We start from the raw sequence: 57,671 nt of genomic DNA, 5'->3' as shown, positions 1-57,671 counted from the left end.
TTGGCCCCAGCTTGTGTTCAACTTTTTGTGCCACTTCTTCCATCGCTTCTGGATCGGTGACATCAGCTGGAATTGCTAAAGCACTACTCTCAATATTGGGATCGCTGCGGTAGGTGTAAGCTACCTGAGCGCCCATCTGTTCTAACAGATTGACGATCGCTGCTCCTATTCCCCGATTGCCGCCAGTCACTAAGACGACTTTATCTTCTAATCCAAGTTCAAGATAGTTCATATGCTAGAGTGAAACTAGAATGTGTATTACAAAAGCAAGAGCAGGGAAATATTCAGAAGGTAAGAAAGATTTTAAATATTTCTTACTTCTGCCTGCTCTTTTATTTCAATCGCTCGATGGCAATTGCAGTACCGCCACCAGTACCATGACAGATTGCTGCTAATCCTAGTTGCCCATCATTGTGTTCCAAAGCATTGAGCAGTGTAACAAGAATTCGCGCTCCAGAAGCGCCAATCGGATGCCCTAAAGCGATCGCTCCTCCGTGAACATTCAACTTCTCTAGAGGTATTCCCAATATTCGATGGAAAAGCAGTGAGTTTACTGCGAAAGCCTCATTATTCTCGAACAAGTCAAAATCAGAAATCTTAAGATTAAGTTTTTCTAATAATTTCTTAACTGCTAAGACGGGTATTTCCACAAATCGCCAAGTTTCGCCACCTTGCCAACTGCTGCCAATCACTTTTGCGATCGGCTTTAACCCATATTTATCTACAGCTGACTGGCTAGCTAAAATTAGTGCCGCTGCTCCATCACTAATCTGACTGCTATTTCCCGCAGTCAGAACCCCATCCTTATTAAAAGCAGGGCGTAGTTTGGCTAGAGCCTCTAGCGATGTATCTGCACGAATTCCCTCATCAGTATCTATGATTGTCGTTCCTTTTTTGGTACTAACTTCGATAGGGACAATCTCTTGTTTTAATATTCCTTTCTCTGTTGCTGCCGCTGCACGCTGATGGGAATTAAGTGCAATCTCATCCAAATCTTTACGGGTGAATCCATGATTTTGTGCGACTCGTTCTGTTTGCTCTCCCATACCTTCGCCTGTTGTTCCATCACTTAAGCCATCCCGCAGCAGGATATCTGTTAACTGTTCTGGTGCGCCTAAAAGAAATTTGTAACCCCACCTAGCTCTATGAGAAAGTGAAAAGCCTGCCTGAGACATAGATTCCATTCCTCCAGCAAGTACGATGTCTGCTTCGCCTGAGCGAATAGCTAAGTTTGCGTTCATTAGGCTCATCATTCCTGACGAACACACCATATCCACTGCATATCCATTTGCTGTCTCCGGAATACCAGCCTTAAAAGCTGCTTGCCGGGGTAATAATTGTCCATGACCAGATCGGAGTACGTTACCAAAGATATACAGGTCTACTAATTCCCCAGACACTCCTCCCCTTTCTAGGGCGGCACGCATCGCTGTTGCACCTAAGTCAACCGGAGAGAAATTTGCAAGGTTTCCTCCGAAGCGAGCGAGTGGGGTACGTACTGCTGAAATTATATAGGCTTGTTCCATACTTTTGTCAAAATTTGATGGAAACTATGTGTATTCATTTACTTATTCTTTATACATTAAAAATCTATTCTGAATATCAGAAAACTATTAGAAAATAGTGGGTTTTCCGATTAATTACATTATTTAATCAAATGATTAGTCACGAAAATCTTTAGCATAATTATTTTATGTAATTATTTAAGTCAAAGGAGCTAAAAAGATGGAGTGGTACAATACATCCGAACAATTCGTTAGACAAATCAATGATTTTCAAAGAGCTACTTTTGAAAATTGGTCGTCTATGTTTCCTGGAACACAAAACTTTAGTATGTCAAGCTATCGTGATAATTTAAATAAAGCTTTGAGTTTTCAAGAATCTTTACTGAGCAATTCGTTGGAAGTACAGGCTCAATTAAGCCGTATGTATATAGACACCCAGAAGCAATTTTTGCAGGGATATTTCAACATTTTACGTAACTGGTACAGCTATTAAACGAAAAAACTGAGTAAATTTCCTTCAATTGCTAGAGTGTGCTTGCCAAATAAAAACAACATTTTTTAATTGTTGCCAATGAAGTAGACTCTAAATACTAATTAGCCCCTAAACAAAATGATTGGGGGCTTTTTAATTAAGAGCAAATAACACAGAAAAACTTCCTCAATACCCACATACTCCATCTAAAACTGAATCGTTTTAACTCATATAGTATTGCTAACAGAGAACAGGGCAATAAATATGCTTATCACGAGTATGGTAGGCAATAACCCGTGAGAGCTTATATGCTAAGTAAAATAGAATGAAATCGATGTGGAACAAGTTCCGTAAACATAGTAGATAGATATTTCTAGCTAAGTATGTATTGACGTATACAGTTGTCACAGATGTTTAACCATTTATTCCAGCTTAGTTTCTAAGTTATCTATCTCAAGAATTATATTGGGCCACTATATTAATTTTATCCTCTATCCTAAGGAGGAATATATACTCAATCTAAATCACTCAGCCTCGGTTAGGAAGATTAAATCTTTGAATATTTTACGAAATAGCTTTAAAAACAGAGAATTTAAGTGAGTAGTGACCTCTTGTTTCCGAGCTTTAAATAATTAAGAGTAAACTGAAATATATTTGAAAATAACTTAGAATTTTGGTAATCGCAAACTAAATATAATATACAGTATGAGATGTGGTTATCTCAGAGTCTATAATCCAAACCTAACTGAATTTGAATAACAAAGCTGATCCCAATTACTCTCAGGTGCAAAAATTAAAACTAAGTAAAAAAAAGGTTTGCTTTTGATTAAATTGTACAACTAGACAGCGAGACACCGAGCAAAAATCAAATTCACTTCTTGATGAGTGTAACTGGCTGAATAATTCCAGAATTTAAGGAAATAAAGCAAATAATCCAGAAATAAAGCTTGGTAGGTTCATCTTTGTTTGTTGCTAACTAGAAAGTATAAACAATGGTTAATGAAGTAGTAACTACTTTTCTACAACGTCTGAAAGCTGTATTTAGTGTGCTTGTGTTCTTTCTCTTAACAGCTGTACTCGGTTGGATATTGGTGTTTGTGCAACCTGTCAATGCACAAGAGTTGCGATCGCTCAACATAAATAGAAACAATATCACCGTTTCTGGTTTGTCATCAGGTGCATATATGGCAGTACAGATGCATACGGCTTTCTCAAACCGCATCCAAGGGGCTGGTGTAGTTGCTGGTGGGCCATTCTACTGTGCTCAAGACAGCTTAACAAAGGCTCTAACCACCTGTATGAAACCGATCCCAATAGCTGCCAACCCACTCAAGCCGCCAAACGGAAAAGAACTGGCTACTATGGCACGGGAGTTCTCCAATGAAGGTAAAACTGATCCCATATCTAACTTGAGGGATGACAGCGTCTATCTTTTTAGCGGTGCGAAGGATTCCATTGTCTACACCTCAGTGATGGATGCTACTCAGAAATTTTATAGAGCACTAGGTGTTGGGAATAATCATATTAAATACATCAAGAATATTCCGGCTGGACATGGCTTTATTACTCCCGATTGGGGAAAACAGTGCAGCCTCAGCCAGTCGCCGTTTATCAACGATTGTGACTACGATCAAGCTGGAGAAATCCTTAAACACTTACTTGGTAAGTTAAACCCACCGACAAAGAATTTTAGCGGGCAGTTGATCGAGTTTAAGCAAGATAAGTTTATACAAAATCCACGCGCCCACGGCATGGCCCAAAAAGGTTATATTTACATTCCTCAAGCTTGCGCTGATGGTGAAGCTTGCAGATTGCACATTGCCCTGCATGGCTGTGAGCAGTCTTATGAAGATATTGGTGATGAATATTATGCTCACACTGGTTATAACCAGTGGGCTGATAGCAACAACATAGTTGTGCTTTATCCACAGGCTCATCGCATTAGACTCAAGAATCCGAAAGGTTGCTGGGACTGGTGGGGTTACACTAACAGCGAATATGCTTTCAAGAATAGTGTTCAAGCTTCTGCAATCATGAAAATGGTTGATCAGTTAAGTAGTGGCTAAATCACAGAAGTTATGAAGTGGTAGTGTAAAGTCAATCATCTGTTTAGGTAAGGGAACTCTTAACAGGGAATAGGGAAAAGTAAGGAAAGACAGCAATTTCAGTCATGTTGAAAAATTTTTACTAGTCTGCTGATATTAGGAGAGCGATCGCTTAATGTCATTCATCCTTTAGACAGAGAAAATAGCTCTAGGGAATTAATACAGTAGGAGCACTATTTGTTGTCTGTAGGCAAAGGTGCTATTGTCCTAATTAAAATTAGCAATCTCATAAATCTTCCTTAGCCTAGTCATTGCAAACCTTTGAGGATTTCTGGAGATGTGTCATGCCATCCTCTAACCTACTAGCTGTTCTCAATCCTTCAAACTACTGGCGAAGTGGCTATGTCACAATGTCTTGGCAGCCGATTTATCAGCAATTCCAGATTTCACCAGAAGAATTGGTGTTAAACCATGTGAAGGGTTCCTCAGCTAAACCCTTGTTGGCACAGATTGACCGAGTTGATCCAGAAGATTCATCTCGTGATATCCTAGTCTTTTCTCTATCTGAAGCGGTTCCACCTGGATCAGATGATTATTCAATTACCTCAGCTTTTGTTGAAGTAGCTCGTGGCAAGCCTGTATCTCAAGAATTTGGCGAACCTTCCCTAGAGATAGTTTATGGTTCCGATGGGCAGGAGCGTGGAGTGAGATTAATGAATAGGCGTCTGATTGTCTGGTTTAATTTAGTTCCGGCACCAGAAAATGATGGGCGCAATTGGTTTGCTGGTTCAGCAACCAGTGTACAGCTTGAGCATCAAGAGATTCTCGATCAGTTCCAGGCAGCAATGGGTGAGTGGATAAACCAAGATCCAGAAAAGCGCTGTATGCAGATAGATGAACTTCAGTTGACAGGGCTTTGGGATTCAACATCGCCTCACTATCAAGTGAGTGTGTATGATCGCTCCTATCGGCTTGTATCCCATTCCTGCGGCTCGGTGCGGGCAAGCATGACAATTGCCTCAGAACCATTTGATTATAGCGATCTAGATCCGCATACGGGCAAGGAATATCATTTATCATGTCAACTGTATCGCGTGTTTAGTCTCTATGCTGGTGCAGATTACGTCATAGAAGAACTATTTGTTAAAGCAAAGCCCAAAAATAATAATACTGCCACAGAAGCAATCAACCTCAACTTTGCGGCTCGCTACTATGCCTATATGGATATGAGCCAGCAGCCATCGATATATCAGAATCCTAACGTACCTGATTGGTTTGCTGTAGGTTCTTCTTTTGAACCTTATGCTGGTTACGGGTTTGCAACAGATATTCATGTAGACTCAGTTGGATATTCTCAAGATGTAAATGACAAGCGATTCTCCTGGCAGTTGTTACCAGGTAAATCTGCTAATTGCCTACATTTGTTTATGCGTTGCCCGGATAAGGATTTTGATTTGCAGGCAGGTAAATACTGGTATGAATTTATCTATAAACCACTCAAAGCTGAAATTTACCAAGAATCTCAGAAAAAGCTGACTAATACCTGGAATGAAATCCAAAAGCAGTTGAGTGAATCACAGAAAAAACTTGTTTACACCTGGATAAATAGTCTTTCCAGTGGTGGAAAAATTCAAGAAAACTTTTTTGAGACTTTTCAGAAAAATCTAAATTTTCAAAGAGAACTAATAAACGCAGCGTTAAAAGCTCAAGAGACAACAAGCAAATTAGGGATAGAAACTCAAAAGCAATTTTGGGATAACTATTTTAAACTGATCCAGAAGTCAGTACAATAGATAACAACTTAAAAGTTTCTTAAGTAGAATAACCAAATTAAACGTCAAATCTGCCTGATTAATATTCTCGACTTTTCTGAAAATAAAATTCGGATGTCTGGGTTTGTAAATAATCCTTACAGCTATTTTCAGAGGAATAAACCACACAATATTGTAAGGGCATGTTTTGTTTCAATCTCTAGCTCAAATTGAAAAGATATCTGCTAAACTCGCACGCCAGTTGACGCCACTTGACGCCAGTCGCCTCAACGGGGGGAACCCCCGCACGGCGCTTCTCTCCGCAACGCGCTGGCTCACCACCGCACTGGCTCCCCGACAAAAAATTGTGGTTCAAATAAATGAAATTTGCTGTAAAAAACCATAGGATTTTTTTCTAAGGATATTTTTTATGGAAGTTTTGCAGACTATATGGATTGTCGTCACCTACTAGATAAAAATTTATTAATCAAGATATTTGTTTTTATGTATATAAATCATTAGTTTTTCTCATGAAAATATTCAATTATTCAAACTGAAAAACATGCGTAAAAAATATACTAAACTATTAATTTACGGTAAATATGTATTTAAGTTTTGTTTAAAATAAATAAAAGTTGAATTCAACACAAACTCAGAAAATTTATTGTGGATGTATTAAATTTACACTGTGATGATATTTATATTCTACTTTATCAATCTGATATGTATAGTATTTACTTTATTTAGTCAGTTTTATTTAAAAAGTAATGGTATGAATAATAACATATTTCATGCCTACTCTAGCAAATAATAATGATTTGATAATATTATCTACTTAACATTTTATAGAAAAATTTTTAGAAAAATGTTGAAGAGTTAGGTAATATTTTGATGACAGAAGTGTGAATATATATCGATCCCCAGATTACAATAAGGACGACAATAAACCTCGATTCACTAGGAAGTGGTTATAATCTCCGCCCCACTTCCTCTTCACCTAACATATATGGTGGGGAATCTAGCGGTAAAAGTTCTCATGACAACTACTACTAATACTAATTTTTTTACAGATTCCCGGAGACAATTTAGTGAGTCGCAAAAAAAGCTCGCTGAAGTCTGGGATGAGTCACAAAAACAGTTGAGCGAATCACAGAAAAAGCTGCTTGAAACCTGGATTGACAACCTTCCGACTGGAATGATTCAGGTAAATTTATCTGATAGTTTCCAGAAAACTCTCAATTTTCAACGAGAGTGTGTGAATGTTGCCCTCCATACTCAACAGGTAGCAATGCAGTTGGCAATAGAAACCCAGAAGCAATTTTGGGATAGCTATTTCCAAATGACACAGAAAACTGCACAGGAGACACCAAGCACAACAACAGCTAGTTGGTAAGTTTTAACAACAGGCTTCAGGAGCGATCGCTATCTGAAGTCTGCAATCAGAAATGAACAAATGGCAAGCAGCAATCTACTTACTGGAGTGCCGCGCACGTTGCTAATTCCACTGCGAGCAAGAGCCGAAGAACACGCCCGTGCGGATGCCTTATTTCGAGATCCTCAAGCGCTGGAATGGTTCCAATCTCTACTGTGGGATGCTGAATTAGAAACTTGGTATGACTGGAGATACCAAATCTGCATTAGTGTGCGGACAAAGCTATTAGATAATATTGCCGCACAGCACATTGCCACCCATCCAAATTCATTAGTCATAGAATTGGGAGCAGGTTTATCTTCTCGTTATTATCGTGTGGGAGCGGGAAAAACCCAGTGGATTGAACTAGACTTACCAGAAGTTATTGACATTCGCTTGAGTGTTGATAGCCAAACAAGTGAGCATCGATTTTTAGCAGCTTCAGTGCTAGATCAGGCTTGGATAAATGAAATTCCAGCGATTGAGCCTGAGAAGATCTTGTTTGTTGCTGAGGGATTGTTTTATTATTTTGAAAAGTCAGAGGTTAAGCAGTTAGTTGAGCGCCTGCGAGAAAAGTTTGCGGATGCTAAGTTGGCTTTGGATGTTGGAGGAATAGTTTTTAGACAACTTAACGCGTATAAAGCCGCTAATGTTGGAGCACCAATGAAGTGGTTTGTTGAAGACGAACGAGATGTCGCAGCACTAGGATTATCTGTAGAGAAGGTTTTCCCCTTATTAAACTGTTATCCAGAACGCTGGGGTTTGGTACCTTGGAGTAGCTGGTGGCTAATATTTTGGCGATCGCTTCTGCGTAATTTCTGCCTGATTTTAGAGACAAAATTAAATCCGGTGAATAAATAACTATGGACGAACGGAAAAAGATTGCGATCGCTTGCCAAGGAGGCGGTAGCCATACTGCTTTCACCGCTGGAGTTCTTAAAAGGCTCTTGGAGAGAGGTATACATGAGCGTTACAACATTGTCGGATTAAGCGGCACCTCTGGTGGTGCAATTTGTGCCACCGCTGTTTGGTATGGCTTGTTAAAAAAAGCCCAAGGAGCGACTGAAGAACCTTACCATTGGCTAGTCAACTTTTGGGAAGATAATTCTGCCATACTTCCCTGGGAACAGTATCTTAACTTTCTGACTGTTTGGACAGCTCGCTTACAAAACAAGGGCGTTATGCCTGCGATCGCCACTGATCCTTATTCAACACAATGGTTTGTTAGCTGCTTGGAAGCGCTTTCTCCTCGCAAAGAATATTTAGACTTAAGAATGATCTTGGAAAACCACATTAACTTTAAAGAGTTTGAGCAACTGGTTTTCCCTTTAAGTCCTCGGTTATTGCTAGGGGCTGTTGAGGTTCTCTCTGGAGAATTCAAAGCCTTCGACTCCTACAAAGGAGAAATTACAGTAGAAGCTATCATGGCTTCTGCGGGTATTCCTACTATTTTCCAAGCCATCAAAATTGGCGATGGAGTTTATTGGGACGGCTTATTTTCGCAGAATCCGCCCATTAGTGCCTTTGTTAAACAAACCAGAATTGAAAAGCGACCTGATGAAATCTGGATAATCCAGATTAATCCAAAAACCTGTGATGAAGAACCATCAACTGCTCAAGCCATAATTAACCGTCGTAATGAATTGACAGGTAACCTCTCGCTGTTTCAAGAAGTTAAATTTGTAAACACCATTAACACATTGATTGAAAAAGGATACATAAATCCTGAATATGCAGATCTGAAAACAATTTATATCCGCTGGATTAGCATGGATAACAAATTTGCTAACACCATTGACTATGCATCCAAGCTAGACCGCTCTTATGAGTTCATTACAAAACTGATAGAGCATGGAAAAGTCCAAACGGATGAATTTTTAGAACTTTTGGAAGAAAAACCTATTCTTGTTTCTCAACCAACGTAACGAAGGTAATAAAACTGGTGGATGCAAGATGTGAATTCATCAAGTTCGGATGAAAGATTACTCAATTGCTTGTCAATTCTCAATGCTGTCGGGCTTGCCATAACCGTTTTCTAGAATAACTTGCAGGGGAATGCCAATTTGAATGTTGTGGCGATCAAAGGCATTTTTGAGCCGACGACGCAATTCCTGTGCAACTCTCCATTGTTTGAGTGGAGCTGTTTTAATCCAGATCCGAATCGTGATTCCGGTGTGAGAAATTTGATCCACTCCAAACAGTTCGTGAGTATCCAGGATCGTAGATTGCCATTGTGGATCTTGTGCTAATTGATCAACAGTTTCTCGAACCACTGCCAAGGCACGGTCAACATTGGTATTGTAAGCAACTTCAATCCGAAAATCTGCTCTTGCCCAAATCCGTGACATATTTTCCACCTGAGCAATCAAGCTATTAGGCATGGTAATTAAATTGCCTGCATCGCTACGGATTTGGGTAACCCGCAAGTTCAGGTTTTCTACCTTGCCAGACACCTCAGCAACTCTAATGTAATCACCAATCCGAAACTGATCTTCTAGTAAAATCAAAAACCCATTCACTAAATCTTTAAGGAGGCTTTGTGCCACAAACGAAACCGTCAAAGCAAATAATGCTCCTAATGCCAAGATAGATACTGGTACTAAATCAAGCCACTGAAGAACCCAGAAAATGCCAAGTGTGTAAATCAGAACCTTTTTTAGCCCTTTAAGCGCGTTGGCGATCGTGGCAATCCGTTGCAGATTGGCTCCAGTTAATAACTGCTCTTGCTCCCAACGCCAGATAAAGCGATCAATGCCAAAATCGGTTAACCGATTGATTAGCCCCATCAGAAACCAGGCAATCAAAATTACAATTGGGATGACAACCACCTTCTGGGCAAAATGACGCGTTTGGGGAAAGGCATTGAGACTGTAGGCAATTCCAATCATCCAAACAAAGGCAATTGCCCAAAACAGCAACCATCGTACAAAGCGGACAATCTGAAATCGTTCTTGTAGCCCAAAATGATAGTGCAGTCTCTCGAACAGCTGTAGCCCAGATTCTACATCCAATGGCTCCACAGTTGTAAGTTCTTGGGTGTGAATTAATGCAGATTCTGCTGCCTGCCGTCGCTCAAGCTGTTGTTTACTGCGTCCAAAAAATACCCAAGCTATACCTAACATCAAAGTCAATATCGCAGTCACAACCAAGGCTTTAACTACAGTAGAAATTTGTCTTCGCAAGGCTTCGGGTTGGCGCAGTTCGAGTGCCTGTCGAAGTTCCTGCTCCAAAATCTTTTTCCATTTTGCTGCTAATCGGTCTTTACTGACCAAAGCATATTGGGCATCTGTATCCGTCACTGTTAGCAAAACCTTTGCTTCAGCCAGAGTTTCATCTTTAACAAATAAAACAGGCTGCTCATTCACAGTTTCAATTAAAACCTGCAATGTTTTGGGGTCTAGTGTATCCTCGTCTGATAAACCACCACTGTCAACAACCAACGCAAGATTGGCTTCTATTTGTTTGGCGCGAACTTCAACTGGTATCTGGTTATTGGGTTCGCTGCGGTTGAGTACAGCTGGAGACGCAATTCGGAACAGTTCTTTGCCATCAAGGTGTACCCAAGTAGATTCTAGAGTACCTCGTCGTTCCACGCTAATAGGGGGTGGCTGCGTATTACTGGGAGTTGTTAAGGATGGCAATTGTCCCAAGACGATTGATCTGTCGATGGCGGGACTCATCAGCACAATGAGTATCATGATGCCATACACAACGAATTGACGTAGCAGATTGCTTCTTTTCCAGCCTTGACGCTTGAATATATGTGCGATCGCCATGGCAATTAATTATGGAACTGGATACTCATATCTTTTGAATTTTAGATTTTGGTGAAGCAGGTTGGAAAATTTCGGTTCACCTGTATTGAACAGGACACAGATCCTGAATGTCTAACTCATTTGGCAGTTACGTAGAGCTAAAATACCAGTGAATATTGAAAACAGCAGAATCACTTTGGAGGCGATCGCAAACATAGACTAAAGGAAAGCCCACCACTGTGCTGCCCAGATTTCATAAAGAACAGATATATGCATTCCATGCTGATACATCCCGCTGAAGGTGAGATGCACAGAAACAATTGACTTTATTGATTTTTCCTCATCAGCCTGGTTAATGATACAACAAAGAAATAAGAATTTGATAAGTATTAAATAAGGTTTCCTGCTTGACTTTGGTCTGAAACAAAAATTTAGTTCTTATCATTTGATATGTTCGACCTAGCATCCTAACTTCAACAAAACATTCAACTAAGTAATTTTGTCAAGAAACTCTAGCAACGCGGAGGTGAAAAGTTCAGGATGTTCGATTTGGGGTAAATGACCGCAGTCGGGTATTAAAATCAGTTGTCCTTTTTGTAGCCGTTTGACGCCATTGTCAGCCTGTTCTTTTGGTAGAATCTGATCGCGATCGCCCCACATGACAAGAGTCGGTATCTGCAACTGTGGTAGAGAGTCGAGCAAAATCTTATACTGTCCAAATACATTTAGCTGGGTACGCAGCGAGGATAGGTTAGCCTCAAGAAAGCCGGGCATCTGTGCCATCCTTTCCTGCTCTACCACCCATTCAGCAGGAATCCTGTTGAGGTCTGCGAAAAGTAGCACTGCTCGTGACCAAGCCCTTTGCTTTGCGCCTAGAGGCGTTTTGCTCCAAGCAATGGCAGCCTCTCCATACCAAAGTAGGGTTAACTGGGACAGAAACGGGTTAACCAACTCACCCAATCCAGAACTACTTACCAAAACTAGCGCCGTCACTGCTTCAGGATATGACAGTGCAAAGCGTAGCGCAACTTGTCCTCCTAGAGAATTGCCGACTACTACCACTCGCCTCAGTCCAAGTGTATCAAGAAAATCAGCTACAAATTGCGTATAGAACTCAGGCGAATAGACAATATTAGGTTTAGAACTATCACCAGCACCTGGAAAGTCTGGTGCATAAACACGATGGGTAGCCGCTAGCATGGGAAGTACCCAAGACCAATCAAGAGCGCTTTCGCCATCTCCATGCAACAGTATTAAAGGTGGATCGCCACCATTACCATTGCCTGCTGTCAGGTAGCGGATAGTTAGATCCCCTACATTTACTCGCCTCTGTTCAACAGTTGTTTTCACACTTTGCTCCACTTGTATTGATAAAGTGCAATTAACGCTGTGTTATGAAGTAGCCTTTGTAGTGGACTGACACAGCTAATTTTGTGCATTAGATTCGTACTCATATTTTGCGCTCAAGCGCTACTACAAGCCTTTCTATTGCATCATTTTAATCGTGTCAGTCCAGTAGGGTGCGTTACGCTAGGCGACAACGCACCCTACAAAACTGGAGGCGGCAGCCTACAAGCCCTCGTTACCAGCTTGAACCTGGTAACGAGAACTAGAGCCAGAGACTCTCTTGCGTTAACTTCACAGCTTAAAGTATAAAAAGTCGCTTAAAATTCACTATTCGTTTGGGAATCCTTGGGTTGCCAGTAACATTAACTCAACCGATCGCGTGATTGCACTTTCTATGTAACTCCAAAAGACAAGTTTTGTAAAGCCAGTAAAGTTAACCCAACTGAGCTTGCGATCGCACTCCATTTGATGAGCGGATGCATATCCAACCAATCAAAAAAGCTTGGTATTACTAGCTTGCTAAAGTCTCCCTCAACTCTGTCGTGGGCGGGGATCGGTTGATAAAGATTGTGTGGGGCATCTTCGGACTTTGGCTCATTGGTACGTTGGAGCTGGAAGCTAATGAGCAGCAACAAGTAATCTACGAGTGATGGCGAAATTCGCTGTAACAAATCTATTCCCCTAGCTGCATCCCCAACAATGAAGTCACGAGTGGGATGAGAGGCAACATAGAGAATGGCATCAGCTACTAAACGCGGTTGGTAGTAGGGCGGTGGCGCTGACGGCTTTACGCCTAACTTTGTAAGAGCATTGTTGTAGAAGGGTGTGTTAATCGACGCAGGCATCACATTTGTGACACTGATGGGTATTTTTTCATGTTGCAGTTCTACACGCAGGGATTCAAGAAAGCCCTCAAGAGCGTGCTTGGCGGTACAGTAGGGACTTTGAAGTGGGAGCGATCGCCTGCCCAACATTGAGGAAATGTGGATCAGCGCCCCCCGCCCCTCACGCTTGAGATGAGGTAAAGCTGCCATTGCACCGTATACTTGCCCAAGTAGATTAATATCGATCACACGCTGGAATTCTTCTGGATTGATATGATCGACAGTGGCAAAAAGGCCGACAGCAGGGGTATGTACCCACGTATCGAGTCGCCCATACTCCTCCACTGCTTTGTCTGCGATCGCTTTAACTTGCTCGAATACCGTTACATCAGCAACTGTAGCAGTTGCTACACCGCCAAAGCTTTTAATTTCATCAACTAAGGATGCCAGCCCCGGTTCACTGCGAGCAGAGACAACCACCTTTGCCCCTTGCCTTGCAAACCGGAGTGCTGCCTCGCGCCCGATGCCGCTAGAAGCACCCACGACAGCAACCACTTGCTGATCGATGGGCTTGAGTTCGTGCTTCATATTCACTCTCAATCCGAATTAAAGTTTTCATGTAATCGAGCGCCACCTTCGAGAGAGCCGTTAATTAGAGGTTTCGCTGCCTTCTTAGCAAAGTAACTGCTACTTTTTCCCCAAACCTCCTACTAGAGGGATAGGTTGATGAATGCCTACAAAAAAATACCCCTAAATAGGGGGTAGGGAACTAGGGAATAGGGAATAGGGGACAGGGGCTAGGAAATGGACACGGGGACACGGAGAGGATATTTCTCCCACTCTCCCTCTCTCCCCCTCTCCCACTCCTCTTCCTTCTGCCTTCTTAATCAGCGCGTGCCTTCAACCAATCTGCGATCGCTGGTGGCAAATCTCGTTGTACTTTGCCGCTGACATACATTCCAATATGTCCAACAGGGAAAGACCTAACTGTGTAATCTTCTGTACCAACATACCTCTCTAAGGCAATAGAAGATGTAGGTGGTACTAAGTGATCCTTTTCAGCATATAAATTCAGTACAGGCATGGAAATATTACCTAAACTGACTTGCTTGTCTCCAATCATCAGCTCACCCTTAATGAGCTTATTTGCCTGATAGAAATCTTTAAGAAACTGTCTGTAGGCTTCCCCTGCCTGATCTGGGCTGTCAAAGATCCACTTTTCCATACGGAGAAAGTTCAGCAGCTTATCTTCGCTGTGCATGATTTCTGGAAAGTCTAGATATTTTTGAATTCCCAACTGCCGGGGTTTCAACATCAAAAACTCGAAATTGAGAAAATCGCCGGGGATATTGCCTAAAGAATCTACCATTCGGTCGATATCTAAAGCCTCCGCTCCTAGAGTACAGCCACCACGCATATACAAGAGCGCATCAGAGATTTGAAAATCTACCGGGGCAACCATCACGATCAGATTTTTGACCTTTTCTGGGTAGATCGCACTGTAGCAGAGGCTGAATGTCCCGCCCTGACAAATTCCCAAGAGATTAATCTGATCTAAACTATGCTTTGTCTTGATGAAGTCTACACAGTTATTGATATAGCCATTAATGTAGTCATCTAGGGTTAGCCAGCGATCGGCTCTGGTGGGATAACCCCAATCAATTAAATAGATATCCAAACCCAACTTGAGCAAGTTAGCAACAAGCGATCGGTCTTCTTGTAAATCAACCATAAAAGGACGGTTTACCAAGGCATAGACGATCAGAACAGGAATGTTCAATCGCTCCTCTACCGTTGGCTGAAAGTGGTACAGAATTAACTTGTCCTCGCGATAGACTATTTCCTTGGGGGTAACTCCAATTTCAATATCTTCTTCTCGCAGACGACTTAAATTTTCAATACCTTTGATAACCTTTTTGGTGAGTTCGGTATACTCTTCAGTTGCATCATCAAGACGCATTTGCATCAAAAATGGCAGCATGGCTTTGTGTTTACTCCTTGCAAATGTTGATTCAAATTATGCCGTTTCTCTCAAATCTGGCGTTACATCAATCTTTATGTCTTCCTAATCTGGTGCGTCCTTTTACTTCCTTTTTTGAGAATTACGTCTAATGTGAATTAGCCGAACTCACCTTGAGTTGTACTAAATCATAGATTGATTGCAAAATCCAATTTTTAGATGATAACGAACACCGATAAACAAGATGCACACGGATGGTTTATCTGTGTCCATCCGTGGTCGATTTCTAAAATATGATTTTTGCTTGCCATTTTAAGTTACATTCAAATGTGAATTAGTACTGCCCTTCATCTTTTGGTGGAGTTGTTTGCGCTTGAGCTTCATATTTAGCTAAGGCTTTTTTCAGGTTTTTAACCTCTTTGCGCAGTTCGTAGATGCTTTTATGAACCTCGTCCACTTCGCTGCGTAGGGGCAGATTCATCATTTTCATCCACACCTCCATTAGCTCTTGCTGATCGAGTCTGTAATTATTGAGGGCATTCAAGAATCTACCCCGAACTTTGAGATTGTCTTCAAAACAAAATGCCTTCTCAAAAACATCATCAGCAATCCTGCCCCAGAGTTCCTGAAATTGCCGCCAGTCCTTAACTTTTTCGCCCTTTTCGGCAAGGGAGATTAACTCTCGCATCAACTCTTCAAAAGATTGTGCCTGGATCTCAGCTAACAAAATCTGATAGTCAACACTTGCTCGATAGAGTGTCGTCCAGCCATTAAATGATCGCAGTAATTTGCCGTTAATTTCACGGCTAGGCCCCAAGAGGGGAATTTGCATCAAGCTGCCAAAGCTCTGCTCATATAGTAAATTCCAGTAGAGATTATTTAGCTCAATCCAGGGTTGACTTGTGCCAGTAACTGTTGCCTGACTTAGCGGATCAACAGTTGCCCCCAAGGCATTCGCCCAAAGTTGGCTAAACTTTTGTGTTTCTTTAAGATAGAGCTGCCATAACTCAGCTGCATTTTGATTGACTTTAAGGGTTCCCTGAGAATAATCTTCAACTTGAGCGCGCAGTTGCTCTGTGTAGTTCTTCAGGGAATGTTGCCAGTCTTCTCCAGATTCAACTTTTGGAAACAGATCTTGCCAGGTATGAAATGAAAGTTGGAGTAAGCGGAGCAGCAGTTCTTGATTTTCTACAAATCGCTGATTAATAGACTCTACTCCTGGTTTGGTATCTGCGATCGGATTGCGAGCTGCTAATGCCATCATGTCAAACCAGCTTTTCCAAGCTTGAGTGCCTACATCAGTCCAAGTTTTCATAACTTGATCTGCCATTCCACTCCAGGAATTTGTTTCTTTCTGCATTTGTCATTCCTTGATTGAAAATTTGATAAGACTATTTTTGTTAAGGGGAATTGGGGAAAACAATCCCCCAACAATACACTAGCTAAATTCCTAACTTTTCACGGAATCTGGAAAATCTCAAAATAATTCCCTGCCTTTGCACTAGTGTAGGATGGCAGAAGGAAACGAACAACTGACACGCATCTTGAAAGCTAGTTGTAAGGAATACTAAGTGTGATGCGCACCATTAACTCGCAACACTTCACCGGTAACATAGCTACTGGCAACAGGTGATAGAAGAAATGCTACCGCCCAAGCAATTTCTTCCGGCTTGCCAAAGCGACGGAAAGGAATCTCTGCGGTGATTTTTTCTTTGACTTTATCTGGAATTGCCCTAGTCATTTCTGTATCAATGAAGCCAGGTGCTACCGCATTTACCCGTACGCCATAACGAGCAGTTTCTCTCGCAAGAGATTTTACTAAACCAATTACAGCTGCTTTGGTGGCAGCATAGTTTACTTGTCCTACGTTACCCCGTTCTCCAGAAATTGAACTGATACAGACAACTGAACCTTGTCCTCGCTCATACATCCCAGAAATAAAAGGTTGAATGGTATGATTCACACCTTTTAAGTTGACGTTAATTACTGCATCCCAGTCTTCTGGAGTCAATTTAGTAAAAAAGTTATCGCGGGTAATCCCAGCATTGGCAACTATCCCGTAAACAGGCCCCAATTTCTCTTCTATTTTAGCAGCCGCTGCTTCCATAGATGCCAAGTTAGTTACATCTGCCTCGATCGCCAAAGCTCCACTTTTGCCTTCGCTGATTTTGATGTCGGTATAAGCAACCTTTGCTCCTAATTCTTGGAGTAAGGTTACCATTGCAGCGCCAATTCCCCGATCGCCGCCTGTAACAACAATGACTTTATCTTCCAGTCCTAAAGATACCATTACCGATTCTCCTTTATATCCTTTAAATTTGTTCGATGGCGATCGCTGTACCGCCACCAGTGCCATGACAAAGTGCCGCCATGCCGAGGTTTTGCTGCCGCTCCTGTAAGGCATGAATCAGCGTGACGATAATTCTGGCTCCAGAAGCACCAATCGGATGTCCGAGAGCGATCGCTCCGCCATTGACATTCAATTTATCAATAGGCACTCCTAGCATCCGGTGAAAAAGCAAGGAGTTCAGGGCGAAAGCTTCGTTATTCTCGAACAGGTCAAAATCCGAGATTTTCCGGTTGATTTTATCTAACAACTTCTTGGCTGCCCCAACTGGCATTTCTACAAAACGCCAACTCTCGCCGCCTTCCCAACTTCCCCCAAGCACTTTAGCAATGGGCTTCAATCCATACTTATCCACTGCTACTTGGCTGGCTAAAATCAAAGCTGCTGCTCCATCACTGATCTGACTACTATTCCCCGCAGTCAGAACACCATTCTTGTTAAAAGCCGGGCGTAGTTTTGTCAGAGTTTCTAGTGATGTGTCCGGACGAATTCCCTCATCAGTATCGATTCTTTGCGTACCTTTTTTGGTAGTAACTTCAATCGAGGCAATCTCATTTTTGAAGCTGCCTCGCTGCGTCGCGGCGGCTGCCCGCCAGTGGGAATCAACAGCGATTTCATCTAAATCTTTGCGGCTAAATCCATAATATTCTGCGATCCGCTCCGTTTGCTCTCCCATGCCTTCTCCTCTGGTTGCATCCATCAACCCATCCCGGAGTAATAAATCCGTTAACTGCTCTGGCGCACCTAAGAGAAATTTGTAACCCCACCTCGCTCTGTGAGAGAGGAAAAAGCCTGTTTGGGACATCGACTCCATTCCCCCAGCTAGAACGATGTCTGCTTCCCCAGCACGAATTGCTAGGGTAGCATTAATTACACTCATCATTCCCGACGAACAAACCATCTCAACAGAGTATCCATTTACTACTTCCGGAATACCAGCTTTGAAAGCTGCTTGTCGGGGTAGTAACTGTCCATGTCCTGCCCTCAGTACATTGCCCATAATATACAGGTCTAATGCTTCTCCTGTGATGCCTGCCCGTTCTAAAGCAGCCCGCATCACGTGAGCACCTAAATCAATCGGCGAAAAATCTGCCAGCACGCCTCCAAATCGACCGAGAGGTGTCCGTACTGCTGAAACAATGTACACGTCACGCATAAATATTTTTACTCACTTCTAATTTTTAATTGCAAAAAGGTGATAATTCTTTGTGAAAGAAGGCAGGGGCAGAAGGAAGAGGAGTGGGAGAGAGGGAGAGTGGGAGAAATATCCTCTCCGTGTCCCCGCCTCCATTTCCTAGCCCCTATCCCCTATTCATCATCCATGCGGGTAAATTCTTCGATTTCTTTATAAGCCTCCTTCATGCGGGCGTAATAAGCTTCTTTGGCAAACTCCTCTAATGCTTTTGTCCCTTCCCTGTAAACAGCATTGTCAAATTCGGCATGAAAAGTGCCTTGCTGATTTTGATAGTCAATGCTTAGATGAGAAGCTTTATATTCACTCGGAGAGCAAAACTGCTGGGTTTCTGTCGAGGTAGCTAGCGCTGTTGTCGATGATTTGCCGCCAGAAATTGCTACTGAAACAGCATCAAAATACCCTGTGCCAACTTCGCGTTGATGGCGAACTGCCGTATATCCATCGGACTCACTTGCAAATTCAATTTCCTGCAATTGGGCATAAGCCCTCATCCCTGTTTGGTAATAGCTACGAGCTAGCTCAAACATGCCATGATTCAAACAGTGGAATCCTGCTAAGGTTACGAACTGGAATTTATAACCCATCGCTCCCAATTCTTTCTGGAAATTGGCTATTGTGGCATCATCCAGGTTTGCCTTCCAGTTAAAAGAAGGAGAGCAATTATAAGCCAATAGTTTACCCGGAAACTCTCGATGAATGGCTTCTGCAAATAGGCGAGCTTCTGTGAGATTCGGTTTGGAAGTTTCCCACCACAGCAAGTCTGCATAGGGTGCATAAGCTAACCCACGAGCAATGCAATTTGCCAGCCCTGTACCCGCTCTTAAGCGATAGAATCCTTCGGCAGTCCTTTCTCCCGTAATAAACGGTAAGTCTCGCTCATCAACATCACTGGTAATTAATTTTGCACTTTCTGCATCAGTACGAGCAACAATTAGAGTTGGTACACCCATCACATCAGCGGCTAGCCGTGCTGCATTCAAATTGCGAACGTGGGCTGATGTTGGAATTAGTACTTTACCACCGAGATGGCCGCATTTCTTTTCTGAAGCCAATTGATCTTCGTAATGCACCGCAGCGGCACCTGCCTCAATGTAGGCTTTCATAATTTCAAAGCTATTTAAAGGGCCACCAAACCCGGCTTCGGCATCGGCAACGATTGGAGCAAACCAATATATATTGTCTTTTCCTTCCAAATGCTGAATCTGATCGGCTCGCTGGAATGTCCGGTTAATGCGACGGCATAATTCTGGGCCGCTATTAGATGGATAAAGACTTTGATCGGGGTACATTGTTCCTGCTAAGTTAGCATCTGCGGCAACTTGCCAACCAGATAGGTAAATTGCCTTCAACCCAGCACGCACCATCTGCATTGCTTGATTTCCTGTGACTGCACCAAGAGCATTGATATAGTCTTCGTTGTGCAGCAGTTCCCAAAGTCTGTTAGCGCCCATTTCCGCAATGGTATAGCGGATTTGCATTGAACCACGCAATTTGAGCACATCTTCAGGAGTATATGCGCGTCTAATTCCATGAAAGCGACCTTTAGGAGCACTTGGAATTAGGGTTTCAAAAGTACATTCACTCATGCTAATAGTCTCCTGTAATTCATTGAGAAAGCGACAAAATTAAGTGGCAAAATCTTTGGTGGTTTATGCTGTAAGTATTTATGGAAAGTTACCTGTACTGACAACTGTGTAATTTTTGCCTGTAAATCATCTTAAAAACTAACAAGATAACGATAGGCTGGAAGTGTCAGGAACTCCTCGAAGTTGTCTGCAATGACAAGCTGGGTAAACAAATCAGTCGCCATGTCAAAAGTTTTTTGCCAAGGGCTGCGATCGGCAATTTCTTGGCGTAATGCCGCGATTTCTTCGTTAAGAAGGGCTTGGAAAAGGGGGCGATTAACACTACGGCTGTCTTCTAGGGTGGTGTTGTGATGGAGCCATTGCCAAATCTGAGCACGACATATTTCCGCCGTAGCTGCATCTTCCATTAAGTTATACAAAGGCACGCAACCAGAACCACTCAGCCAAGCACTCAGGTACAAGACGCCAACCCGAATATTATTCCGCAGCCCCGCTTCGGTGATGGTTCCTGTTGGTACACTGAGCAAATCTGCTGCGGTGATGGTGATGTCGTCTCGTAATACAGATAGCTGATTAGAACCAGGCATTTTACTATCGAATACTTGGCGGGCTATAGGAACGAGGGCGGGGTGGGCAATCCAGGTGCCATCATGCCCATCTCCGGCTTCCCGCTCTTTGTCTGCTTTTACTTTGGCAAGAGCTGTTTCATTAGCAACGGGATCTGTTTTAATCGGGATTTGAGCCGCCATACCTCCCATTGCTAAGGCACCGCGGCGGTGGCAAGTCTTAATTGTCAGCAGGCTGTAGGAACGTAGAAAATGAGTTGTCATCGTTACCTGCTGGCGATCAGGTAAAACGCAATCAGCGCGATCGCGAAACTTTTTAATAAAGCTAAAAATGTAGTCCCAGCGTCCGCAATTTAACGCGACAATATGATCTCGTAGGGCGTAGAGAATCTCATCCATCTCAAAAGCGGCAAGGATGGTTTCGAGTAAGACTGTAGCCTTAATCGTGCCAATGGGTAAGTCAAACGCTTCTTGAGCTGCAACAAATACTTCATTCCACAACTTGGCTTCGTGCCTGTTCTCCAATTTGGGCAAATAGAAATAAGGGCCAGAACCTTGTTCTATAAGCTTGCGGGCGTTATGGAAGAAATACAGTCCAAAATCGAATAACGAGCCTGAAACGGGGCGATCGTCCACTAGCATATGCTCTTCGAGAAGATGCCAGCCACGAGGGCGAGCAATTAAAACGGCTATTTTTTCATTGAGTTTGTAGGTTTTGCCAGTTGTAGGATCGCTAAATTCAATCGTGCGGTTGACAGTATCGCGCAGATTAATTTGTCCAGATACCATATTGTCCCAGGTGGGACTGTTGGCATCTTCAAAATCTGCCATAAACACATTTGCCCCAGAGTTTAGGGCATTGATGACCATTTTGCGATCGCATGGCCCTGTAATTTCAACGCGACGATCTTGTAAATCTTGAGGAATTGGGGCAACTTTCCACTCATCATTGCGTATCGCTTCTGTTGCTGATGGAAAGTCGGGTTGCCATCCAGCATTAAGTTGTTGCTGGATATTTTCTCGCAGTTGCAGCAGACGCTCTCGTTCAGCACCAAAGCGGCGTTGTAGCATGGCAATAAACTCTAGCGCCTGTGGAGTCAAAATTTCAGCATATTTTGCAGAAAGTTTGCCACGAATCTTGATTCCATTTGTGGTTGATTTGTTTGTTTGTACACTGAAGCTGGTGGTCATATCACTAAGTAGCTTTCATGAACTACGTACACTAGAATGCATGAAAAAACTTTCTTCCTTGCCTTCTGCCCTCTAGCTTGAAAGAGGGCTTAGGGGTGTAGGAGAAAAAAGCTCTTTCATCTTTGGCGGGTGAAACTTGTTTGATCGAGACTGACTTTTTCAAGTTAGAAGGGAAAAGCTTAATAAATAACTTTGGATAAGTAAAAGCTGGACGGAAAGGATGATGTGAAAATTATCGAATAGGTTAATCTTTATTCACTTAACCAAATCATTTAAGAGCGTCTTTTAACAGTTGCAAAATATAATGCCAAACCGAAAATTTATTCACAAAGTATTCTGAACTTATTAAGTATATGCATTTCAAGCTCTTTTAATTTACTTTGCTAAACATTGATCCCGCTCAAAAAAACAAATATTTTCCCAACACCTGTTGACTTTAGTTTTTAAATATATATATGCCAAAGCCATAGCTTTTTGGAACTAATTTTTATTATATAAAATTTTTTTATCCAAAAATACATGTAAAACAAGATAACAGCAAAATTTACATTTTTTAATTTATGAAAAATACAAGGTAATGATTTTACCTTTTTATCCGTTGATATTGATGGCAGCTATCGCAAAATATATATTTTCTAACTTTTATTGTTTATAAGTTTGAATTAAAAAAATAAGTGTATGACAGTGCAAAACAGCTCAATGTTTGTCACTGTAGGGGTTTGACACTGTATGACAGTGTAATCAATAGATAAAAGTATTGCTTTTATTCTACTAATTTCATTAAATTAAAAGTTCAGAAATTTAAAATTAAAAAAAAGTTATCATCAATTGAAATAAGTTACTGAACTCACATCTTGTACTATTGCAGACGCAAGCTTGAAATTTACATTACGAAGTTCAACTTGGTAAAGAGAAATAGAGTCTCTGACTCACTCTCAGGACAGAAAAAATAAAAGGGTGAGTTAGACTAACTAACACACCCTAACCAATAGATACTTTTACTACTGAAAAATATTAAGCCTGTTATTGCTTAAATTTTCTTGTTAATACCAATTGTTTTTGCCGTTGATGCATCGGCTATGATTTAACACCGAACCACATATCAGTGAGCTTTTTCATATATGAAAAATAATTGAACCACCAATCTACATACTCTCGTGTAGGAAGTTCTATGGGTTGAGGATATTGTATAGGGTGTTCCATATACTTAGAGTAATTTTGGATTGCTATGTTGATTGGCTCATGATCAAGGGGTTCATCTAATGCTTTTTGAATTTGTGTATCATCAAGTTGTTCACTAATATCCAGAGTGCTTGCAGAGCTAGACTCATGTTGCTCTAAGAATAGAGCGATCGCATCCAATATTACTTGAGAGCGATTGGGATTTTTTCCTGCTCGACGAGATGGGTACAGTTCCTGCGCCAGTTGATCGATGCGCTCTAGTATCTCAGGCGGAATGCGAACAGATACCAAAGGAGAATTTGCCATTTCTGTTTACTTTGATCTCATGCGTTTGGATATTGTATCTTATCGATTGACTAGGTTGACGGTGGCACCAAAGGGACAACCTATAAGCATTTCATCCATTAGTGCATGACTTATTTCCAACAGTAGCCCTGAAAAACGAAGTGGATTTATGACTATATCAGTCAGTTAGTCAATCAATTTATAACTATTGTAATTATTTTTCACTCTTTGCTTGCCAGCAAGAGTATTTTCGTGAAGTATTGTAGCGGTTCAAAAATCACTTTTAAACTTGGGGAAAGTTCCTCACAACATCCTCAAATTTATTTTCTAAGCTAAAACTAGAGCCTTTCTACTTCCAGTAATTTTAGTATAACTAGTATTAATTTATACACAAAAATTTATAAACTGAGGGTGCATAAACTATGACTAAAACGATTTTTAATCTCACACTACCAACTGTGGCGAGTATAATTGAGGATATTATTGAAACCTATCCTCATCATCCCTATCAGCAGGCTTTTTCTATTCCAGACTTACGTCAAGAATTAATTGCTCACGTTTTGAGTCGGGTATCAAATTGCTATGTAGTTGTAGAGGAAGGTCAACAACCATCTATTAACTTCCGATCTCTAGCTTGTTCTCTTAAGGATAGATCGTGCATTGAAGATTCTATTCACCAGGGTATCGAGGAAATTATGTATAAAAGAGAACAAGAATTGAGCCTAAAAATTCCTGAAACAGAAGATCCTGGTTTAGCGCCTTCTCATTGGTTTGGATAGAAGGGAATAGGGAACAGGGGCTAGGAAATGGACGCGGGGACACGGAGAGGATATTTCTCCCACTCTCCCCCTTTCCCTCTCTCCCCCTCTCCCACTCCTCTCCCTTCTGCCATCTGCCTTCTACTTATTAGTTTTTGCCTGGTTAATCAGCTCGGTTATTTTTTCTATGGCGATCGCTATTCCGTGTTGAGCAACAATTGATAGGCGATCGCCCAGTTCAAAGTTTTCTCCTGGAACAATTACCCACCAAGTTTGGGGAAAATAACCGTAAACAGCTTTAGCAAGAGCCAACAGCGCTTGAGGGTTGCTTAGATGTCCTGCTATATAACTATTAGTAGCAGGTAAGAGCGATTTGACTTGCACCTTAGAGTTTTCAGAATTAAAACAAGCGTCAACAAAGATTGCCAAATCAACATTTGCCAAATTTGCCGCGAGTTCGGGAGTCAGTTGGTGAACAGCAATAGATTTCACGTTTGCTAAATGCTGAGTGGCAATTTTCTGGGCTACTCGTTGCCCGATCGCATCATCATTACGCAAGTCATTGCCATAACCAATTACTATAACATTACCGTTCATAATTTATACCAATTCTCTAAAATTGTGCTACACATCAATCTCCGCGTCTCCGCCTCTCCCTGTCTTTGCGTCATTATCTGTAACCGCTTTTTGAAGAATTAGTATTAATCCCGCCATGCTTCATTGACAACGCTCCCATCTGCTTTGACTAATTGAACGTGCAAAGGCATTTGCCCGACTGCATGGGTGGAACAGCTCAGGCAAGGATCGAATGCTCGAATTCCAGCTTCTACACGATTTAACATTCCTGAAGGAATGTCTGAACCATGAATAAAGTGTCGGGCAATTTGAGCGACTGTGCGATTCATTGCTAAGTTGTTTTGCCCTGTGGCAATCAGCAAATTCACTTTTTGGATCAAGCCGTTGTCATCAACTTGATAGTGATGGAACAAAGTGCCACGTGGTGCTTCACTGACGCCAACTGCTTCTAGCTGATTAATACCAGCATTGGCACGGAGTCGATTGGATAATAGATCGGAATCGTGGAGCAAAATTTCAATTCGCTCAATGGATGCAAGAATTTCGATCAGCCGAGCATAGTGGTAGAAAAATGAGGAGCTAACTGTTCCTTTGCCTGCGTCTCTAAACTCCCGCAATTCGCGATCAGCTAGAGGTGTACCAATGTGACTGCAAACATTGAGACGTGCTAAAGGCCCTACTCGATAAATACCACTATCTAAACGACAATGATTTTCTTGATCGGGATATCCTAAAGGACGATAATAAGGAAATTTTAGGTAAGTCCAAGGTTCAACTGCTTCACCGATATATTCTTGATAGCGAGTTGGATCTAGTTTGTCGGCAATGATGTTGCCTGCGCTATCGACAAAGCGGATGTATCCGTCATAGTTTTCCCACAAGCCTTCAGGAGTAACTAACCCCATAAACAAGCTAGGAAAGTTACCAAAGGTTTGTGCTTCTTTTTCGTAATCTTGGAGCAAACGCTTAAATAGATCTAATGCATTTAGTATCGTAGTTCGTACTTCAGGGATACGAGCTTGAATGTGAGTTCTTCCTTCATCAGATAATGCTTCCCGCACACCTCCAGGTATAGCCCAAGATGGATGAATTTTACGCCCGCCCAGAAGCTCAATGATTTCTTGCCCAAATTGGCGCAGGCGAATCCCCCCACGAGCAAGTTCTGGATCAGTTGCAATTAAACCAAAGACGTTGCGTTTGCTTGGATCGCTATCCATGCCCAGCAAAAAATCAGGTGCGCTCAAGTGGAAAAAACTGAGGGCATGGGATTGGATAATTTGTCCCAAGTTCATCAAACGGCGTAGTTTTACAGCGGCGGGAGGAATGGTAACAGCAAGAATGCGATCGCCTGCTTTTGCAGAAGCCAATAAGTGACTCACCGGACAAATGCCACACACGCGCGCTGTAATTCCGGGCATTTCTGCTAAAGGACGCCCTTCACAAAACTTTTCAAATCCCCGAAATTCGGTAACATGGAAATGAGCATCGTTAACTTGTCCTGTGTCATCAAGGTAAATGGTAATTTTGGCGTGTCCTTCAATTCTGGTAACAGGATCAATAATTACTTTTTTCATAATGATTGAACCGCTTAGTAGAGATGGGTTTAGGGTTTAAAGGTCATAATTAAGTGGACATAATTAAAATTAAAATGCTTATCGTTAGCAACTAAATAACCTGAGTTCGGGATTAGGAAAGGAACAGGTAGTAAGCTGAAAATAACGTCAAATCCAGCACCTGTCTTATGTTTAGTTTAGATGCTTTATTTTGCCATGTAGATGATTTCTGTAAAGCGTTTGAAAGTCAATGGTACAAAAAGCTGTTTAGACATGGAGTCAGAAGACGGATTCGGGCTAGTCAACCAGTTCCTGATTTCCTGAGCAATCTTTTTGGCAAAATATTTGCCGAGTGCGCTCAGTGCAAGCTACGCGAATGCGATTATGTTTCTCAAAAACTGGCTAATCAACTTTTAGAAGACTTCGGCATTCAATTTTTTGCGCTTACCTCGTTTTCAACTCTACTTTCCCAATACTTCATGCCATGTCTCCCCAAGCATTACTCACACCTCACAATAGTTCTGTAAGGGAAAATAGCCGTTGTCGATCTAATTCTTGCAAGCGCTGCTTTTCGGCATAAAAAGCTTGGTAATATGATTGCCAGCGTTCTGGCTCCACTTGTGGATCGGTTTGCTGCCACAATTCCAAGAAGTGACGATAGCGCTTTTCTCGTAACACACGCTCCATACAAGCGATCGCTGCTTGTACTACTTGGGGAGTGCGCAGAATTTCTTTTTGGCTTTTCTCGTTGAGATGAAACAGATGGGAAACTAACTCTATTTCTTCAGGAAATTCTAGGTATCTATCTTGCACTGTTGAGATTAGCTCTTGCTCCAAAGGAACAGATGATATTTCTAAAATTTGTTGCCACAAAAATCGATGATGGGAAAGGCTAAATTGTAAATCTCGCTCTTCTAAGGCGTCAGTAATAAATTGACGTTGTTCGGGACAATGCAGGTAAATTCGCAATAACAAAGCCTCTGCTTGTTCTAAAAGACTCTTTTCTAGTGTTGGTGTAGTTTTTTTACTTTCCCGTGTAGATGATTGTGGGGTTATTCTAGGCTGTTTTGGACGAGGAATGTAGAGCGATTGAGAGCTATAGCTATTTTGCGGAGCAATTTGAGTGAGGAGATTTTCTACTCTTAGGGGTAAAAGTCTCGTATCTCCCAGAGCTAATATTTCTGCACAATGAGATACGTAGTAATTAAGCGTATCGCTATTTTCTATATTTTTCAGTAATTTTACTAACTGTTGAGATACTTGCTGAAAGTCAGTAGCCTGTTTCAAGTCCCGATTTTTAATTATTTGCTGAATTTGCCAATCTAGCCACAAAGGGGCGTTTGCTAACAGTTGGCGATAGTCTTCTGGGCTACGTGCCAGCAAGTATTCATCAGCATCTTTACCATCAGGCAAATTCAAGATTTTGAGTTGTACTTCGCCTTTGTATGCCAGTTTAGCAATTTCTCCGATCGCTCTTTCGGCGGCAATAGTCCCGGCTTTGTCGGCATCGAAGTTAAGTATCAATTGTTTCGAGTCGCTGTAGCGCAACACCAAGCGCACTTGCTCTAAACTCAGAGCAGTACCGAGAGATGCGACAACGTTGTTAATTCCGGCTGCGTGGAGGGCGATCGCATCAAAGTATCCTTCTACCACCACCGCTTGATCGAGTTGAGAAATGCCAGCTTTAGCCTGATGAAGTGCAAATAAAGTTTTACCTTTCTGAAAAAGTTCAGTTTCCGGTGAATTGAGATACTTTGGTTGTTGAGACACTGCGTTGCGGGGGTTCCCCCCGTTGTAGCAAGTGTCGTCTTCTCCCAGACTTCTGCCACCAAAAGCGATCGCGCGTCCCATAATGTCATGAATTGGTATTATAATGCGATCGCGAAACACATCATAATAGCCAGTGCTTTCTTTGCGGGGTTTAATTAAACCAGCCTTCTCTACAAGCTGAACTGGATAGCGTTTATCTTCTACCAAATAACGATAAAGAGTTTCCCAACCAACAGGAGCATAACCTAAATTAAATTGCCCAATTGTTTCATCGGTGAGTTGGCGTTTTTCTCGCAGATATTCAAGAGCTAATTTTCCCTGGCTTTGCTTAAGAGCGTGTTGATAAAACTGGGAAGCCGAAGCGAGAACTTCATAGAGTTGCGATCGCTCCGAGAGTTGCCTGGAAAATTCTTGTCTGTGTTCGGGTTCTAGAGTTTGCACGGGTACTTGGTAACGCCGTGCTAAGTCAAGCACTACTTCCGAAAATGAGTGCTTGTGTAAATCCATCAAAAACTTAATCGCGTTTCCTCCCGCTTGACAGCCAAAGCAATAATACATTTGCTTGCTGGAACTAACGGTGAAACTGGGAGTCTTTTCTTCGTGGAAGGGACATAAACCGACAAAATCTTTCCCCCGCCTGCGTAAAACAACGTGCTCCGAGATCACATCATAAATGTCAGCTCGTTGTTTTATTTCCTCTATAGTGTCTGGGTGTAAACGGGGAATACTCATATTTAGCCATTAGTCATTGGTCATTCATCATTGGTCATTAAACTTTAGATCAATTGCTAATGACAAATGATAAAGGACTTCTAATGGCTATTATATTCTTGTTCCCAAACCAACAATAACTAGTAAAAAATCTTACACTTATTTTACTTAAAGGAAATATTAAAAATGGGACGTATTTTTATTTCAGCAGCACACGGAGGCAAAGAAGCAGGAAAACTTGATCCAGGCTCGATTGCAGGTGATACAACCGAAGCAAAGGAAATGATTTTGCTGCGCGATTTAATTGTAACGGAACTACGGGCGCGGAACATTGGTGTTTTGGCAGTTCCCGATGATTTAAGTGCCAAACAAACGATCCAATGGATAAATTCTCGTGCTCGTCGAGGTGATGTAGCGATAGAAATTCATGCCGATGCGGCTAGCAGCCCAGAGGTACGCGGGGCTAGCGTTTTTTATATTGCCAACAACGATGAGCGCAAGATTAATGCCGATTTACTTTTGGTGGGATTGCTACGTCGTGTTCCCCAATTACCTAATCGTGGGGTTAAGCCAGATACTAATTCGGGTTTGGGCAGTTTGGCATTCTGTCGCCAGATCACCGTGCCTTCTTTATTGATGCAGGTTGGTTTTTTAAGCAGCCCAGACGATCGCTCTTTGCTGCAATCTCGCCGTCGCGACTTTGCCATTGGCATTGCTGATGCACTAGCAGCTTGGAGTCGTACTATAGCTCCTGGCTCCGGAGATGAACAAGAACCGAAATTTCCGCCCATCAATATCAACATCAACGGGCAAAAGTACGCCGAACAAGGAATACTAATTAATGGCAATGCTTACATTCCGATTGACTTAGTAGATCGCTTGCGGATTGATCTGTCGAAATCATCTAATGTCCGTCGCATCACCTATCGACGAGTTGTTTATGTCAAAGCTATTGAACTGCGGGACTTTAATATTTCTGTTAGTTGGGATAATACGACTCGTACAGTTACCTTACGCTCCAATTTAGTAATTTGTCCTGGTCAAATCGATCGTATCATGTCGCCGGGTTATACTTCAGAAGTGCAGTTGCAGATATTTCTTAAAAGCAACAATGAAAATGCTTTAGTACAGTTTCCTGAAATAGCGAAACTCTATCGAGAAGAAGCTGCCATAGAAGGAGTAAATTATGACATTGCCTTCTGCCAAATGTGTGTAGAAACTGGATTTTTACGATTTGGCAATGATATCAAACCCGAACAAAATAATTTTGCAGGCTTAGGAAATATTGGCGGTGGTACGCAAGCGGCGTCTTTTGAAAGCGTCAGAGTTGGCGTGAGGGCGCATATTCAACATCTCAAAGCTTACGCTAGTTTAGAACCCTTAGTACAGGAAGTAGTAGATCCGCGCTTTCGCTTTGTTACGCGCGGTGTTGCTCCCTTAATAGATCAGCTATCAGGACGCTGGTCAGCGGAGTTAGATTACGGTGATAAAATTATGGCGATGCTCAAACGCTTGTATGAATCAGCAGGATTTATGTAATTAGAAGGGAATAGGGAACAGAGGCTAGGAAATGGACGCGGGGACACGGAAAGGATATTTCTCCCCCTCTCCCCCTCTCCCCCTCTCCCACTCCTCTTCCTTCTGCCATCTGCCTTCTTAACTACTAATGCATCAACAGTTCGACTAACCTACGAGTAATAGGAAATCCTGTTTGCCGCTCAAAGTGCAAAAACATTGGGCTAGGATTTGCTTCCAGGAAAAAGTATTCTCCGTCATGCCTACGACGCCAATCAATTGCCGTCCACTCTAACATCAATGCTTGAGCAATATCTAAACATTGTTGTTCAACCGTAGCAGGCAATTCTATGGGAATTAACTCAGCTTCCACATCTTGGCGAAAGTCTAACTGACTGCTGCGAATCTCAGCTGTATAAACTGACTTACCAATTACATAGCTACGAATATTAGTACCTGGAATATATTCTTGGATCGTGACAGGAGAAAAACTCAGAGCTAGACTCAATCGTTCTGGTTCTAGATGATCTGCTGTTACTAATTTGGTGTGTGCGCCTCCATATACAGGCTTAAATATTACTTTATCTAAGGATTGGATAAAATTAATTACTTCGTCTGGATCGTTACTAATTAGAGTTTGGGGAATTGTCACTCCTATTTGTTTCACCTTACTCAGTTGCAGAGGTTTTTCTTTGTGAAATTGGTATGCCTGCCAAGAATTTACCCAACGTGGCTGACAAGATTGCATGAGCGATCGCAAAGTACTGATTGAATCATTGATGGCTATTTGCTGCTGATGGCGATCGTGTAAAGGAGGTACAGAAACCCCAGGAAAATTCCGCCAGTAGACACTGTGGATATTTTGAAGTTCTAGTCTGCGTCCTTCTGGCAATATTAAACACCCTGTTTGATTTGGTTGCCAAGATATGCGTAATTGAGTCGGAAATAAAGACGTATCTAGATAATCTGCTATTACTCCTGCCTCCATCAGAGCATTTTTGATAGCTGCGGCATGAGCATCTTCAGAATTGCCCAAAATTAAAATATTCATCTTTAAAAAAACTTGTTAAAATATTTATTTAATAAAATTGCAGCATGATAAATCAAATGCTGCAATTTCATAGTTTAGAAAAAAACAAGGCATTTTTCTGAAAAAATAAGCCCATATATATAGTGGTATTGAACCAAGGTCTCAAGAAGAAATTAAGATGGTTCAAAAACAAAAACCACCGTGTTCAAACCAAGCCTTTGTGATAATTATACCCCCCTCTTCACCTAAAGCTTTGGTACTTACTTGACCTCCTCCTTCTTCACCTAAAGCTTCAGTAGTCATTTCACCACCTTCTTCACCTAAGGCTAGGGTTGTAACTTCACCGCCACCTTCCTCACCTACTGCTAAAGTTGTAGCATCAACACCGCCAGAAACTTTTTCGGCTTCATCGTTACTTATCTCTTCAATTTCTAAACTCAAAGATTTTAGTTCAGAAATGTCTAAATCAAATGGGTGTCGCATAAAAAACTCCAAAAATCTACATGAAAAGATACATTAAAAAGTATCATCAATAGAGTTTATATTTACTTTCTAAGACATATTATAATCTCAGATAAAAACACAGGTGTTTCAACTTAAAGCCATTTGAATTACATAGATGCGAAATTAATATTTCCTTTTTATGAAGTATAGATAACTTCATAATTTAATACAGTTTAAAATAAAAATCTCCTACTTCTTTAAGAAGTAGGAGATTTTTGATGAAATATCTCTTAACAATCAATAACTTTTACTGGAGTCCTAACCATTCTTTTATTTCTCGAACCAACCATTTACGTTCTGCATCAGCTAACTCAGGGCTAAATGCACCTAACTTATATTTTTCTGCACCAGCTTCAAGAGTGATAGTCATCAATTGTCTGTTATTAACAGAAATTGATTCTCTGCTGATAGAAACATGATGAATAGCGGCAGTTTTTCCCTGTCTTTGTCGATAGAGTCTACCAAATAATTTCCATTCTATGGAAAAGTTATTATGAAGAAAACAGATGTGAACTTCTCCAAAACTAGGAAATATTAGCATACTGAGTGGTAGTAAGCCAGCTAGCCAATGAAGTAGTAAAAACGGATAGAAGGAAAATCCTGAAGTTAATATCAGAAAACCATACCAGAAAGTCAAAAAAGCTATTAAAAAAGCGTCTGAAAATTGTAGCCCTCTAGCAGGAATTTTGATTTCTAGCTGACTGGCAGTTTTCTTAAGTTGAATGCGGCTACCGTGGGGTTGAGAAACTAAAAATGAGGATTGAGAAACAAGGCGACTGTTGAGAGCCTCTAAAGCTTGGCTCGCTGTTCTAAATCTTTGCTCAATATCTGGTTCTATCATCCCTTCTAGCCAACGCACAAACTGAGGACTTAAGTTAGTGCGATCGCTAAACTGAATTCGCATATTTCGCTGTGGTAAATCAGCAGGTGCAGTACCTGTAACTAAATGAATTAAGGAGGCTCCCAAAGCATAAAGATCAGAAGCAGGAACTGCTCGACCACCAAATTGTTCTATAGGAGTATATCCGTAAGTACCAACTACTGTAAACGTGCCGCCTTGGGCAGTGGCTTTATCTTGTACCGCCCCAAAATCAACTACATAAATTTGATTGTCTTCACCTAAAATCAAATTACTTGGTTTAATATCACGGTGGAGAACAGGTGGAATCAGCGAGTGCAAATAATTGAGAATTTCTAACACCTCAGCAGCAAATTTTCGCACCTCTTGTTCAGAAAATTTTCGTTTTTGATTCAGTAATTCCTTTAGAGATGAACCGGGAATAAATTCTTGAACTAAAGTAAACCAGAGAATGTGATCGTCAATAGAAAAATAATCGCGGTACTTAGGAATGCGGGGATGGCTTAAGTTTTTCAGTACATCCGCTTCCCGTTCAAAAAGTTTGAGATCCTCCCATTGGAAGCGATCGCCGAAAGCCAACAGCTTTACAATCACAGGTTCTTTTGGCTCAGTTGCTAAGTCTTCAGCCAGCCAAGTCTGACGCCCTGCATTTTGTCCTAATTTTTGCTTGAGTTGGTAGCGCTCCTGTAATATCTGTTCCGCTTCCAGCATGGCAACTATTCCTGTAAAGCACGTAATTCTAATGTAATTCCTAAAACAGGAGTATGCTTGTATGCGCGATCACCTTAACAAACGTGATTTAATGATTGATATTGACAACGGCAGTATCTTGTAAGTACCTATGCATAAATATTTAGCCATTTTTCAACAAGACTGAAATCGCTGTATTCCTTTACTGTTACCTGTTTCCTGTTAAGATTACCCTTGCCTAAATAGATAATTTATTTTGCACAACTACTTAAATAACCTGCCGCAACACAGTCTTCAACTAATTTTTGAATAAAAGCCCATAATTCGGGCGCACCTACTTCTACAGGAGCAATTCGCTTCATCACGCGATCGCGCGTTACACCATGAATGCGCCAAGTTCCACCCTGAGTTTGTTGGTTGTGCAATAACGGTTGTATGCGATCTAATGCTGCGGCAAACTTAGCTGTGGGTGTTTCACTTGCTTCAAATTCTTCCCACAGAAAACGCAACTCATTTCCCAAATCTGCGGGCAAAAGCCCAAATAGACGTTCCGCTGCTTCAGTTTCTCTATCTGTCTTACTACAATTACCTTCGACATCGTAGCAAAAGGTATCACCCGCATCAATTTCTACCAAATCGTGAATCAGCAGCATTTTGATGACACGAAAGATATCAACCCCATCAGGAGCATATTCTGCAAGTGCGATCGCCATCACCGCAATGTGCCAAGAATGTTCAGCACTGTTTTCCTGACGTGAGCCATCAGTAAGCAAGGTTTGACGCAGAATTTGCTTGAGCTTATCAATCTCGATGATGAATTGAATTTGTTTAGTCAGTCGATTAGATGGTGTTATGCTCATCTGCTAATCACCAAACATGGTTATATCAACGAGGTTATAGATCCCGGACTTTTTTGAAAAGTCCGGGATCTGAACAACAAACTTGCCAGCTTATCACATCCTGTTTCAACCGTTGCAAAAAGTATTACATTCGCAGTCTTATCAATCTCTATAGTCAATCACCTCTCAAAAAACTTTTTTTAGGTTATTATGATAACGATTATCGTTACTGTGTATGTTGACTTCCTCGATCCAATCCAACTTAAGCTTAAATTTGCCAACCAGTGAGGATTTCCTGCAAATTAGCCATTTTTGTGCAAACATCTGGGCAAGAGCAGTGCAAAAGTTACGTTTGAGTATCAAGATAGCAATCAGATTAGTTATAGAAATAGGCTTCGTTTGTAATTCCACTCTTTGGTACGGCATTGTTTACCTATATAAGTTTCCTTGACATACAGACAGGCAATTAATTCAAGTTCACGAAATATCTCTAGAAAACCATGATTTTTTCAACAGAAACTCAAAATAAAATTCAAAGTCTTGATATTCCCAAGTGGGGAATGCCAGTTACTATAATTACGGGATTTTTGGGCAGTGGTAAAACCACACTACTCAATCAAATTCTCAAGAATAAGCAGAATTTAAAAGTTGCTGTTCTGGTCAACGAATTTGGTGATATTAATATAGACAGTCAGCTACTCATATCTATGGATGAGGATATGGTAGAACTGAGCAATGGCTGTATTTGTTGCACTATTAACGATGGATTAGTCGATGCTGTTTATCGAGTTCTAGAACGAGAAGACCGCATTGACTATCTTGTGATTGAAACTACTGGTGTTGCTGATCCTCTACCAATTATTCTCACTTTTCTAGGGACAGAATTGAGAGATTTAACTAGGGTAGACTCTATCATTACTCTTGTAGATTCAGAAGCATTTACTCCTAACCATTACGAAAGTGAAGCAGCTTTAAAACAGATAACTTATGCAGATGTTGTTTTACTCAACAAAACTGACCTTACAACCCAAGAAAAGTTAAAGGAATTAGAAGCTTATATTCACGATATTAAAGCTGGAGCAAGAATCCTGCATACTCAATATGGTCAAGTGCCATTGCCTTTAATTTTAGATGTAAATTTGACTCCAATAGATGAGTATACTTCCGAAATTGAGGAGGAGACACACGAACATCATCATGAACACGGCCATGAACATCATAATCATGAAGACACTCACGAACATCGTCACCACCATCACCATCATCATGGGCATCACTCCAACCATTTAGAAAATGATGGATTTGTTTCTGTGTCTTTTCAAAGCGATCGCCCCTTTGATGTCCAAAAATTTCAAACTTTTCTCACCGAACAAATGCCTTCAAGCATCTTTCGTGCTAAAGGAATCCTTTGGTTCAGTGACAGTCCTTTACGGCATATTTTTCAACTGAGCGGCCCACGTTATCAATTAGATGCAGATGAATGGAAAACTACGCCCAAAAATCAATTAGTTTTGATTGGAAGAGATTTGGAGACTAGTAAAATTCACGCTCTAATTAATGAATGTTTGGCATAATTAGAATAGTTGTCAAGTCCTCGTAAAATTACTTGGAATTTAACAACTAGTAAATCTAAAACTTCATCAGTAAAAACCTTCCAATAAAATCAAAAAATGACTCTATCGATTCCTCCCGAATTCAATTCTGCATCAGAAGTATTGTCATCATTATCTACTCAGCAAAAATCAAAAGTAACAGAAGCTGAAATGATGCAGGCTGTGCGGATTTTGTTACTTGGCTTAGGAGAAGATCCAGATCGTGAAGGTTTAAAAGATACTCCTAAAAGAGTAGTCAAAGCTTTGCGGTTTCTTACCAAGGGATATTATGAATCTTTAGATGAACTGCTCAATGGTGCAGTATTCACAGAAGATGCTAATGAAATGGTGCTAGTCCGGGATATCGATATTTTTAGTTCCTGCGAGCATCATATTCTGCCGATTATCGGTCGTGCTCATGTAGCATATATTCCGAATGGAAAAGTGATTGGATTATCCAAGATAGCCCGTATTTGTGAAATGTATGCACGACGTTTGCAAGTGCAAGAGCGTCTTACCCTACAAATTGCAGACGCACTGCAAGGATTACTCAAACCTCAAGGGGTAGCAGTGGTAGTGGAAGCAACTCATATGTGCATGGTAATGCGCGGCGTACAGAAACCTGGTTCTTGGACTGTTACTAGCGCAATGCGAGGTGTATTTGCAGACGACGCTCGCACCCGTGAGGAGTTTATGAACTTAATTCTGCACAATAGTAAATTTAAGTAACTTTCCCTTACCCAGACACGCCTCGGTAAAACTAATGCGAGCCGATACTACAACCGAGGCGATCGCCAAAAATGGGTAGATTCACTATCTCAGCTTACAATGACAACACTATTGCTTTGTCACTGTTTCACTTATTTCAGGGTGCTATCTTGGACTTTTTGACATCCAGCTGCCAAGAACGCCTTGCCAAAAGGTTCACGCCCAGAACCGCAGCCCAGCGAAAGGATATGACCTTTGAAATTATAAAGCAATTGCGGAATATTTGAGGGGCGTAGCGCTACAACAGCTCTTTCCCATCCATCATCACGCTCTGGGTTGCCGTCCTTTTGTTTACTCACATCAATCCGAATCATCATCTCTGATACTTCGCTGCCTGTGCCGTGACAACAGAGAACCAAATACTCATACTTGCACGCCTGATCTGCAAAGAAGGCGATCGCTTGTTGATGTTGTATCAGGTGGTACAAATTTGCTTGCAGACACATTTGCTCTAAGAAGGCACGAAGTGTATTCGCAAGCGCAAGCATTGAAGAATCGCAAACAATGGCAACCGTATCGAAAAACTTCATAAGCTTCGTTTTGCCGTCTAGTGCAATTCTACATTAATGCAACTACCTCAACCTCTCACAGATGATGTTAATCAGGTTTGACACATATCTCTAAATTCTGTCCACGGTAAGATATCAATTACACAAATGCTTATGTCTAATAAAAATACATCTATCTATAGATAGTTAACAAATAATCTTTATATCACTACACATTTAGATTCATTATGCTTTCTACATCAATTAAGCTAGTTCCGAGCAAAGCCTACAGAATAAAAAAGCACGCAACTATCTTTAGATAGATAAAAAACTGTAATAATCTATTATTATATAAATAATCTGTATACTGTTATCTGCTTTCTTGTAAACATCCAAGTAAAGTACATTGACAACTTTTGCCACTAGTATGAGAATATTCTCATGATTCAAGAAACACAAAATATGCCCTAATAAAACAAACTTTTTACATAGGTTTTAATAATCCAAATGTAAATTATAATGCTACAAATAGTCTACATAATTATCTTAAGCACTGCTAAAAGTTAAATTTAATTTGACTGAAAGACTTTGTCTTGCGGTTAAGGTTAGAGTATTGAGGCTAATTATGATAACATAATTGGATAAAATAATGCTTGTGTTAAAAGTTTATCAAACTACAAAACTTATATCATCAAATCTGTGATTTCAGATGTTCGGGGTGGCGTACAGCTGTTCTGGTTGTGGTTTTGATGTCTTGAGTTATGCAATTGCAATGTTTTGAATTGTGCAGTTAAATCCTGGCTTATTACCGTTTTTTCTGAAAGACCAAGATTGTTTTGAATGCTAGCAATCTGGGGTTTTAGTTGCTCTAACGAGAAATTCGTAATTTTATGAGATACTACCTTATAACTCGTATCAAAAGCTGAAAAGCCATATTTAATAGCCTAGAAAACCTTACAAACCATAAAGATATTATATATCTTTCCCGACTTTCCCGAAAAAATTGGAGAGATGTGTCTCTCATATCTTTGTGGCTAAAGAACAATAAATAACTATTGTCAAACAGTTATTTATTTTTAGTCGATTTTGTCATTGCTTTGTAAAAACTGCAACTTGCTTAAAAAACCTCATCTTAACAAGGTGGCAGGTCAAAAATTGTCATGAGGATGCGTGCAAATGCTTAATTGCGATCTGATGGGGAGTCTGTGTGATGATTTCCTACTATATGTTCTCACCATGCCTTTGGTTCCCCTCTCCTAAGTTTGGGAGAGGGGAAATGGTGAGAGTTGCAACAACCAATTAGCAAGACTTGGAATCGTGTATCTAGCACGTTCAAGTTAGCTAGCTAAATTTTGTTTGAAAACAAGGATTAGTTAATGGCAAGAATCAACGGAACACCGGATAAGGATACCCTGCAAGGTACCAATAACGCTGATACAATCCAAGGCTTTGCCGGTGAAGACGAACTGTTTGGTCTCGGCGGTGCTGATCTACTCCGAGGCGGAGATGATAAAGACACCATATTTGGTGGAAACGGTGCCGACAGACTCTTTGGGGATGCAGGCGAGGACTCTCTATATGGCGAGAACGGTGCTGACACCCTCTATGGCGGGCAGAACGCCAACGACGTTCTTGATGGCAAAGACCTCTTAGATGGTGGCCCTGGCAATGATTGGATCTTTGGTGGCTTCGAGGATACTCTGTTAGGCGGAGCTGGCAATGACAATCTGACAATTGCGAATAATCCTGATGGTAAGAGCTTCGTTAACGGTGAGGCTGGCGATGATTCGCTGGTTGGTAGCAATAGCCTGACTGAAGGTGACACCCTTGAAGGCGGATCTGGTAATGACTTCCTGAATGGATTAGCTGGTGATGATGTTCTTGAAGGTGATGACACCTTGGGTGCGCCTGGCTCTGACACTATCTTGGGCGGAGATGGCAATGATACCCTTTACGGTGATGCTGACAGCTTAAGCGCTGGTGCCAATGACTCCCTCGTTGGTGGAAATGGCGATGATGTTCTCTATGGCTATGGTGGTGATGACACCCTCTTAGGAGGTGACGGTGCTGACACTCTCGATGGTGGTGACGGCAACGACATCCTTGATGGTGGAGCAGGCCCCAGCACTCTTTTGGGCGGTGCTGGCTTAGAGACAATCACTGGCGGAATTGAAGCTGACTTGATTAATGGTGGAGAAGGCACTGACTCCCTCTTAGGCGGAGGTGGTAATGACACCATCTTAGGTGACGGCGAGGGAACTGAATCTCTTGCTGGCGATGACTTTATCAATGGTCAAGCTGGCGATGACTTCCTCGATGGTGGTGCTGGTGCTGATCGGATCTTAGGCGCGGCTGGCAATGACACCCTCTCCGGCGGAGAAGACCTGGAAGGTCAAGTTGCCGGCGATACGCTGACTGGCGGTGTTGGCAGTGACGTATTTGTGTTAGTAGCCACGGGATTTGAAGCACCAGATCCTGGCGACCCACCAGTACCTGCTCCTCAAGGCGACAGGATCACTGACTTCCAAGACGGTATCGACTTCCTAGAGTATGAACTAGGATTTGAGGCACTGACAATTACTGGTAGCGGTAATAATACTGTACTCACAGATACTGCTACAGGCGAAATCCTCGCAACTTTAGTTGGAGTAAATCCCAGCTTAATCACAGAGGCAGATTTTGTTAGTTAAAAAATGGGCAACTAGCCAGGTAGTTCACTTGGGAAACAGCCAAGTAAAAGACGTCTGACAAGTTACCCCAAACCTAACAGAGCAGCTACAGAGTCTCCATAACTTACTGAGCTACTCTTCGGATTGTGTCTCTATTTTACTCCTGTTGTCCCCTACCGGGGGATAGCAGGAGCCAAATAGCAAGATAATTAATACTAGAACGCTTAACCAGCGCAACTAGTTCGCCGCAAGAGTTGCAGAAATTTGAAATTTGCAAACCAGATATGGTTTAGCTGAGGTGCAAAAACTTTAAGACGGGACAAGATTAGAGCTTAAAGTTTGTCCCTTTACTTGGCTTCTGTAAGAAGTCTAATATTGCGATGCGAATTTTATTTCTACACCCTAATTTTCCTGCCCAATTTCGTCATGTGGCAGCAGCTTTGGCTAGAGATAACCAAAACCAAGTCGTCTTTGGTACTACTCGTCGTGATGGTAGCTTGCCTGGTGTGACCAAAGCTATCTATACTCCTAAACGAGAAGCGCGCCCGGAAACCCACCACTATGTCAGACCCTTAGAAAACGCCGTTCTTCAAGGTCAAGCAGTTTATCGGATGGCAGAACAACTCAAGGCACGGGGATTTATTCCAGATGTAGTTTATGGTCATTCTGGTTGGGGGCCAACTCTATTGATGAAAGACGCTTTCCCCCAAGCCAAATTATTGTGCTACTTTGAGTGGTTTTATCATGCTCATGGCACTGATGCCGACTTTGATCCTACCGAGTTACTCACTGCTGATGACGAAGCCCGGATTCGGATTAAAAATGCTCCGATTTTGCAGGATCTATATAGTTGCGATCGCGGTCTTTCTCCTACCTATTGGCAACGTCAGCAATTCCCTCTAGAATATCACAGTAAAATTACTGTACTTCATGATGGCATTGATACTAACTTTTTTCGTCCTAAACCAGGAGCAAAGTTAGTTCTCCCCCGCATCAATCTCGACCTTTTTCACGTTGAAGAACTTGTAACTTATGTGGCAAGAGGTATGGAGCCTTACCGGGGATTTCCCCAATTTATCGAGGCAGTTGCCCTACTCCAAGAAAAACGCCCCAACTGTCATGTAGTTATTGTTGGAGAAAATCGAGTCGCCTATGGTAAGCCTCTAGGTGATGGCAAAACCTATAAAGAGGCAATGCTAGAAAAATATGATCTCGACTTGAGCCGAGTTCATTTTACAGGCTGGCTACCTTACGAAGAATATCTGCAAGTTCTCCAAGCTTCTTCGGCACACGTTTATCTTACCCGTCCTTTTGTCTTATCTTGGTCAATGTTGGAGGTTTTATCAACAGGTTGCTTGCTGGTCGCTTCGAGAACTGCGCCTGTGACTGAGGTGATTCAAGATGGCGTTAACGGTTTAGTAGTAGACTTCTTTTCACCCCAGGCAATATGCGATCGCATAGAAGAAGCCCTTCAACATCCAGATCAAATGGCTGGGATCAGGGCTAAGGCAAGACAAACCATTCTAGAGCGTTATGACTTATCGCAACTATTACCCCAGCATTTGCAATGGATACAACAGCAAGAAGATAACAATGGCAAACTAGTTTCTCCGTGGGAGGGAACGAAGCTAGAGTCGGTAGCCATTACTCAAAACAATGGGTCAAAGGGGAAACACAACGATACAGAAAAGTCATCGCTCACATCTGCCACACTGTTACAACTTCAAAGCCGCAAGGTAAAAAATGAAGAAATTCTTCCTCTGTTAGCTAGGTATCAACTATTACCAAAGTTACAGCAAGAACTTGTGATTGATGAAGCGATCGCATCGATTAGTTGCACAAGCGAAGAACAAGCCAAGTGTTGCCAAGAATTATGCCAACAGCATCAGTTAAAATCCGAGGCTGAACGCCAAGCATGGTTGCAGCAGCAGGATATGACTGAAACACAATTTTTAAACCTAGCAACCCGGAACCTGAGAATCGAGAAGTTTAAGCAACTAACTTGGGGTAGTAAATTAGAATCTCACTTCCGCCAACTCAAGCCAAAACTTGATCAGGTTGTCTACTCCCTCATTCGCCATCGCGATGCAGCTGCTGTTCAAGAACTTTACTTCCGCCTCCTAGAAGGCGAACAAACTTTTGCTGAATTAGCAAGGCAATACTCCCAAGGTTCCGAGGCTGAAACTGGTGGATTAATGGGCCCCGTAGCCATGAGTACACCCCATCCTCGACTAGCCCAAATTCTCGCCATCAGCCAACCTGGACAGATATCACCTCCAACCCACATCGGAGATTGGTGGGTAATTGTGCGGTTAGAAAAGTTTCTGCCAGCAAGACTTGACGAACCCATGCGCCAACGGTTACTCAACGAACTTTTTTCTTCTTGGTTAAAAGAACAACTTCAACAGCAAGCTTTTTTGCCTCAAGCGATAGAAGCACAAAAACTAGCATAAACAAATTTAATTTTTTTAGGTTCACAATATGCCAGCTTTCAACTTTAACGAACAAAACTTGGTGGGCAACGACTTTACCGGACAAAACCTAAATGGTTCCACTTTTTTTAAAGCCACCCTCACAAACGTCTTATTTGTTAATACCGCGCTCAGAGGTACTAACTTTGAAGAATCAAAGTGGTTCAACGTCAATGCATCTGGTGCTATTTTTGCCCCTAATAACAACTTTTCCCAACCAGCGAATTTTTTCAAAGCGACTTTAGAGAACGTCAATCTCAGTGGTGCCAACCTCAGAGGGGCGAATATGTCCCTGCTCAATACGAAATTCATTAACCTATCAAACGCCAATCTGACGAATGCGAGCTTGCGGGAAGCTAATCTCAGTGGTGAACAATCAGAACGCCCAAATCTTAGAGGTGCTAACTTTACTGGAGCTGATTTATATAAAGCCAAGCTCAAAGCTGCTGATTTGACAGGAGCTAATCTGACGAATACCAAGTTAGAAGAAGCTGACTTTGAAGCCACTCTTTTAGTTAATGTCGATGCAACTGGTGCTGATTTTCGACTAGCAAAACTTACAGATATTACTCTGCGAAACTCTATTTTTGATTTAGCTAATTTCAGTGGTGTTTCTCTCAGTGATGCCCCACTCGAACCAGGTCAAACTAGCAATGCTAAGTTTCGCGGTGCTAATTTAAGTGGCTTTTTGGTAGATGATGCAGTTTTGACTGGTGCTGATTTTAGTCCTCATGTAGCTACCAATGGCACCGTGACGATCACAAACCTCACTGGCGCTAAATTTGATGACACCGATTTGAGTGGAGCAAACTTCACTCAAGCCAACGCCGAAGGAATTTTATTAAATGGGCTTGCCGTTGGCGCAAATTTTACTGATGCAAAGCTCCTTAACGCTGACTTATCTAAAGCCGACTTCACCAATGCCAACTTCACCAGATCTGACTTAAGTAGTGTGAAGATGACCGATGCGATCGCCGTTGGTGCAAATTTCACTGATGCAAAGCTGATTGACGCCGATTTATCTAAAGTTAATTTCAGCAATGCCACTTTTATAGGAGCGGATTTAACTGGTGCGATCGCAGTTGATGCAATTGGTTTGTATCTCGGAACCACAGGCAACGACAACCTCACCGGAACAAATGGCAACGATAACCTCTTTGGCAATGACGGCAACGACACCCTTTTTGGTAATGCAGGTAATGATTATCTAGACGGAGGTATAGGTGCTGATTCTCTGATTGGTGGAGATGGAAATGACACTCTTTTTGGTGGTGCAGGCAATGACATTCTTCTTGGTGAAGCAGGTAATGATTCTCTCTACGGAGGTTTAGGTGCTGACTCCTTAGTTGGTGGTGCAGGACAAGACACCCTGATTGGTGATGCTGGATTAGATACCTTAATTGGTGGTGGAGGTAATGATTATCTAGACGGAGGTTTAGGTGCTGACTCACTATTTGGTGGTGCTGGAAATGACACCTTAATTGGCGGTGCAGGAAATGACACTCTGACTGGCGGTGCTGGTGCTGATGCCTTTATTTTCAATGCCTCTACAGAAGGAATTGATACCATCACTGATTTTTCTGTAGTTGATGATACTATCTATATTTCTGCTACTGGATTTGGCAGTGGGTTACAGCTTGGTGTACTTGTAGATAGTCAATTCCACTTAGGCTCATCGGCGACCAATGCTTCACATCGCTTTATCTACGACACAAGCAATGGTGCGCTCTATTTTGATGCAGATGGCACTGGTAGTACTTCCCAGGTAGAGATAGCTAGACTCTCTAACAATCCTGCGATTACTAGAAATGACATTGTTGTTGTATAAATAATTACGGCAATTAGTAGTGTGGGCATTGTTTAGGATTTACTCAAAATTTTTAGATTGTCAGCAATGCCCACCTGAAAAAACCTTTCTTTACCTTTGACTTGAAAGAGGGTGTAGGGAAAATACCTTTTTCATGCCTGGTAATGAAACAAGTTTCATCGTGACTGTCTTTTGCCTCCTGCTTTCTGTTGTAACTTCAATGCGAATACTTTTTACCATTGCCCACTTTTTTAATCCTGACAGCAAGGGTAAGCACGCCTCCCAGAGGAAAGATCCCCAATCTCGCCTATTGGCGCTAACTCAAAGTTTGTCTGCCTTGCATCAACTATTTGGTAGATCTCAAAGCATTATCAATATTGGACAGCGATTGGCTTTCTGTGCTAATCAACCGCAAGCTTACGATTTGGACATTATTATCTGTACAACCAAAGATAATCATCTCCTCAATCAACTGGCTGTACCTTACCATTTCTACAAACACCATCCCACTCAAGTAGAACCCCTACTTTTGGGATTTGAGTGCCAGGCAGTACTACGAGATTATCTCGGTGATTATGATTATTACTGTTTCCTTGAAGATGATTTGATCCTCCACGATCCTTGGTTTTTTAGCAAATTAAACTGGTTTACTCAGCAAGCAGGCGATTTGAGTTTGCTGCAACCTAATCGCTATGAAGTTTCTATCCACAACCTGACTTGCAAAGCCTACATTGATGGTGATTTAGCAGCAAGAGTTACTGCACCTTTTCAAAATGTAAACGAGCAACCAGAACTTAAAGGCAAAATCATGGGAATGCCAATTACATTTCGTCGCGCCCTTAACCCTCATGCTGGCTGCTACTTTTTAAATGCCAATCAAATGGCTAATTGGGTTAGCCAGCCTTATTTTCTGGATCGGGATATCAGCTTTGTTAGTCCCCTCGAAAGCGCTGCAACCTTAGGAATTATGAAGACATTCCGAGTTTATAAATCTGCTCCAGAACAAGCTAGTTTTTTAGAGATTCAACATTTTGGCACGGGATTTTTAAGTCTGATTGGGCAACAGGTAAGCTTGGCGACAAGCTGAACTCCAGCAAATTTGAGCTTTTTAATTACTAACTATACCCTTTTTGTTTCAAGCAACAAATTCTCGTCTTTATTTCCTCTGTAACCTCTGGTTTTTATTAACCGCACAGACACAGAAAGCGCAGAGCTAGTCCCTACTCCTGTTAATTTGATATGACTTATACTAAAAGCACTTTTCAAGATTTTCTCGCTAAAATTGCTGGATTTGAGCAATTATCAAGTGAGGTACTTGCTGATGTATCACAAAAACTCCAACCATTGCGTTATCGTTTAGGTCATAAGATCATCGGTCAAGAAAGAATTCCTGAGCAAGTCATTATCATTTATGAAGGAAAAGCTCGTTTATTGGCACACGATCCGTGTACGCAAAAGCCAACAACTTTAAAGTTGTTGCAACCGGGGGCTATGCTTGGGGAAATAAGTTTGTTGCGAGGGGTTGCTTGCGAGAGTGCGATCGCTTCTACAGAAGTTATTGGTTTAACATTGGATGCACAAGAGTATTTACGCTTGCTTAATTTTTATCCGGCTTTGGCTGAGGTTCGCAAATACACCAGTCATTTAGTGGAAGTTTTTGATATCCTTGCTGCACAGTCAAAGGTACAAGCTTTAGGTAATATAAATCTCAAAGAAATTGCTCAGAATGCTTTGGCTCAGGCAAAAGTTGATTACCTTCCTTTAGGAAAAACACCAATTCGTCAACTGGATCGCGAAAGCATCTGGTTTATCAGCAGCGGCGGAACAGTTAATAATTTTTCTTGTGGTTCTCGCTTAGAATTCAATAATGTTCAAGATATAGTTGCAGTACAAGGGAAAAGTCCTGTACGTTTGGTTGGTTTGTGTGCGTCTGATTTAACGCTCTTAAACAATCATCAAATTAATGATCGCAATGGGGAGATAACTAATGAATTTGAGATCCCCTATGCACTCGATCAAGAATTAGTATTGTCACAGCCCAAAAAAGCACCTAGTGACCGCAAAATTAGAAAATATCCGTTTTTTCATGCCGAGGGACAATTAAATTCAGCTATTGCCTGTTTCCAAATGATCTCGAAATATTTGGAAATGCCATTTCGTCGTGAGGTAGTTCGCCGCATTTTAACTGAGCAAATCAACCGTCAGGGAACAATATCATTTCAATTATGTGCTTATCTTTCGGAATTAATTGGACTTAAGGCGCAATTAGTAGATCTACCGTGCGATCGCCTGACGCGTATTCCCACTCCTGCACTAATCGGTTACGGTGATAGCTATGCAGTGCTGTATGAAGCAAGCGATCGCACTATAGTTGTAGGCATACCATCTCAGGGAATCCAGCACTACAAGCCTGCTGAACTGCTTACCAAATTAGAGATTGAGGAAAAAAATTATCCGCCTCGAATCAGGGTGTTGCTACTTTCTCCTACCAAAGAAACACCCCAACAACGCTTTGGTTTGCAATGGTTTCTTCCTTATGTATCCCGCTATCGGCGCGTACTTTTAGAAGTTTTTATTGCTTCCTTCTTCGTGCAATTAGCAGGATTAGCAAACCCACTTGTTATTCAGTTAATTATTGACCAGGTAATCAATAATAATAGTATTAATACTCTGCATATTTTAGGAGCTTTACTATTAGTTGTAGGATTATTTGAAGCTGTACTTGTCACTTTGCGGACATACTTATTTGTTGATACTACCAATCGCATTGACATGGGTTTGGGGTCAGAAATTATTGACCACTTACTCCGGCTACCACTGCGTTATTTTGAACGCCGACCCGTTGGAGAACTTGCCACTCGCATCAATGAATTAGAAAATATCCGTTCCTTTCTCACAGGCACGGCTTTAACTGTAGGATTAGATGCTCTGTTTTCAGTGATTTATATTGTCGTGATGCTAATTTATAGTTGGCAACTGACCTTGGTTGGTTTAGCCACAATTCCTGTATTTATCATCATAACTTCTATTGCTTCTCCCACTATTAGAAAACAATTACGCACCAAAGCCGAACGTAATGCTCAAACTCAATCATATTTAGTTGAGGTAATGTCAGGAATTCAAACAGTCAAAGCTCAAAATATTGAATTGCGATCGCGCTTCTGTTGGCAAGAACGTTATGCTAGTTATGTCACGGCTGGTTTTAAAACAGTTATTACCTCTACCCTCGCTAATTCAACTAGTAACTTTCTCAATAAACTAAGTAGCTTGTTAATTTTATGGGTAGGAGCATATTTGGTACTAGAAGGAGAATTAACTTTAGGGGAATTAATCGCTTTTAGAATTATCTCCGGTTATGTTACCAGTCCAGTATTGCGATTAGGGCAACTGTGGCAAAATTTCCAAGAAACAGCTTTATCCTTAGAACGTTTAAGTGATATTGTTGATACTCCCCAAGAAGCGGAACAAGACCGTGATAATATTTCCTTACCTGCAATTACGGGAAATGTAAAATACGAAAATATTTCCTTCCGTTTTAATAGGGGTGGTTCTCTACAACTTTGTAATATCAATCTTAATTTTCCTGCTGGAAAATTTATCGGAATTGTTGGACAAAGCGGGTCGGGTAAAAGTACGATGATGAAGTTACTACTCAGGTTATACGAACCCGAAGCTGGCAGAATTTTAATTGATGGATATGATATTACCAAAGTAGAACTTTATTCTCTGCGGCGACAACTTGGAGTAGTTCCGCAAGAGACACTGTTATTTGACGGTACAGTACAAGAAAATATTGCTTTGACAAATCCCGAAGCAACAACAGAAGAAATTATTGAAGCTGCTAAAATTGCAGCCGCTCACGAATTTATTATGAGCTTGCCTAACGGCTATAATACGCGAGTCGGCGAACGAGGCGCTGGACTTTCAGGCGGACAAAAACAAAGAATTGCCATTGCTCGTTCGGTTTTACAAAGACCAAAATTACTGGTTTTAGATGAAGCAACTAGTGCCTTAGATTATCCTACAGAACGGCAAGTTTGTCTAAATTTAGCGCAAGCATTTAAGGAGAGTACAGTATTTTGTATTACTCACCGTCTGAATACTATTTCACATGCAGATATGATTGTAGTCATGGATAGTGGTAGGGTCATAGAACAAGGAAGTCATGACGAATTAATGGCTTTAAAAGGTCATTACTATTATCTATATAATCAACAAGAAGTGAATTTATAAATTAGTCATTTATTAGTAGGGGAGGCAGCGCGTTGCGGAGCCAGTGCGGTGGTGAGCCAGCGCTGCGGGAGGGTTTCCCTCCGCAGGCGACTGGCGAAAGGGTTCCCCGGCATAAAGGAGCCAGTGCGTTGCGCGGGTTCCCCGCGTTGTAGCACCTGGCGTCAACTGGCGTCGAGGTTCCCTCCGTTGTAGCGACTGCCGTGCGGGTTTTGTTGATCATCTTGCCGTTCAAACTGATAATTTATCTTCTAAACTCGCCCGTACAGTGGTTAGTAATTAGTAGCTATTCTCCCCCTCTGCACCTGAAGCTCCCCTACTCCTCTGCTCTCTTGTCTCCTATTCCCTATCCCCTATCCCCTTTTTCTATGAACGGTAATTCTCAAAACGGAAAGCATCAAAACGGCAACGTACCACAAAATACGCGAGTACTAACATCTACACAACCAAAATCTTTTGGGAAACCTGCGACTGATGCAAAACATGACAAAGAATATAACTTTGAGCAATCGGTTGTATTACGCCAATCTCCAATATGGTCGCGTACCATTATGATGAGTTTGATTGGTTTGGCTTGTTTTGGAATTGGTTGGACTTATTTTGCCAAAATTGAACAAGTAGTTCCTGCAACTGGGCAGTTAAAACCCGAAGGAACTGTAAAAGAAATTCAAGCCCCAGTGAGTGGAGTTGTAAAAGAGGTGCATATTAAAGATGGACAAGAGGTCAAATTAGGAGATTTACTGCTAACCTTTGATTCCACCACCACCAATGCTGAACTAAATTCCCTCAAGAAAATTCGTACTGAGATCGTTAGAGAAAATCAAATTTATCGCCAATTGCTAAATGCCAGTTCAGCGATCGCATCGGAGTTGGAATTTTTACGTAGTAAACTGCCACAAGAATCTGCTTTTCTTCTCAAAAGTCGGGCGGCGTTAGTTGTAGAAAATGAATTATTGCGGACTCAGTTAAAAAATTCGACTACAGATATAGAACTAGGAGTGGACGAACAACAACGCCTCCAAGCTGCTAAAAAAGAATTAGATTCTCGAACAGCAACTGCAAAATTAGATATTGAACAAATTAACAAACAAATTGTTCAAACTCAAATCAAAATCCAGGATACAAAAGACCGTTTGGTTATTCAACAAAAAATTTTAAATAAACTGCAAATTCTTGCAGAAGAAGGAGGCATTTCTCAGCTGCAATATCTCAACCAGCAACAACAAGTTCAAAATCTCAAAGCAGAAATTGCACAACTAGCTGAAGAAGAGAAACGACTTCAATATCAAATTGAACAGGGTCAAGAAAAATTAACTAACACAGTCGCTACTTATGATAAAAATATCTTAGATAAAATAGCTGATAATAAAAAACGTATTGCTGAAATTGATAGCCAGTTTACGAAAGTACTGCTGGATAATGAAAAGCGTCTAGCAGATATCAATAGCAAAATTTCTCAAACAGAAGTAAATATTAAATATCAAGAACTTCGCGCTCCTGTTAGTGGCACAATTTTCGATTTACAAGCCAAAGCTCCTGGATTTGTGGCAAATTCTACCCAAAAACTTCTGCAAATTGTACCCAATGATAAATTTGTAGCTGAAGTTTTCATTACTAACAAAGATATTGGTTTTGTCCGTAAAAGTATGAAGGCTGATGTCAGAATTGATTCTTTTCCTTTTAGTGAATTTAGTGATATTAAAGGAGAAGTAATTAGTGTTGCTTCCGATGCTTTACCTCCAGATCAAACACATCCTTATTATCGCTTTCCAGCTCAAATTCGCTTGAATAGACAATATTTAGTAGTTAAGGATAAAAATATACCTTTACAGTCTGGAATGTCAATTAGTGCCAATATTAAAATCCGTGAACAACGTTCAGTTATCAGTTTGTTCACCGAGTTGTTTACTAAGCAAATTGAAAGCCTCAAAGAAGTACGTTAATTCACATCTTTTATCTTCAAAAACGCCTGAAACAGAAAGATTTCCCTCGTCCACTGTATAGGAGTGTGAACTTAATTCACTCAGTATTCAGTTAGTTCCAGTCTTATTCTAAAGATTGAGGAACTTCCAACTGACAAGGCGCACACAAGCCAAAAAACTCCAAGGTGTGATAGTAAATCTTAAACGACAGAGACTGACATAATTGCGTTTCTAGTTCGCAAACAGGACAAGCCTCTACGGGGATTAACTTACCACATTGCAGACATACAACATGGTGCTGATGTTGCTGCACCAAGCTATACTGAGACTCACCCTTAACTGAGGTACGACTTTGTACCAATCCCCTTAACTTCAATACTTCCAGCGCACGATAAACAGTTGCCAACCCCAAGCGTTGATGAGATAAGCGCAGTTGCACATACAAATCTTGAGCAGAAATTGGAGTCTCAAGTTTTTCTAGAAATTCCAAAATGCTTTCCTGATAGCGAGTTAGTCGAGATATTACACCAATACTGCTCATACACAACAAAAGTAGGTAACGACTAAAGAACTGGCTTTACAATTTTATCAAGACTATGATTATGATAATTATTATCATAATCACAATCTTATAGAGATGGAAGACACTCGACCATCCTTGCCTACTAAAACTGACATAGCAATTATCGGTGCCGGGCCTCATGCTTTAACATTGGTAACCCACTTGCTGCAAAAACGGCAAACTATGCGGGGTAAAATTTTGGTGTTTGACCCCAGTGGCAAGTGGATAACTCGCTGGCAGCATCAATTTGCTGCTTTAGAAATTCCCCATTTGCGTTCTCCTGCCGTACATCATCCCGATCCCAACCCATTTGCGTTGCGTAAATTTGCTGAATCTCGTGCAGGTGAGTTATTTCCTCCTTACGACTTGCCGGGAACTCAGTTATTCCAAGATTTTTGTCAGGATGTAATTTGCCGCTTTTCATTACAACAGCAAGTTATTCCCCAGGCTGTAACACGGATTCAGCCTTTACCTCATCCCCTTCGTCCCCGCCTGCGCTTGTGGTTGCAAGATGGGCAATCAATTATGCTGCGGCGGGTAGTAATGGCAACGGGTAACTGTAAACTGCAAATTCCCGACTGGGTTACTCAGATAGAAGTAGAATATCCGCACGATAGAATTTGTCACTCAAATTCAGTGGATTTACGTAAATTACGTCTCACAGGTGAAAGAGTATTAATTGTGGGTGGTGGTTTAACCAGCGGGCATTTAGCAGTGGGTGCTATTTCTCGTGGTGCGAAAGTCCACTTGATAATGCGGCGACATTTACAACAAAAATTATTTGATGCCGAACCAGGTTGGTTGGGGCCAAAATATTTGAAAGAATTTTTTGCAGAACAAGATTACGAGAAGCGCTTGGCGATGATTTTAGAAGCTCGTAATGGTGGTTCCATGACACCAGCGATCGCTATGCAACTGCGACGAGAAGTACGTAGTGGTAATCTTAGGATTGATGAAAACTGTCAAGTAATTCAGGCTGAGTGGATGGGTGAGAATTGGCGAGTCAAATGCAGTGATGGTAGTCAGCATGAGTATAGTAGAATTTGGCTTTCTACCGGCACAAAATTTGATGTTACATCTGAGGTCTTATTACAAGAAGTTTTAGAAGCATATCCAATTAAGATAGTTAAGGGATTACCAGTTTTGGATGAATATTTGCGCGTTCCGGGTTGTGAATTATTCTTAATGGGTGGGTTAGCAGCTTTACAAGTCGGGCCAACTGCGCGAAATTTATCTGGTGCGAGAATGGCAAGTGAGAAGATTGTTCCAGCAATTGTGAAGCCAACAATCGCGCTTTCCCATTCTAGAAGTGCATAGGGGATAGGGCATTAATAAATTCGGTATTGCTGAATCGTGGTATGAATCCGGATGCCCAGACGCGATATATCGCTTCTCTACAAAGATTTTGACTACTTATCGCCAATGATTATTTATGAGTCTGATTTATGAGCAATCCAATTATTACTGTCGTTACCGGCTTGGCTGGGTGTGGCAAAACTACCTGGATTTACCAACAGCTAGCTAATAAAGAGGAGAAATTTCGCTTTGGAGATAAAAATATAGTGTATTTCAGCCCTGGTGTGGGCAATGTTCCCATCGATAAAACGCGCTTGGCGACGGAATTACCCAAAGTTAAAGTGTTTAGCGATGGACAAGAGGTTGAGTTTTTTAAGCACTTAGCAGTAGCAAATGTTGTCTATATTGAACTTGGCTTTTATTTAGAATTGAGCGCGATCGCCCAAATATTAGATAACCTAACTTACCATGCTGTTGCCCTTGTGCCGCCACACCTCCAAGATTCTGAGTACCATGTCTGGGCTAACGAGATTGTTATCGGCGCAGACGCCCAAACCAGTTTTACCCAAACTAAATTATGGCGGGTATCCAGTACAGGTCAAGTTATAGACGAAGATAGTTTACACGAGTTGTGGTACGAAATCACCCACGGTGCTTACGGAACAGTTACCCGTGCCAAGGGAATTTTTAACGTTCCTGACGGGCGATCGCTTTACGCTGATTTTGTGGCGGGTGTTCCTTCCACAGATTTTCTTGAATTAGATCTTCCTCGTCATTTAGATGGTATACCTCAAAGTTTTAGTGGTTTAGAAGTGCTGGGAAATAACTTAGATGAAGCTTCCTTGCGACAAACATTGGAAGATTGCTGTTTATCTGAAGCTGCAATTTTGCATTACCAACAACAGGTAAAAGAAACTTTACTGGAGGAGACACAAGCGTGAAAATTGCAGTCATATCCTGTATTCACGGCAATCTTGAAGCCTTAGATGCAGTCTTATTAGATATTGATAAACAAAAAGCCGAAAAAATCTTTTGCGTTGGAGATTTAGTTGGCTACGGCCCTTATCCTAATGAAGTAGTAGAAAAAATTCGCTCGTTAAATATTCCCACCTGTGTTGGTTGTTGGGATGAAGATATTGTTGAGGGCTTAAATGCTTGTGAGTGTAGTTATCCGTCATTAATAGCTGAAAAACGTGGCAAGTTAGCTCACGAGTGGACAAACAAAGAAATTAATTCAGAAAACCGCGATTTTCTCACAAAATTACCCTATAGTTTACGTGAAGGTAACCTTACTTTTGTTCATGGTAGTCCCCATAGCAACCACGAGTATTTATTACCAGAAATAGATGCTTTTTTAGCACTAGAAAGAGTTCTTTTTACAGGTGCAGATGTTCTATTTTGCGGACATACTCATGTACCTTATGTTCGTACATTAGATGCAGTCAAGTTAAAAATTAGTATTAAAATTAAGGGAAAAGAACAACAGCAAAAAAGCTTTCATGCCCCAAGAAAGCAGATAGTTAATGTTGGTTCAGTCGGAGAACCACGGCATGGGCGTCCTCATGCAACTTATGTAATTTATGATATTAATACTCAAGCAGTAACACTCAGAGAAATACCCTATAATTACCAAAAAACTTGTGCAGCAATTATTGAAAAGGGCTTACCTGCTATTTTTGCTTGGCGTTTAGCGCATGGTTTGGAATATGCAGAAAGGGCTGACGATCCTACTCATATTTGTACTAGGTGATGGGTTAGTAGGGGCGGGTTTTGTTGATAATCTTGCCGTTAAAACGGATAATTTATCTTTTAAACGCGCACGGCAGTCGCTACAACGCGCTTAACCCGCAAGGGCGCGCTGCCTCCCGTACAGTAGTTAGTGGTTAGTAAGAACAAATTATTTTATTTATGAATAAATGGGCAATTTTAAGTGGAATTGAAGGTAATTTGGCAGCTTATAAAGCAGTAATGGCAGATATTCAGCGTCAAATTCGTTCAATTGAAGCATTATATATTCTTGGCGATATAGTGGGGCCAACACGAGAATCTGAACAGTTAGTAGAACTTATACGTCAACCCCAGTTTGGAGAATTAGAAGCATTGGTTTGTAAAGGATGGTGGGAAGAACAGTGTTTGATTTTGCACGGACTTGGTGCAATTAGTGAACCCACTGAGTTGATGGCAAAATATGGAGGAGAAACCGTTAAATTGCTGTGGGAGTGTGTCTCCCGTCAAACTGTGCAATGGATTAGAAGTCTTGATTTTGGGTTTTTTGAACTGGATTGTTTGTTAATTCATGGCACAACTATATCTGTAGATGAGGAACTCACCCCAGAAACTTCTCCAATTATCATGTGCGATCGCCTCATGCGGATGCAAGCTCATAATTTATTTTGCGGTCGTTCTGGTTTAACTTTTCAATATCAACTGCAAACAGGTTCCATCACCGCAGGAGTTACAACCCTTGACAGTAAAGCATCTCCCCAAACAGTCAATCTCACACCACGTCAAATTATTGGGGTAGGCAACGTTGGGCGCACCCCAGGAGAAGCAACTTATACTCTCTACAACCCCAGTACAAATCACGTGGAATTTCGGACTGTACGATACGGAACAAGTAAGGGTTTTGGAGTAAAAAATCTTGTTTGAAAACGATTATCATTATAATTTAAGTTAGCAATCATAATTAAATTCCATGTCGTCAGAAAATCTCACCATTGATAACACCACATCTACTCCTACTAGCCTGATTTATCGTCCCCGTCGCCTGCGTCGCAGTGCTACCTTGCGTCGCATGGTACGGGAAACAATCTTGACTGTAGACGATCTGATCTACCCCATGTTTGTGATGGAAGGAGAAGGGCAGAAAGTTGAAATTACTTCCATGCCTGGGTGTTATCGATATACTTTAGATCTATTACTCAAGGAAATAGCAGAATTGCATCAATTGGGTATTGGTGCCATTGCTTTGTTCCCAGTTATCCCGGAAGCAAAGAAAGACGATACTGGCAGCGAAAGCTACAACCCAGATGGATTAGTACAGCGAACCGTGAAGGCAATCAAAGAAGCCGTGCCAGAAATCCTAGTAATTACCGATATTGCCCTTGACCCATTTACTACTCACGGTCACGATGGCATAGTAGACGAAAATGGCATGATCCTCAACGATCCAACAGTAGAAATTTTAGTGAAAATGGCCATAGCGCAAGCCGCAGCAGGATCGGATATGGTTGCACCCTCTGATATGATGGATGGCAGAGTCGGAGCAATTCGTAAAGCACTGGATGCAGAAGGATATGTGGATGTAAGGATTTTGGCGTACTCAGCAAAATATGCTTCTGCATATTATGGCCCGTTTCGGGATGCTTTAGATTCTGCTCCCAGGTTCGGTGACAAGAAGACTTACCAAATGGACTCAGCTAATGCCAGAGAAGCTATTAAGGAAGTTGCCTTAGACATTGAAGAAGGCGCAGATATAGTCATGGTTAAACCTGCATTGGCATATTTAGATATCATCCGCCAAGTAAAAGACTATACACATTTACCTGTTGCTGCCTATAATGTCAGTGGAGAGTACGCTATGATTAAAGCTGCTGCTCAAAATGGCTGGATAGATGAAAAGCGAGTAATTTTAGAAACGTTAACCAGCATGAAACGGGCTGGTGCTGACTTGATTTTGACTTACTTTGCCAAGGAAGTAGCACTAATGTTGCAGCCGAAAAACTTATTTTCTAATATTTGATACAGGCGTTTGCTGATGAGTGTGGTCAAAATTTTGTCTCAAAACTAGATAATTACAGCCCTAACTGATACTATTTCACATTAATCGTAATACGCATAAATCATGTAGAGACGTGTCATGACACGTCTCTCTTAGCTTTTTCCCAAGAATATTGGTTTTAATATTGTTTCTTTGTATCCAGCAGCGGGTATTCAGGTTCCATTGAAAACCCTCCACCACCCATGGCAATGATTTGTTGAGAAATTCGATTTGTGGTCATTCTCCAACCCTTTCCGTGGTATTTTATCAAATCAACTATGAACCAACATTCCAACTTGGTTGCATCAAAATTGCCTCCCACTCCTGCTGAGAGAGTGGTTGCACAGACAAATCAATACCAAAAGAATCACTAACAGCAGCAATCAAAGTTGCAATAATCTTTTCAATACTCAAGTTTTGAGAAATTTGTACGGAGGTAAAAGTTTCTGTTCCAAATACTTCAGCAAACAAGCTTGCATCAGGTTGCAATTGCATGGAACCATGTTGCAAAATTGCTCCACCGCGTCGCAATTGAGCACTACCAATTAGCTTACAACCATCTGCTGTCACTAAATCTGCACCAGTAGCAGTGCCAAAACAATTATGGTTGTGGATGTAACCTCGTCCAGCACTTCCATAATCCAAATCTATGCCAAGTTGACGCCATCCTTGAATTAAAAACTCGCAAATCTTTTGATAAATCTCTATGCGATTACCACTTAATCCAGATATTACTACAGCATAAGTTAAATCACCTTGATGTAAAACCGCCCTACCACCTGTAGGACGCCTGACTAAATCTAGTTTTTTCCCCTGCCAAACCAGATGCTGCCAATGTTCAGGATATTTATGTTGGTGATAGCCAAGAGAAATAGCAGGTGGCGACCAAGTATAAAACCGCACACTTGGAGGATGCTGTCCTGAAAGGTGCTGTTCTAACAACCAACGGTCAATAGCCATCTGTACATTGCCAGCGGCTTCTAAGAACGGAATTAGTCGCCAAATCTGCTTGCTGTGCATCTATGCAGCAGACCCCTTTTTAAATTGCTTAAGCCATGCTAAATTCTGATTGTAAAGCATCATCGTTATTATCGGCGATTGTTGCCACAATGGTAATTAAGCGAGAAACTTCAGTAGCAGACAACTCCGCTAAGGTACGTGTTGCGATCACAACCACCTGATCTTCTATAATACCGAAACGGGATTCAAAGGTGCTAGAGCAATTCATTTCTAATAGTTGCCGCATTAACTTAGGTTCATCTTTAGCAGGTAACTTTAGCACCGAAGACCAGACTGTAATAGTATCTTCATCTGTGGTTCCTGTTAGTTGCACAAATACTTCTACGCTGCCATAGGTAAATTTCCACAAATAACCACCCTCTGACGGATGGCTAACCATAGCGCTGTCATTTTGCTCTAAGGTATCAATGACGTTTTCAATCACTTCTACGTGGTTAATACTTGTGGTTCCTGCCAGCATTTCATTGACGAGTTCGCCAGTTGATATAGATTCAGTTGCAACTGTCTCTGGATCGGGTTGGTAGGTTGTCATACAGATTTTGCCTCCAAATTGTGATTTATCCACACCTACTTTATACTGTGGGAGCAAAGAAGGTGAGAAACGTAAGGCAGATTGTTACATCGTTAATGGTTATTAATCCCTAATAATTGCCTAATTCCAGATTTATCTTCATCAGTCACTCGTCAGATATCATTGACTCTTCCTTGCAGATGATTGGGACTATGTTTGAGCCATTAGTAGGAATTTGAACCGCACAGGCACAGAGAGCACAGAGAGTTTATGAGGGCTGTGAAGGCGATGAAGGCGATCGCGTTTTCCAGTTAAGTTACACTGCCAATTACACTAAAAAGCGCCCCC

General features: G+C 41.4%; 45 protein-coding genes (1 of these 45 running past the window's edge). 22 read left to right on the top strand and 23 right to left on the bottom strand.

All coding sequences use genetic code 11. From position 1 onward, the window contains the following. Both phaB (U2718_RS02405) and phaA (U2718_RS02400) read right to left on the bottom strand, forming a co-directional pair. Positions 1-232: the 5' portion of an acetoacetyl-CoA reductase PhaB gene (phaB, locus tag U2718_RS02405; protein ID WP_341994716.1), read on the bottom strand. 497 nt of this gene lie to the left of the window's left edge; the window shows 232 of its 729 coding nt (coding positions 1-232); the start codon lies at positions 230-232; the stop codon falls past the left edge of the window. A 100-nt stretch (positions 233-332) separates the two neighbouring features. Next, on the bottom strand, positions 333-1,526 hold the full coding sequence (phaA, locus tag U2718_RS02400) for an acetyl-CoA acetyltransferase PhaA (protein WP_341994714.1): 1,194 nt from the start codon (positions 1,524-1,526) through the stop codon (positions 333-335). A 199-nt stretch (positions 1,527-1,725) separates the two neighbouring features. Between phaA (U2718_RS02400) and U2718_RS02395 the strand changes: the two genes are divergently transcribed. From U2718_RS02395 to U2718_RS02370, 6 genes are all read left to right on the top strand, one after another. After that, on the top strand, positions 1,726-1,998 hold the full coding sequence (locus U2718_RS02395; RefSeq protein WP_341994712.1) for a hypothetical protein: 273 nt from the start codon (positions 1,726-1,728) through the stop codon (positions 1,996-1,998). A 971-nt stretch (positions 1,999-2,969) separates the two neighbouring features. Next, the gene (locus tag U2718_RS02390) at positions 2,970-4,043 is read left to right on the top strand and encodes an acyl-CoA thioester hydrolase/BAAT C-terminal domain-containing protein (RefSeq protein ID WP_341994710.1); all 1,074 of its coding nucleotides are present in this window, start codon (positions 2,970-2,972) and stop codon (positions 4,041-4,043) included. A gap of 323 nt (positions 4,044-4,366) precedes the next feature. Beyond that, positions 4,367-5,815, top strand: coding sequence for a hypothetical protein (locus U2718_RS02385; protein ID WP_341994708.1), 1,449 nt, complete (start codon positions 4,367-4,369; stop codon positions 5,813-5,815). A gap of 994 nt (positions 5,816-6,809) precedes the next feature. Further along, the gene (locus U2718_RS02380; protein WP_341994706.1) at positions 6,810-7,166 is read left to right on the top strand and encodes a hypothetical protein; all 357 of its coding nucleotides are present in this window, start codon (positions 6,810-6,812) and stop codon (positions 7,164-7,166) included. A 60-nt stretch (positions 7,167-7,226) separates the two neighbouring features. Then, positions 7,227-8,045 (top strand): class I SAM-dependent methyltransferase, encoded by an 819-nt coding sequence (locus U2718_RS02375; protein ID WP_341994703.1) that lies wholly within the window; start codon positions 7,227-7,229, stop codon positions 8,043-8,045. A gap of 2 nt (positions 8,046-8,047) precedes the next feature. Further along, positions 8,048-9,109 (top strand): patatin-like phospholipase family protein, encoded by a 1,062-nt coding sequence (locus tag U2718_RS02370; RefSeq protein ID WP_341994701.1) that lies wholly within the window; start codon positions 8,048-8,050, stop codon positions 9,107-9,109. Positions 9,110-9,181: 72 nt separating this feature from the next. Here the strand turns inward: U2718_RS02370 and U2718_RS02365 are convergent, their stop codons facing one another. The 10 genes from U2718_RS02365 to U2718_RS02320 form a co-directional block, all read right to left on the bottom strand. Beyond that, positions 9,182-10,960, bottom strand: a complete 1,779-nt coding sequence (locus U2718_RS02365; RefSeq protein WP_341994699.1) for a mechanosensitive ion channel family protein — start codon at positions 10,958-10,960, stop codon at positions 9,182-9,184. Between the two features lie 468 nt (positions 10,961-11,428). Next, on the bottom strand, positions 11,429-12,289 hold the full coding sequence (locus tag U2718_RS02360) for an alpha/beta hydrolase (protein WP_341994697.1): 861 nt from the start codon (positions 12,287-12,289) through the stop codon (positions 11,429-11,431). Between the two features lie 389 nt (positions 12,290-12,678). After that, positions 12,679-13,698 carry an SDR family oxidoreductase gene (locus U2718_RS02355; RefSeq protein ID WP_341994695.1) on the bottom strand — a complete coding sequence of 340 codons (1,020 nt, stop codon included), beginning with the start codon at positions 13,696-13,698 and terminating at the stop codon, positions 12,679-12,681. 295 nt (positions 13,699-13,993) lie between these two features. Further along, on the bottom strand, positions 13,994-15,091 hold the full coding sequence (gene phaC / locus U2718_RS02350; protein WP_341994693.1) for a class III poly(R)-hydroxyalkanoic acid synthase subunit PhaC: 1,098 nt from the start codon (positions 15,089-15,091) through the stop codon (positions 13,994-13,996). Positions 15,092-15,404: 313 nt separating this feature from the next. Beyond that, on the bottom strand, positions 15,405-16,430 hold the full coding sequence (phaE, locus tag U2718_RS02345; protein WP_341994691.1) for a class III poly(R)-hydroxyalkanoic acid synthase subunit PhaE: 1,026 nt from the start codon (positions 16,428-16,430) through the stop codon (positions 15,405-15,407). 207 nt (positions 16,431-16,637) lie between these two features. Further along, a complete protein-coding gene (gene phaB / locus U2718_RS02340) occupies positions 16,638-17,426 on the bottom strand; it encodes an acetoacetyl-CoA reductase PhaB (RefSeq protein WP_341994690.1) in 789 nt (262 codons plus the stop codon). Next, positions 17,383-18,573: an acetyl-CoA acetyltransferase PhaA gene (phaA, locus tag U2718_RS02335; RefSeq protein ID WP_341994688.1), complete on the bottom strand. Its 1,191-nt coding sequence runs from the start codon at positions 18,571-18,573 to the stop codon at positions 17,383-17,385. Before phaA (U2718_RS02335) ends, phaB (U2718_RS02340) begins: the two co-directional genes overlap by 44 nt. A 152-nt stretch (positions 18,574-18,725) precedes the next feature. Beyond that, on the bottom strand, positions 18,726-20,198 hold the full coding sequence (gene aceA, locus U2718_RS02330; protein WP_341994687.1) for an isocitrate lyase: 1,473 nt from the start codon (positions 20,196-20,198) through the stop codon (positions 18,726-18,728). A 131-nt stretch (positions 20,199-20,329) separates the two neighbouring features. Then, complete coding sequence (gene aceB / locus U2718_RS02325) at positions 20,330-21,955, bottom strand: malate synthase A (protein WP_341994685.1); 1,626 nt, start codon at positions 21,953-21,955, stop codon at positions 20,330-20,332. A 1,077-nt stretch (positions 21,956-23,032) separates the two neighbouring features. Next, positions 23,033-23,443 (bottom strand): ribbon-helix-helix domain-containing protein, encoded by a 411-nt coding sequence (locus U2718_RS02320; protein WP_341994684.1) that lies wholly within the window; start codon positions 23,441-23,443, stop codon positions 23,033-23,035. 401 nt (positions 23,444-23,844) lie between these two features. Between U2718_RS02320 and U2718_RS02315 the strand changes: the two genes are divergently transcribed. Beyond that, positions 23,845-24,201: a hypothetical protein gene (locus tag U2718_RS02315; RefSeq protein ID WP_341994682.1), complete on the top strand. Its 357-nt coding sequence runs from the start codon at positions 23,845-23,847 to the stop codon at positions 24,199-24,201. Positions 24,202-24,321: 120 nt separating this feature from the next. On the opposite strand, the gene U2718_RS02310 is transcribed toward U2718_RS02315, so the two are convergent. Together U2718_RS02310 and U2718_RS02305 are read right to left on the bottom strand one after the other, a co-directional pair. After that, positions 24,322-24,777 carry a hydrogenase maturation protease gene (locus tag U2718_RS02310; RefSeq protein WP_341994680.1) on the bottom strand — a complete coding sequence of 152 codons (456 nt, stop codon included), beginning with the start codon at positions 24,775-24,777 and terminating at the stop codon, positions 24,322-24,324. A 104-nt stretch (positions 24,778-24,881) separates the two neighbouring features. Continuing rightward, on the bottom strand, positions 24,882-26,330 hold the full coding sequence (locus tag U2718_RS02305; protein WP_341994679.1) for a Ni/Fe hydrogenase subunit alpha: 1,449 nt from the start codon (positions 26,328-26,330) through the stop codon (positions 24,882-24,884). Between the two features lie 167 nt (positions 26,331-26,497). Here U2718_RS02305 and U2718_RS02300 point away from each other — a divergent pair, with 167 nt between their 5' ends. Further along, positions 26,498-26,836 (top strand): hypothetical protein, encoded by a 339-nt coding sequence (locus U2718_RS02300; protein ID WP_341994678.1) that lies wholly within the window; start codon positions 26,498-26,500, stop codon positions 26,834-26,836. Here the strand turns inward: U2718_RS02300 and dnaG are convergent. Beyond that, positions 26,820-28,811, bottom strand: coding sequence for a DNA primase (gene dnaG / locus U2718_RS02295; RefSeq protein ID WP_341994677.1), 1,992 nt, complete (start codon positions 28,809-28,811; stop codon positions 26,820-26,822). The genes U2718_RS02300 and dnaG overlap by 17 nt on opposite strands. 165 nt (positions 28,812-28,976) lie before the next feature. Between dnaG and U2718_RS02290 the strand changes: the two genes are divergently transcribed. After that, the gene (locus U2718_RS02290) at positions 28,977-30,329 is read left to right on the top strand and encodes an N-acetylmuramoyl-L-alanine amidase (protein WP_341994676.1); all 1,353 of its coding nucleotides are present in this window, start codon (positions 28,977-28,979) and stop codon (positions 30,327-30,329) included. A gap of 124 nt (positions 30,330-30,453) precedes the next feature. Here the strand turns inward: U2718_RS02290 and U2718_RS02285 are convergent, their stop codons facing one another. The 4 genes from U2718_RS02285 to U2718_RS02270 all read right to left on the bottom strand — a co-directional run bounded on the left by U2718_RS02285 (position 30,454) and on the right by U2718_RS02270 (position 34,248). Then, a complete protein-coding gene (locus tag U2718_RS02285) occupies positions 30,454-31,356 on the bottom strand; it encodes an MvdC/MvdD family ATP grasp protein (protein ID WP_341994674.1) in 903 nt (300 codons plus the stop codon). 162 nt (positions 31,357-31,518) lie between these two features. After that, on the bottom strand, positions 31,519-31,818 hold the full coding sequence (locus U2718_RS02280; protein ID WP_341994672.1) for a hypothetical protein: 300 nt from the start codon (positions 31,816-31,818) through the stop codon (positions 31,519-31,521). Between the two features lie 268 nt (positions 31,819-32,086). Beyond that, a complete protein-coding gene (locus tag U2718_RS02275) occupies positions 32,087-33,409 on the bottom strand; it encodes a serine/threonine-protein kinase (protein ID WP_341994670.1) in 1,323 nt (440 codons plus the stop codon). A gap of 230 nt (positions 33,410-33,639) precedes the next feature. Then, positions 33,640-34,248 (bottom strand): HD domain-containing protein, encoded by a 609-nt coding sequence (locus tag U2718_RS02270; RefSeq protein WP_341994668.1) that lies wholly within the window; start codon positions 34,246-34,248, stop codon positions 33,640-33,642. Between the two features lie 479 nt (positions 34,249-34,727). Here U2718_RS02270 and U2718_RS02265 point away from each other — a divergent pair, with 479 nt between their 5' ends. Both U2718_RS02265 and folE read left to right on the top strand, forming a co-directional pair. Then, on the top strand, positions 34,728-35,801 hold the full coding sequence (locus tag U2718_RS02265; RefSeq protein WP_341994666.1) for a GTP-binding protein: 1,074 nt from the start codon (positions 34,728-34,730) through the stop codon (positions 35,799-35,801). A 96-nt stretch (positions 35,802-35,897) separates the two neighbouring features. Further along, positions 35,898-36,548, top strand: a complete 651-nt coding sequence (gene folE, locus U2718_RS02260) for a GTP cyclohydrolase I FolE (RefSeq protein WP_341994664.1) — start codon at positions 35,898-35,900, stop codon at positions 36,546-36,548. Positions 36,549-36,679: 131 nt separating this feature from the next. Here the strand turns inward: folE and U2718_RS02255 are convergent, their stop codons facing one another. Beyond that, the gene (locus U2718_RS02255) at positions 36,680-37,117 is read right to left on the bottom strand and encodes a hypothetical protein (protein ID WP_341994662.1); all 438 of its coding nucleotides are present in this window, start codon (positions 37,115-37,117) and stop codon (positions 36,680-36,682) included. A 1,334-nt stretch (positions 37,118-38,451) separates the two neighbouring features. Here U2718_RS02255 and U2718_RS02250 point away from each other — a divergent pair. The 6 genes from U2718_RS02250 (at position 38,452) to U2718_RS02225 (ending at position 50,195) form a co-directional block, all read left to right on the top strand. Next, positions 38,452-39,765, top strand: coding sequence for a calcium-binding protein (locus tag U2718_RS02250; RefSeq protein ID WP_341994660.1), 1,314 nt, complete (start codon positions 38,452-38,454; stop codon positions 39,763-39,765). A 359-nt stretch (positions 39,766-40,124) separates the two neighbouring features. Then, entirely contained in the window at positions 40,125-42,197 is a 2,073-nt protein-coding gene (locus U2718_RS02245) for a glycosyltransferase (RefSeq protein WP_341994658.1), read from the top strand. 28 nt (positions 42,198-42,225) lie between these two features. After that, a complete protein-coding gene (locus U2718_RS02240) occupies positions 42,226-44,043 on the top strand; it encodes a pentapeptide repeat-containing protein (protein WP_341994656.1) in 1,818 nt (605 codons plus the stop codon). A 199-nt stretch (positions 44,044-44,242) separates the two neighbouring features. Continuing rightward, a complete protein-coding gene (locus U2718_RS02235) occupies positions 44,243-45,109 on the top strand; it encodes a calcium-binding protein (RefSeq protein ID WP_341994654.1) in 867 nt (288 codons plus the stop codon). A gap of 152 nt (positions 45,110-45,261) precedes the next feature. Next, positions 45,262-48,255, top strand: a complete 2,994-nt coding sequence (locus tag U2718_RS02230) for a peptidase domain-containing ABC transporter (protein ID WP_341994652.1) — start codon at positions 45,262-45,264, stop codon at positions 48,253-48,255. Between the two features lie 365 nt (positions 48,256-48,620). Next, the gene (locus tag U2718_RS02225) at positions 48,621-50,195 is read left to right on the top strand and encodes an HlyD family efflux transporter periplasmic adaptor subunit (protein ID WP_341994650.1); all 1,575 of its coding nucleotides are present in this window, start codon (positions 48,621-48,623) and stop codon (positions 50,193-50,195) included. 103 nt (positions 50,196-50,298) lie between these two features. Here U2718_RS02225 and U2718_RS02220 read toward each other — a convergent pair whose 3' ends face one another. Further along, on the bottom strand, positions 50,299-50,715 hold the full coding sequence (locus U2718_RS02220) for a Fur family transcriptional regulator (RefSeq protein ID WP_341994648.1): 417 nt from the start codon (positions 50,713-50,715) through the stop codon (positions 50,299-50,301). A 96-nt stretch (positions 50,716-50,811) separates the two neighbouring features. Between U2718_RS02220 and U2718_RS02215 the strand changes: the two genes are divergently transcribed. From U2718_RS02215 to hemB, 5 genes are all read left to right on the top strand, one after another. Beyond that, positions 50,812-52,053: an FAD/NAD(P)-binding protein gene (locus U2718_RS02215; RefSeq protein ID WP_341994646.1), complete on the top strand. Its 1,242-nt coding sequence runs from the start codon at positions 50,812-50,814 to the stop codon at positions 52,051-52,053. Positions 52,054-52,181: 128 nt separating this feature from the next. Continuing rightward, positions 52,182-52,973: a GTP-binding protein gene (locus U2718_RS02210; protein WP_341994644.1), complete on the top strand. Its 792-nt coding sequence runs from the start codon at positions 52,182-52,184 to the stop codon at positions 52,971-52,973. Further along, positions 52,970-53,782 carry a metallophosphoesterase family protein gene (locus U2718_RS02205; protein WP_341994642.1) on the top strand — a complete coding sequence of 271 codons (813 nt, stop codon included), beginning with the start codon at positions 52,970-52,972 and terminating at the stop codon, positions 53,780-53,782. Before U2718_RS02210 ends, U2718_RS02205 begins: the two co-directional genes overlap by 4 nt. Before the next feature lie 158 nt (positions 53,783-53,940). Further along, positions 53,941-54,681: a metallophosphatase gene (locus U2718_RS02200; protein ID WP_341994640.1), complete on the top strand. Its 741-nt coding sequence runs from the start codon at positions 53,941-53,943 to the stop codon at positions 54,679-54,681. A 46-nt stretch (positions 54,682-54,727) separates the two neighbouring features. Next, on the top strand, positions 54,728-55,774 hold the full coding sequence (gene hemB / locus U2718_RS02195) for a porphobilinogen synthase (RefSeq protein WP_341994637.1): 1,047 nt from the start codon (positions 54,728-54,730) through the stop codon (positions 55,772-55,774). A 294-nt stretch (positions 55,775-56,068) separates the two neighbouring features. Here the strand turns inward: hemB and U2718_RS02190 are convergent, their stop codons facing one another. Further along, positions 56,069-56,812: a biotin/lipoate A/B protein ligase family protein gene (locus U2718_RS02190; RefSeq protein ID WP_341994635.1), complete on the bottom strand. Its 744-nt coding sequence runs from the start codon at positions 56,810-56,812 to the stop codon at positions 56,069-56,071. 28 nt (positions 56,813-56,840) lie between these two features. Further along, a complete protein-coding gene (locus tag U2718_RS02185) occupies positions 56,841-57,344 on the bottom strand; it encodes a YbjN domain-containing protein (RefSeq protein WP_341994633.1) in 504 nt (167 codons plus the stop codon). Positions 57,345-57,671: the final 327 nt, after the last annotated feature.

The sequence above is a fragment of the Chlorogloeopsis sp. ULAP02 genome (genome assembly GCF_038404745.2).
In the GTDB taxonomy this organism is placed as follows: Bacteria; Cyanobacteriota; Cyanobacteriia; order Cyanobacteriales; family Nostocaceae; genus Chlorogloeopsis.
This window is presented reverse-complemented; position numbering and strand designations above follow the sequence as displayed.

Excerpts from the sequence above, each read along its gene's own strand:
- phaA (WP_341994714.1), bottom strand. The coding sequence starts at position 1,526 with ATGGAACAAGCCTATATAATTTCAGCAGTACGTACCCCACTCGCTCGC.
- U2718_RS02395 (WP_341994712.1), top strand. The coding sequence starts at position 1,726 with ATGGAGTGGTACAATACATCCGAACAATTCGTTAGACAAATCAATGAT.
- U2718_RS02390 (WP_341994710.1), top strand. The coding sequence starts at position 2,970 with ATGGTTAATGAAGTAGTAACTACTTTTCTACAACGTCTGAAAGCTGTA.
- U2718_RS02385 (WP_341994708.1), top strand. The coding sequence starts at position 4,367 with ATGCCATCCTCTAACCTACTAGCTGTTCTCAATCCTTCAAACTACTGG.
- U2718_RS02380 (WP_341994706.1), top strand. The coding sequence starts at position 6,810 with ATGACAACTACTACTAATACTAATTTTTTTACAGATTCCCGGAGACAA.
- U2718_RS02375 (WP_341994703.1), top strand. The coding sequence starts at position 7,227 with ATGGCAAGCAGCAATCTACTTACTGGAGTGCCGCGCACGTTGCTAATT.
- U2718_RS02370 (WP_341994701.1), top strand. The coding sequence starts at position 8,048 with ATGGACGAACGGAAAAAGATTGCGATCGCTTGCCAAGGAGGCGGTAGC.
- U2718_RS02365 (WP_341994699.1), bottom strand. The coding sequence starts at position 10,960 with ATGGCGATCGCACATATATTCAAGCGTCAAGGCTGGAAAAGAAGCAAT.
- U2718_RS02355 (WP_341994695.1), bottom strand. The coding sequence starts at position 13,698 with ATGAAGCACGAACTCAAGCCCATCGATCAGCAAGTGGTTGCTGTCGTG.
- phaC (WP_341994693.1), bottom strand. The coding sequence starts at position 15,091 with ATGCTGCCATTTTTGATGCAAATGCGTCTTGATGATGCAACTGAAGAG.
- phaE (WP_341994691.1), bottom strand. The coding sequence starts at position 16,430 with ATGCAGAAAGAAACAAATTCCTGGAGTGGAATGGCAGATCAAGTTATG.
- phaB (WP_341994690.1), bottom strand. The coding sequence starts at position 17,426 with ATGGCACTGGTGGCGGTACAGCGATCGCCATCGAACAAATTTAAAGGA.
- phaA (WP_341994688.1), bottom strand. The coding sequence starts at position 18,573 with ATGCGTGACGTGTACATTGTTTCAGCAGTACGGACACCTCTCGGTCGA.
- aceA (WP_341994687.1), bottom strand. The coding sequence starts at position 20,198 with ATGAGTGAATGTACTTTTGAAACCCTAATTCCAAGTGCTCCTAAAGGT.
- aceB (WP_341994685.1), bottom strand. The coding sequence starts at position 21,955 with ATGACCACCAGCTTCAGTGTACAAACAAACAAATCAACCACAAATGGA.
- U2718_RS02320 (WP_341994684.1), bottom strand. The coding sequence starts at position 23,443 with ATGGCAAATTCTCCTTTGGTATCTGTTCGCATTCCGCCTGAGATACTA.
- U2718_RS02315 (WP_341994682.1), top strand. The coding sequence starts at position 23,845 with ATGACTAAAACGATTTTTAATCTCACACTACCAACTGTGGCGAGTATA.
- U2718_RS02310 (WP_341994680.1), bottom strand. The coding sequence starts at position 24,777 with ATGAACGGTAATGTTATAGTAATTGGTTATGGCAATGACTTGCGTAAT.
- U2718_RS02305 (WP_341994679.1), bottom strand. The coding sequence starts at position 26,330 with ATGAAAAAAGTAATTATTGATCCTGTTACCAGAATTGAAGGACACGCC.
- U2718_RS02300 (WP_341994678.1), top strand. The coding sequence starts at position 26,498 with ATGTTTAGTTTAGATGCTTTATTTTGCCATGTAGATGATTTCTGTAAA.
- dnaG (WP_341994677.1), bottom strand. The coding sequence starts at position 28,811 with ATGAGTATTCCCCGTTTACACCCAGACACTATAGAGGAAATAAAACAA.
- U2718_RS02290 (WP_341994676.1), top strand. The coding sequence starts at position 28,977 with ATGGGACGTATTTTTATTTCAGCAGCACACGGAGGCAAAGAAGCAGGA.
- U2718_RS02285 (WP_341994674.1), bottom strand. The coding sequence starts at position 31,356 with ATGAATATTTTAATTTTGGGCAATTCTGAAGATGCTCATGCCGCAGCT.
- U2718_RS02280 (WP_341994672.1), bottom strand. The coding sequence starts at position 31,818 with ATGCGACACCCATTTGATTTAGACATTTCTGAACTAAAATCTTTGAGT.
- U2718_RS02275 (WP_341994670.1), bottom strand. The coding sequence starts at position 33,409 with ATGCTGGAAGCGGAACAGATATTACAGGAGCGCTACCAACTCAAGCAA.
- U2718_RS02270 (WP_341994668.1), bottom strand. The coding sequence starts at position 34,248 with ATGAGCATAACACCATCTAATCGACTGACTAAACAAATTCAATTCATC.
- U2718_RS02265 (WP_341994666.1), top strand. The coding sequence starts at position 34,728 with ATGATTTTTTCAACAGAAACTCAAAATAAAATTCAAAGTCTTGATATT.
- folE (WP_341994664.1), top strand. The coding sequence starts at position 35,898 with ATGACTCTATCGATTCCTCCCGAATTCAATTCTGCATCAGAAGTATTG.
- U2718_RS02255 (WP_341994662.1), bottom strand. The coding sequence starts at position 37,117 with ATGAAGTTTTTCGATACGGTTGCCATTGTTTGCGATTCTTCAATGCTT.
- U2718_RS02250 (WP_341994660.1), top strand. The coding sequence starts at position 38,452 with ATGGCAAGAATCAACGGAACACCGGATAAGGATACCCTGCAAGGTACC.
- U2718_RS02245 (WP_341994658.1), top strand. The coding sequence starts at position 40,125 with ATGCGAATTTTATTTCTACACCCTAATTTTCCTGCCCAATTTCGTCAT.
- U2718_RS02240 (WP_341994656.1), top strand. The coding sequence starts at position 42,226 with ATGCCAGCTTTCAACTTTAACGAACAAAACTTGGTGGGCAACGACTTT.
- U2718_RS02235 (WP_341994654.1), top strand. The coding sequence starts at position 44,243 with ATGCGAATACTTTTTACCATTGCCCACTTTTTTAATCCTGACAGCAAG.
- U2718_RS02230 (WP_341994652.1), top strand. The coding sequence starts at position 45,262 with ATGACTTATACTAAAAGCACTTTTCAAGATTTTCTCGCTAAAATTGCT.
- U2718_RS02225 (WP_341994650.1), top strand. The coding sequence starts at position 48,621 with ATGAACGGTAATTCTCAAAACGGAAAGCATCAAAACGGCAACGTACCA.
- U2718_RS02220 (WP_341994648.1), bottom strand. The coding sequence starts at position 50,715 with ATGAGCAGTATTGGTGTAATATCTCGACTAACTCGCTATCAGGAAAGC.
- U2718_RS02215 (WP_341994646.1), top strand. The coding sequence starts at position 50,812 with ATGGAAGACACTCGACCATCCTTGCCTACTAAAACTGACATAGCAATT.
- U2718_RS02210 (WP_341994644.1), top strand. The coding sequence starts at position 52,182 with ATGAGCAATCCAATTATTACTGTCGTTACCGGCTTGGCTGGGTGTGGC.
- U2718_RS02200 (WP_341994640.1), top strand. The coding sequence starts at position 53,941 with ATGAATAAATGGGCAATTTTAAGTGGAATTGAAGGTAATTTGGCAGCT.
- hemB (WP_341994637.1), top strand. The coding sequence starts at position 54,728 with ATGTCGTCAGAAAATCTCACCATTGATAACACCACATCTACTCCTACT.
- U2718_RS02190 (WP_341994635.1), bottom strand. The coding sequence starts at position 56,812 with ATGCACAGCAAGCAGATTTGGCGACTAATTCCGTTCTTAGAAGCCGCT.
- U2718_RS02185 (WP_341994633.1), bottom strand. The coding sequence starts at position 57,344 with ATGACAACCTACCAACCCGATCCAGAGACAGTTGCAACTGAATCTATA.